The following is a 41,748-nucleotide window of genomic DNA, read 5'->3' on the forward strand; positions in this document are numbered from 1 at the left end:
GCTGGCCGGGGTCGATAACCCGGCGGCGCGCGGTATGGCCCTGGGGCTGGCGGCACATGCGGTAGGAACATCCGTGGCATTGCAGGAAAGTGAAGAAGCAGGGGCTTTTGCTGCGTTGGCAATGAGTTTGATGGGCGTTGCAACGGCACTGTTCCTGCCGCTGGCAATGTCGCTGGCTATTTAAGGGGGAAGGGTTTTCATGACATTGCCACTATTTCCGCTGAACGCCGTGTTGTTTCCGGGGTGCATTCTTGATCTGCAGCTGTTTGAAGCGCGCTATCTGGACATGATCGGCCGCTGCATGAAGCAGGGCGAAGGGTTCGGGGTGGTGTGCATCACCGAGGGCAGCGAGACCGGCCCGGTGCCGGGCGGTTATTCGCGGATCGGCTGCGAAGCGCTGGTTCAGGATTTTCAGCAGCAGGACAACGGCCTGCTGGGCATCCGCGTGGTCGGCGGGCGTCGTTTCCGCGTGGTGGCGGCCGAGGTGCAGCGTGATCAGTTGCTGGTGGCCGAGGTGGAATGGCTGGAAGAGCCCGAGGAGCGCCCGTTACAGGAAGAAGACGCCGATCTGGTTGCGCTGCTTGAAGCGTTGGCAGAACACCCGATGGTCGCGTCGTTGAACATGGGCGTCTCTGCCGAGGGCCAGTATTCATTGTCCAATCAGCTCGCCTACCTGCTGCCGTTCACCGAGCAGGACAAAGTCGAGCTGTTGGAAATCGACGATCCCGAAGAACGCCTCGACGCGATTCAGGAACTGCTCGATGAAATGCAGGGCGATATGCAGGCTTGAGCTTTGGAAAGTCATTTCGCTCAGCACTGATATCAAGGGCTTCTGCCCGGAGGGCGTAGGAGAGGACCGGGCGACGCTTCGCTTGTCCGCGATGGGCTGCGAAGCGGACCTAAAACAGGTGATCCAGGTTGTGTCTGATGTACCGTATGCACCGGTTTTGCTGCCGGTTCCCGGCAGTTCGCGGACAAGCGAAGCGTCGCTCGGTCCCTCCTACAGAAACCGGTATATCGTGGACAAGCGAAGCGTCGCCCGGTCCGCTCCCTCATTCAGGCTGAATCAACGTGGCGGGTAGTGTTCCAGAATCTTTGCGACGGTGGCGCGGATGGCCTGGTCGCGTTCGGTCGGGTTGCCGGCGTTGTCGTTGAGGATGCGCTCGGTGCTGCCGCGCCAGACCAGTTTGCCGTCCTTGCCGTCGAACAGGTCGACCTGCAACGTGCTGACTTTGTAGTCCACGCTGCGCGTTTCGGTGTTCATCGGGCCGTTCCAGTAGCCATAACCGCCCCAAGGGTTCCAGCCGCCACCGTAGTTGCTGCTCACCGTTTGTTGACGGTTTTCAACGATCAGCCAGGCCTGCACTTTCACATCCGCACGCGCCCCTGAGGCGGTCATGCGCAAGCCGCGCTGGTCCAGTTGGTCGCTGATGGACTGGCGGATGCGCTGTTCGGTCAGGTCGCTCTTGAGCCGCGGGTCGTTATCCGGCTGATACTGAACGGCGGGCTCTTTCCAGCTCCAGCTGCGATAGCCGACAAAATCCCGCTGGGCATCGAAATCGCGGTTGATCGAGTTGCTCTGGCAGGCGGCCAGCAGCAGAGCGCAGGACAGCAGGGCAATACGGCGGAACATGGCAATTCTCCGAAACGATTACGAAGGCGGATAGGCCGTCAGCGCCTGTTGCACGGCCTGACGTAAAGCTTTGCTGCGGTCTGCCAGATTGTTGCTGCTGCGCGCATCGGCGCTGGCGCTCCAGACCGGCTGGCCGGTGCGGGCGTCGAACAGGTTGATCTGCACTACCATGACTTTTTCCTGATACGTGCGCACCACCGGCACGCTGGCATAGCCGCCATAACCGGGCCGATACCCGCTGTAAGGGCCATAACCCGCACCGCCACCGTAATACGGATCGACATCCTCGCGCACCTGCCGCAGCCGGACTTCCTGACGCGTCGTCGTGCTGACATACAGGTCCGCAGGCTGATTGTTGCGCGCTGGGCGCAAGCCGCGCTGGTCAAGACCGTTGCTCAAGGCCTCGACCACCTGTGCCGAATCGACCCATGCGGTACCGGGCGGCAACTGGCCGTTGAGCCAGCCCCAGGTCCGATAGCGCCCGTAGTCGCGCGGCGGCGCGGGGTAAGCGCTCAGGTCCAGGGTGTTTTTCGCTTGCGGCGGCGCAGGCGGCATCGGCAGCGAACTGGCTACGTACGGGTTGTCGCTCTGGCAGGCGCTGATCCCGAAAAACAAAGCCAGCAAGGCAAGACGGTGTTTCATGATGGTCTCCGCAGTGGTATCAGACCGGACGGCACATCCAGTGCAGGTAGCGCCCCAGGCCTGCAAACGCCGGATGGCGCCGATGCGCCAGCTCCATTTCCAGCAAATCCGTCAGGTCGGCCCGCGCCTGGAATTCAACCGGCATGTAATCGTGAAACACCCGCACGCCGCTACGGGTTTGGACTTGCCACAGGCCCTCAAGTTGCGTCTCCAGTTCACGAGGGTCGAGAGGTTGCTGGGGCGTCAGGCTCTGTTTTTCCCCGGCCATGTCGTTCTTGCGCATCTTGCGAAAATGGCCTTTCAACAGGTTGCGGTAAATCAGCGCGTCGCGGTTATAAAACGCCAGCGACAGCCAGCCATCGGCTTCGGTGAGCTGGCGCAGGACGGGCAGAATCGTGTGCGGCTCGGCCAACCATTCCAGGACGGCGTGGCACAGCACCAGATCATAAGTGTCGCTTAGTAACTCGGGCAGCGCTTGCCAGGGTGCCTGAATAAACGTTGCCGTCTGTCCAGCATCGGTGAAACGCTGGCGGGCGCCCTCAAGCATCGGCTCGGCGGGTTCGGCCAATGTGACCTCGTGTCCTTGCTCGGCCAGCCACAGCGCCATGTGACCCAAGCCCGCGCCGATATCCAGTACGCGCAGTGGTCGCTTGGGCAACGTTTCGGTCAGGTCGGCCTGCAACACGGCAAGGCGGATGGCCCCTTTGGCGCCGCCATAGATCTTTTCCGCGAACCGGGTCGCCAACTGGTCGAAATGGCGATCACTCACGAGCAAATCTCCGCTCGCTGTCCGCCAGCTTGTTGCGCACCACGGTTTCCATGTCCAGCCCCAGTTCGCTGCACAACAGCAACAGGTACAGAACAATGTCGCCCACTTCCTGGCCTGCATGTTCCAGTTGATCGGCAGGCAGCTCGCGGGACTGGTCCTCGCGCAGCCACTGGAATATCTCCACCAGTTCGGCCATCTCAACGCTGGCGGCCATGGCCAGGTTCTTGGGGCTGTGAAAGGGCTTCCAGTCATTCTGGTCGCGAATACGGTGCAGGCGTTGGGTCAACTCGTCGAGGTTCATCATGCTCTCCTGAAGACGCATAGCTTCAGGCGGAACGACTCGCCAGGCAAGGGGGCGTTGCGCTTTGTTCAGCAGACGCTCAGCCGTGCCCCAAGCCCTTACCCAGCCTTTACAAAGGAGCGAGGCTCCCGGATCAGGAAAAACCTACTGGGTGACCGGCTGCCAGCCGCCGGTCATGTGCAGCAGCTTGTCATCGTCGTCGATCTGGAACTGGCCGTGCGACCCCGCGGCGGTGGCCGACAGCATCACATCCGCCGGCAGGCGCACGGGCTTGTGGAACTGCACGCTGATCTCGACGTTTGAGGCAGGCAGATGCTCGTCCAGCGCGGCCAGCGCACGTGCCTTCAACCACATGCCGTGCGCGATGGCGCGCGGGAAGCCGAACATCTTGGCACTCGGTGCGCTCAGGTGAATCGGGTTGTAGTCGCCGGACACCTTGGCGTAATCGCGGCCAATCTGTGGCGGGGCTCGCCAGGTTTCCACTTGCAGCAGTGGCAGCGATACGGGCTCTTCCTGCTCGGCAGACGAGCTGTCCGGCTGCGCGGCGGTGCAAAGCATGGTGCTTTCTTCCTCCCAGAGCAGACCCAGCCCGTCTTCGGCCTGCGTCACCAGGGTGAACATCGCGCCTTTGCGGTGCGGACGCAGGTTGGTGGCCTGCACGCTGATGTACAGCTGGCTCACGCCACCCAGCGGGCGATGGATGCGGATGCAGTTGTCGACATGAATCAGCCCCAGCAACGGGAACGGAAACTCCGGCGAGGTCATCAACTGCATCTGTAACTGAAACGCCATGACGTGCGGATAGGTCGGCGGCAGCAGGCTGCTGTCTTCGAACCCGCAGACCTTGCGGTAAGCCTCAAGTTTTTCGCTGTCCACTGCGATCCAGCTGCGCAGGCCGAGATCCGGCAACTGCGAGCCCGTCACCTTGCGGCGGCGCAGTGCCGCCTGAAGGAACAGGTTGGAGAGGGGTTGCAGGGAGTCCAGGTAGCGCCAGTGAGCCGTCATTATCCATCTCCTTGAATTCAGTACAGGGCCTCAGGCCCCGATTACACTTTGACCACATACGCGCAATACCTGACCGCTCACCGCGCCGCTGCCGGGCTGGCTGAACCACGCCACCGCTTCGGCCACATCCTGAGGTGAACCGCCCTGACCCAGCGTGCTCATGCGTCGACCCGCTTCGCGCAGGGTGAACGGCATCTTCGCGGTCATCTTCGTTTCAATAAAACCGGGCGCGACGGCGTTGATGCTGATCCCGCGTGCCTTGAGCGCCGGGGCCATGGCGCGGGCGAACCCGATCAGCCCGGCCTTGCTGGTGGTGTAGTTGGTCTGCCCGCGATTACCGGCGATGCCGCTGATCGACGCCATCAGCACGATTCGCGCGTTGTCATTCAGCGCGCCGCCGTCGAGCAGGGCCTGGGTCAGTACTTGCGGGGCATTGAGGTTGACGGCCAGCACCGAGTCCCAGAAGTCTTCCGGCATGTTGGCCAGGGTCTTGTCGCGGGTGATGCCTGCGTTATGGACCAGAATGTCGACGCCGCCTGGCAACTGTTCAAGCAACTGCGCGGGGGCATCTTCGGCGCAGATATCCAGCGCCAGGGCCTGCCCGCCGAGCCGCGAGGCCAGCGCTTCCAGCTCGTTTCGGCTCTGTGGCACATCCAGCAGAATGACGTGTGCGCCATCGCGGGTCAGGGTTTCGGCAATCGACGCGCCAATGCCCCGCGCTGCGCCAGTGACCACAGCCTTGCGCCCGGCCAGCGGGCGAGTCCAGTCCTGAACCTGGCTCGGGCAAGCGCTCAAGTGCACGAGCTGACCGGTGATGAACGCGGCCTTGGGCGTCAGGAAAAAGCGCAGCGCGCCTTCCAGCTGGTCCTGCGCGTCTTCATCCACTTGCAATAGCTTGACCGTCGCGCCGTTGCGCATCTCTTTGGCCAGCGAGCGGCTGAAGCCTTCGATGGCTTGCTGAGTGCTGGCTGCCAGCGGGTCTTCCACGGTCGCGGGCGCTCTGGCCAGAATCACCACATGCGCGCAGTGGTCGAGGTTGCGCAGCAAAGGCTGAAAGAAATCACGTAACTGTTTGAGTTGTTCCGTGCGCAAAATCTGGCTGGCGTCGAAGACCACCGCTTTCAGCCGGGGCCCCTGATTGGCGACCCAGGTGCTTGCGCCGGGCATGTCGCTGCCGAAGCTGTACAGCGAGTCGGTCAGGCGGCTGGCGAATTGCCGGACCCGGTCGCCCAATGGTCCGGCGCTGATCAGCAGCGTGCCTTCGACAGGGCGCAGACGCCCGGCCTGCCAGCGCTCCAGGTGGGCGGGGGCTGGCAGACCGGCGGCGTTCACCAGACGCCGACCCATGTCGGAATTGGCGAAATCGATATAGCGATCTGACGGCATGGAACACTCTCCTGAAGTCGGGGTTCAAAGGAATGGACCACGGTGGCACGACGTTCGTTCTTGCGATCGACAAGGCTCATTCATTCGTTTGAAGAAAGGGAGTTTTCCATGACGCATCCACGTCGAGTTGCCATCGTCGGCGGTAACCGCATTCCGTTCGCCCGCTCCAATGGCCCTTATGCCACGGCCAGCAATCAGGACATGCTCACGGCGGCCCTTGAAGGCCTGATCGAGCGTTTCAATCTGCACGGGTTGCGCATGGGCGAAGTGGCGGCGGGTGCGGTGCTCAAGCATTCCAGAGACTTCAACCTGACCCGCGAATGCGTCTTGGGCTCGCGGTTGTCTGCGCAAACCCCGGCCTACGATATTCAGCAGGCCTGCGGCACCGGGCTGGAGGCCGCGCTGCTGGTGGCCAACAAGATTGCGCTGGGGCAGATCGAGTGCGGCATTGCCGGAGGCGTCGACACCACGTCGGACGCGCCGATCGGTGTCAATGAAGGGCTGCGCAACATCCTGTTGCAGATCAATCGGGCCAAGACTCCGGGCGACAAGCTCAAGACGCTGCTGCAATTGCGTCCGCACCACCTCAAACCGGAACTGCCGCGCAATGGCGAGCCGCGCACGGGTTTGTCGATGGGGCAGCATTGCGAACTGATGGCGCAGACCTGGGGCATCGAGCGTTCGGCGCAGGATCAACTGGCGCTGGATAGCCACTTGAAAATGGCGTCCGCCTATGCCGAAGGCTGGCAGGATGATCTGATGACGCCGTACCTTGGGCTGATGCGCGACAACAACCTGCGCCCCGACCTGAGCCTGGAAAAACTGGCGAGCCTCAAGCCTGCGTTCGAGCGCAGCACCAAAGGCACGCTGTCGGCGGGCAACTCGACGCCGTTGACCGATGGCGCATCGGTGGTGCTGCTGGCCAGTGAAGACAGGGCCCGCGAGCGTGGCTTGCCGGTGCTGGCTTACTGGCGTGACGGCGAGGCGGCGGCGGTGGACTTCGTCAAGGGCGCAGAAGGGTTGCTGATGGCACCGGTCTACGCCGTCCCGCGTTTGCTGGCACGCAACGGCCTGACGCTGCAGGATTTTGATTACTACGAGATTCACGAAGCCTTTGCCGCCCAGGTGCTGTGCACCCTCAAGGCCTGGGAAGACGCCGATTACTGCAAAAAACGCCTGGGCCTCGACGCGCCGCTGGGGTCGATCGATCGCAGCAAGCTGAACGTCAAAGGCAGCTCACTGGCGGCGGGGCACCCGTTTGCGGCGACCGGAGGCCGGATTGTCGCCAACCTGGCCAAACTGCTCGACGCAGCAGGCAGCGGGCGTGGTCTGATCTCGATCTGCGCCGCAGGCGGGCAGGGCGTTACGGCGATTCTGGAGCGTTAGGCAAATGGCGGAGGGCATGGGCATAATCCGCTGCCGCATTGCGCTGCACAGTCAAGATCGGACGCGGAGCGTCCAGAACGGCATGCCGACGCAGAGCGTCGCACGATAGTCGAGATCATCGTTCCGCACGCTCCAGCGTGGAGATGCCTTTCGTGACGCTCCGCGTCACACCCTTGTGTGAGCTGATCAATCAGCATTATTGGCCGGTAACGTCGAGGTAAAACATGGGGCTCATCATTGGCATATCGGTACTGGTGATCCTGATAGGCACCGTGCTCTATCTGTTCGATAAAGGCTCGCGGACTCGCTGGTTGCGGCCCTACGTCGGCCTTGCGCTGATCGGTCTGCTGATCGGCGGGATGGGGCTGTTGGTGGGGCTGGTCTCCGATGACATCGAACGTTATTTTCTGCTGGCCGCCAAATGGGTGATCGCCGTGACCGGTATCATGTTCTGCCTGCGTCTGATCATGTTGATCGCCAAACGCTTCATCGTTAAAAATTGAGCGCGCAACCCGCCCATGCGTAACAGGACAACGTGGACAATCATTTCAAGTTTCTGACCTTGCCCAAGACCTCGGGTGAGGTCGCCAACGTCTTCATTCATGGCTATTCGTCCGGCCACGATCTGGATGACCGGCGCATGCTGGCCAACAGCATCTCCGGTGCCTTGCGCCACAGCGTGAACATTCTGGCTTTCTGGCCGTCGAGCCATTTCACGCAAATGGATAACCGCTCGCGGGGCCTGTTGATGGCCGCCGCCCGCGTGCATCCGCTGGCTGGTGCGGCGGCGCTGGCCGGCGACCGGGTGGTTCATTTCGCGCGTATCCGGAACCGGGCCCGCGACATGGGCAAAGTGTTGCTGGCGCAACTGGACCGCTACCTGTTCGAACATCATCCGCAGGTAAATCGCGTCAACCTGATCGGCCACTCACTGGGCGGGCGGCTGTTGGTCAGTGCGCTCAAACACTTCGAACATCCCCTCGAACACGGCCTGGTGATCGTCGATGTACTGCTGATGGCAGCTGCGGTGCGCATCGATGCTGCCGAGGCGCAGGTGCTCAAGCGCAGAATCAGTGGGCGGCTGATCAACGCGTATTCCACTGAAGACCATGTACTGTTGCTGAACCTGGGTGAAAAAAGCCTGGGACGCACACCGGTCGAGCATTTTGAAAACGTGCGCATGCCGGGCTATCGCCACCACCATTACTGGCGGCGCTTGCAGGAAGTGCTGATTGCGACCGGTTTCCATGGCTGCGAAGGGCTGGAAACCGGCGTAGCGGTGTTGCCGACCATAACCCGCGATCCGGTGTTGCAGGACACCTGGTTGCATGACGTTCTGGCGCGCTCGCCTGATTACGTGCTCGATGCGGCGATCAAACATTTACGCAGCAGCCGCTGGACGCGTCTCAAGGAAACCGAAGCGGACCTCACTTACGCATTCGTGCGCGAATTCCAGCTGGTCGCTGGGCACTTTCTGATCAACGCCGCGCGGCGGCGTGGCGTGCCCTACACGCGAGTGCTCGGGATGCTGGCTCGGCAATATGGTCTGGACGATGCGCTGCATCACTGCGCGACGGTAGTCGAGGTCGAGGAATTGCTGCTCAAGACCTTCTTCCGTCAAGCGTTCAATAGCGCGCATCCGCTGGTGCAGATGCCACGCGCCAGTGTCCGGGCGTTGAGCTGGGAGGTGTACGCCGCGCATGTGGATGCGCTGGCCGAGCGCCTGACCGTGACGGCGTTCTTCAAGCCCGCGCAGGCTGATCAGCCCGCGCAACTCGCCAAAGCTCCCGGCTCGATCAAAGGTTTGCTGGGTGCCATTCGCCAAGCCCCGGTGCAGCGCCTGCTGACGCATTTTGGCACTGCGCTGCGGCCGGGTTATTCGGCGCTGATCCCGACAGTGGCGATCATTTTCTACGCACGGGTGACGCTGAATGATGACGCGCTGATGTAGCGTCCGTCAGGCGGCGCGCGCTTCTTCCAGCGCAGCCTGCGAAAGCTGTTGGCGATGGCGACTGGCGTAGCTTTCGGCAATCACCGAGCAAACGATCAACTGCATCGGGTGATAGATCATGATCGGCAGCAGAATCAGCCCCAGCCCCGGATTGTTGCCGAAGATCAACGCCGCAATGGGCGCACCGGCTGCCAGCGACTTCTTGGTGGCGCAAAACACCGCTGCGACCTTGTCGGCATGGTCGAACTCGAGCGCCCGCGCCGTGCGAGTGGTCAGCAGCAGGATCACTGCCAGCAGCAATGCGGTGCCGACGAACGCGGTCAGGATCACGCTGTTGCCCTGGCTTTGCCACATGCCGGAGATCATCGAATTGCAGAACGCCGCATAGACCAGCAGCAGGATCACCATCTTGTCGATCAGGTTGGTGACTTTCTTGTGCCGCGCGAAGAACTTGCCTAGCAGCGGTCGCAGCAACTGCCCCAGAACCAGCGGCAGCAGGAGCAGGGCGCAGAGGCTCAACAACGTTTCGCCCAGATCGATGCCGCCCGCGCCAGTGCCGACCACCAGGCTCACCAGCCAGGGCGTGATGAAAATCCCGATGACGCTGGACATGCTGGCATTGAGAATCGCCGCCGGAACGTTACCGCCCGCGCTGCCGGTCAGTGCCACCGAAGACGAAATGGTCGAGGGCAGGGCGCACAGGTAGAAGAAGCCCAGCATCAGCAGCGCGGGCACATGCGAGCCCAGCAGTTGGTCGCAGGCCAGCCAGATCAGCGGGAACACCACAAAGGTGAACGTCTGAATCATCACGTGTAGCCGCCAGTTGCTCAAACCTCGTTTGATCTGCTCGCTGGACAGGTTCACGCCGTGCAGAAAGAACACCACGAACACGCCGGTATTGATGACGTATTCGGCGTGCATGGTGCCGCCGGTGGCCCCGAAGCGCGGGAAGAAATAGGCGAGCACTGTCGCCAGAACCATGCCCCACAGGAACCAGTCGGTAGCGACGCGCTTGAAGTGTTTGAGTGATTGCATGGCGGACCCGGACAACGTTCTTAATCAGGATGATTGCAGGCTGTGACCCTGCGTAACGGTGGATTTCATGTTCTGCACTGGAACAGGGCGTCAGTGTAACCAATACCGCGCGGGTCTGGGGTTGCCGGGTTCGAAGACGTGGCCGGTCATTGGCCAGCAATTCGTGCACGTCGTGGTGCCGGTTGCGCAAGCACCAAGGAGGCATCGGTGGCGGTCTTTTCCTGCATCCGTACATTTTGTCCCGGAATATCTTTCACCCCTCGTGCGGCACGAAAGGTGCTTGAACCGGGGCGTTGCGCGGTTTTTCATGAAAAAACCCTTCAATCCGAAAGGCCCTACCCCTACTCGCTAGCGGAAGATTGCCGTATAACGGCAACAATCGCGTATCTGGCAACAAAGGACCCACAATAAAAGCTGATGAAAACTCCTAAACGCATTGAACCCCTGATCGAAGACGGTCTGGTCGACGAGGTGCTGCGCCCGCTCATGAGTGGTAAAGAGGCAGCTGTTTATGTGGTGCGCTGTGGCAATGAGCTGCGGTGCGCCAAGGTTTACAAGGAGGCCAACAAACGCAGTTTCCGGCAGGCGGCCGAGTATCAGGAAGGTCGCAAGGTACGCAACAGCCGACAAGCCCGGGCCATGGCCAAGGGGTCCAAGTTCGGCCGCAAGGAAACCGAAGACGCCTGGCAGAATGCCGAGGTGGCTGCACTGTTTCGTCTGGCCAGCGCCGGGGTACGCGTGCCCAAGCCGTATGACTTCCTGGAAGGCGTATTGCTGATGGAACTGGTCGCCGACGAGTACGGCGACGCCGCCCCGCGCCTGAACGACGTGGTGCTGGAGCCGGATCAGGCGCGCGAGTATCACGCGTTCCTGATCGAGCAAATCGTGCTGATGTTGTGTGCCGGCCTGGTGCACGGTGACCTTTCCGAGTTCAACGTGCTGCTGGCGCCGTCCGGCCCGGTGATCATCGATCTGCCGCAAGCGGTCGATGCGGCGGGCAACAACCACGCGTTCAGCATGCTGGAGCGCGACGTCGGCAACATGGCGCTGTACTTCGGCCGCTTTGCGCCGGAGCTTCGGAGCATCAAGTACGCCAAGGAGATGTGGTCGTACTACGAGGCTGGCACGCTGTCGCCAAGCACGGTGTTGACCGGTGAATTCGACGAGCCGGAGGACGAAGCCGATGTAGGCGGTGTACTGCGCGAAATCGAAGCCGCCCGCCTCGACGAAGCCCGCCGCCAGGCCGCCCGCGCCGCGGACGACGAGCCACCGAGCAAGTCCGCCGAAGAGCCACCGCCGCCTTGGATGCAGTAGGGCCTGACGCAAGGCAGCCCCACTGGAGCGTGCGAGAATCTCAACTATCGTGCGACGCTCCGCGTCGCTATACACGAGTCCGCTTTTGATTCTGGCCGAAGGCCGTGGGAGCGGACCGGGCGACGCTTCGCTTGTCCGCGATATACCAGCTTCTGTAGGAGCGGACTTGTCCGCGAACTGCCGGGAACCGGCAGTAAAACCGGCCGCCTCGGTTCACCAGACACAACCGAGGTCACCAGTTTCAGGTCTGCTTCGCAGCCCATCGCAGCCGTCGTAACCTCCTGAAGCTCCCACGCCCTCCGGGCAGGAGCCCAATCTACGGGCATTTCGGAACTTATGTATAACGCTGAGCGTTGGAGCGTAAGGAACGATAATCTCAACTATCGTGCGACGCTCTGCGTCGTCATGCTGTTCCGGACGCTCCGCGTCCTCGTGCGTACTCGTGCGTCGCCGCGCTAGCGGCACACCGATGAACAACACCCACCCGACGCCAAGTCCTTGAGGATCGGGCAGTCGGGGCGGTCGTTGCCCTGGCAGTGGTCGACCAGCTCCTGAAGTGTGTCGCGCAGGCTGGCCAATTCTTCGATTTTGCGGTTCAGGTCGCTGATGTGCTGACGAGCCAGCGCCTTGACGTCGGCGCTGGCGCGTTGTCGGTCTTGCCAGAGGGTCAGCAGTTTGCCGACTTCTTCCAGTGAAAACCCCAGGTCCCGCGAACGCTTGATGAAGGCCAGCGTGTGCAGGTCTTCCGCGCTGTACTGGCGATAGCCGCTGTCGCTGCGATGTGCGGCTTTGAGCAGGCCGATGGATTCGTAGTAGCGAATCATTTTCGCGCTCAAGCCACTGCTCTTCGCTGCCTGACCGATGTTCATGGCCTGTCCTCCAGATCATGGGGTTTCCAGGTTTTCAGCAGCAAAGCGTTACCCACCACGCTGACGCTGGACAGCGCCATGGCCGCGCCAGCCAAGACCGGGTTGAGATAACCGAAGGCGGCAAGCGGAATACCGATCAGGTTGTAAACAAAAGCCCAGAACAGATTCTGGCGGATCTTGGCATAGGTCCGACGGCTGATGTCCAGTGCGGCCGGTACCAGTCGCGGATCGCCGCGCATCAGCGTGATGCTCGCCGCCTGCATCGCCACATCAGTCCCGCCGCCCATCGCGATGCCGACGTCAGCCGCCGCCAGCGCCGGTGCATCGTTGATGCCGTCGCCGACCATCGCCACCACATGGCGGTTTTTCAACTGATTGACCGTGGCCGCCTTGTCGGCAGGCAGCACCTCGGCGTGCACATCGTGTATCCCCAGCGCTTTGGCGACCACTTGCGCGCTGCCGCGGTTATCGCCGGTCAGCAGATGACTAGTGATGCCGCGCGCGTTCAGCTCCCTGATCGCCTGATCCGTTCCGGGTTTCAGCGTGTCACCAAAGGCGAACATGCCGATGACTTTTGGCTCCGGAGCCTGCTCGATCAGCCAGGACAGCGTCCGCCCGTCGGCTTCCCAGATGCGTGCCGACTCGGCCAGCTCACCCATCGGCAAACCGCTTTCGTCCAGCAGACGCCGATTGCCCAGCGCCAGTTCGCGACCTTGCACCGTTCCGGCTATCCCCCGGCCGCTCAGGGCGTGGCTGTTGTCGACCGGATCGAGTCTGAGCTGCCATTCGTGACAGACATCCAGTACGGCCTTGGCCAACGGATGCTCGCTGCCGCGCTGCAACGCGCCTGCCAGTTGCAACAGGTGCTCTTCATTGCCCAGCACCGCGCTCATGTTGGTGATGCGCGGCGTGCCGGAGGTCAGCGTGCCAGTCTTGTCGAACACCACCGCATCGACGTCATGGGCACGCTCCAGTGCCTCGGCGTCCTTGATCAGAATGCCGTAGCGCGCCGCCACGCCGGTCCCGGCCATGATCGCCGTCGGCGTCGCCAGGCCCAGCGAGCAGGGGCAGGCGATCACCAGCACGGCGACGGCATTGATCAGCGCCACTTCCAGTGATGCACCGACCAGCAGCCAGCCTGCCAGGGTCAGGAAGGCGATCACCAGCACGGTCGGCACGAACACCTGGCTGACTTTATCCACCAGCCTTTGAATTGGCGCTTTGCCTGCCTGTGCGTCTTCGACCAGACGAATGATGCGCGCCAGCACCGTTTCGGCACCCAGCGCGGCAGTACGAATCAGCAAGCGACCTTCGCCATTGATGGCACCACCGGTGACCCGGTCGCCCGGCTGCTTGGCCACCGGCAGGCTTTCACCGGTGATCAATGCTTCATCTGCATGGCTACGGCCCTCGAGCACTTCGCCGTCCACCGGGAAGCGTTCGCCGGGCTTGACCAACACTGCGTCGCCAAGGCGCAGTTGGCTGATCGCAACGTCTTGCTCGACGCCATCAATCACCCGTAAAGCGCGGTCCGGGCGCAAGGCTTCGAGTGCGCGAATGGCACTGGCGGTCTGGCGCTTGGCGCGGCTTTCCAGGTATTTGCCCAGCAACACCAGCGCGATGACCACCGCCGAAGCTTCGAAGTACAGATGCGGCGTTGTGCCAGGCTCGGCGCTCAGCCATTGGTAGACGCTCAGGCCGTAACCGGCGCTGGTGCCGATGGCCACCAGCAGGTCCATGTTGCCCGCGCCTGCTCGTACGGCCTTCCAGGCAGCCACATAAAAGCGCGCGCCCAGCAGGAATTGCACCGGCGTCGCCAGCGCGAACTGCACCCAGGCGGGCAACATCCAGTGCACGCCCAGTGGCGTCAGCAGCATCGGCATGATCAACGGCAGCGCCAGTGCGATGGCCAGCAGCAAGGCCCAGCGTTCACGGTGCAGACGGCGAAGCTTTTTATCGGCTTCAGCGTGACGGTCCTGAACCAGTGTCGCGCCATAGCCTGCACGGCTGACGGCGTCGACCAGGGCCTGCGGGTCGGTGTGTGGCGCGGTCGTCACATGGGCGTGCTCGTTGGCCAGATTGACCGTCACGCTGTTGACCCCCTGCACTTTCGCCAGGGCACGCTCGACCCGACCGGCGCAACTGGCGCAGGTCATGCCGCTGATCGGCAGGTCGAAGGCGGTGGTGTCTTGCATGTCTGTCACTCCCTGAGGCTGATACCTGCAAGGATCAACCTTGCCACACGGGCAAGGTCAAGCGCGATTCAATAATTGAGGTCGGCTTTCTTGAGGTACAGCCCGTTCAGGTCGGTGGCGATGCGGTATTTGAGGATGTCCCCGGCGTGCAGCTGGATTTTGGTGCTGCGCTGCGCTTCCATGCCGCCCTCACAGCCTCCGACGTTGCCGCGCAGGGTGGTCAGGCGCACAGACACTTCGCCGGGCGGCAGGTTGAATGACACCGAATCTTCCTGAAAAAGTCTTCCGGCCAGACGGTTCTGAACGTAGATGCCGATCTCGCACGAGGTCGCCACTTCCAGACGCTCTCGGGAGATGACCAGGATGCCGTAATCCTGAGCCGCCTGCGTGGCGGGGGCGATAGCCAAGAAACCGAGAATGCTGAAGAGGCTTACTGCTGACCAGCGCATCGCTGATACTCCTGAGATAAACGTCGATGACGATAGAGCGTGGGATCAGCTTGGCCTACGATGACCCCGAATACCAGCCCGGCAGGAACAGCAGAAACTTGACCTTGCCACGATGACAAGGTTGAAGATGCATTCATCCATCATCAAGGGAGAGACCCCATGCAGTTATTCAATGTGCAAGGCATGACCTGCGGGCACTGTGTTCGCGTCGTGACCGAGGCGATCAAGCATGCAGATGCGGACGCCGAGGTGCAGGTCGAACTGGCCAGCAAGCAGGTGAAGGTGCAAAGCAGCCTGGCGCCGGAACAGATTATCGGGCTTATCAGCGAAGAGGGTTATCAGGCGCGATTGGCGTGATTTGAAAAGGGGAGATCAGTCGATCTCTCCGTCTTTGTATCAATCATCATGCTGAAAAATTTTGAATTAATTCTCCCTTTCGTCGTTCTCTGCAAGGTAAGCCGTTAAACTACCCCGTTGATCTGCACCCGGTAATGGACACCCGATGAATCTACGAACCATCCTTATCCTTGGCTCATTGAGCGCCTTCGGCCCTCTGGCCATCGACTTCTATCTTCCTGGCTTTCCGGCCATGGCCTCGTACTTCGGGACCGATGAAAAACATATTCAGCTGACCCTGGCGGCTTATTTTCTGGGGCTTTCCCTGGGGCAACTGGCCTACGGTCCGGTGGCTGACCGGTTCGGTCGGCGCATGCCGATGCTGGTCGGCGTCACGCTGTTCATGCTGGCGTCGGTGGCCTGCGCGTTTGCGCCGAGTCTCGAATGGCTGATCGCTGCGCGCTTCGTTCAGGCGCTGGGAGGCTGCGCCGGAATGGTGCTGTCGCGGGCGATTGTCAGCGACAAATGCAACGCGGTCGAGTCGGCCAAGGTCTTTTCGCAACTGATGCTGGTCATGGGCCTGGCGCCGATTCTAGCCCCCATGCTGGGCGGTGTGCTGGTCAGCACCTTCGGCTGGCAATCGATCTTCGCCAGCCTCGCCGTGTTCAGCGGGGCCTGCCTGACGGCGGTCGCATTGGGTCTGCCGGAAAGCATGCCTGCCAGCACGCCGCGTCAACCGTTGAGCGGCGCGTTTCGGCAGTACGCCAACCTGTTCAAGGATGGCGTGTTCATTGGTCACGCGCTGACAGGCGGCATTGCCATGGCCGGGATGTTCGCTTATGTCGCCGGGTCGCCGTTTGTCTTCATCAAACTGTACGGCGTGCCGGCCGAGCATTACGGCTGGCTGTTCGGGATGAATGCGGCGGGCTTCATTCTGGTTGCGCAGATCAACGCGCGGATTCTGCGCAAGACCGGTCCGGCGTTTCTGCTGTCGCGCACGGTCTGGATCTACCTGACGGCGGCGCTGGTTTTGCTGGCCGTCACGTTCCTGCGCACCGAAGCGCTCTGGCCGTTACTGGTGCCGCTGTTCATCTGCGTGGCGAGCCTGGGTTGCATCATTCCCAATGCGTCAGCCTGTGCCATGAACGGCCAGTGGGCGCGGGCGGGCAGTGCGTCGGCGTTGCTGGGTTGCCTGCAATTCAGCGTTGCCGCCGTTGCTGCGAGTCTGGTGGGCGTGCTGCATGACGGCACTGCCACCCCGATGGCGCTGGTCATCAGCCTGTGCGGCGTGCTGACAGTGGGTATTTCGGTACTGACACGCCGTGCGCAAGGCCAGCGGGATGGTCAGGCCCAGACTGCCTGATCAACTGCGCAGGTTGTGTCGGTGAGTGATGCACCGACACAACCGTAGCGCATCAGAAGCCTTCAAGCACAACCTTGCCTTTGGCCTTGCCGCTTTCCAGCAACGCATGAGCGCGACGCAGGTTCTCGGCGTTGATGCGACCGAAGTGTTCACCGAACGTGGTTTTCAGCGTGCCGGCATCGATCAGTTCGGCCACTCGATTGAGCAGGTTGTGCTGTTCGATCATGTCTTCGGTGTCGAACATCGACCGGGTGTACATGAACTCCCAGTGCAGCGAGAGGCTTTTGCGCTTGAGCTTCGACACATCCAGCGCTTTGGGGTCATCGATCAGCCCCAGCTTGCCTTGCGGTTTGAGCGCCTCGACCAGTTGATCCAGATGCTGTTCGGTCTGCGTCAGGCTGGCCACATGGGTCACCTGATGCAGGCCAACGCGCTTCAACTCTTCACTTAACGGTTTGCTGTGGTCCAGCACTTCGTGTGCGCCCAACTCGCGAACCCAGCGTTCTGTTTCCGGGCGAGAAGCAGTGCCGATGACTTTCAATGAAGTCAGCTGCCGCGCCAATTGGGTCAGGATCGAACCGACGCCACCCGCCGCGCCCACGATCAACAGGCTTTGCGAGCCTTCGCCCTTCTGCTGAGCCACTTCCAGACGCTCGAACAGCAACTCCCAGGCCGTGATTGCCGTCAACGGCAATGCTGCCGCGTGAGCGAAGCTCAGGGTTTTGGGCATGTGACCGACGATGCGCTCATCGACCACGTGCAGTTCGCTGTTGGCGCCCGGCCGAGTCAGTGAGCCGGCGTAAAAGACCTGGTCGCCCGGCTTGAACAGCGTGACCTGGCTGCCGACGGCCTTAACCACACCGGCCACATCCCAGCCCAGTACCTTGGCCGCGCCGTCTTCGGGCTGGACGTTCTGACGAATCTTGGTATCCACCGGGTTGACCGAGATGGCTTTCACCTCGACCAGCAGGTCGCGCGCGCCGGCGACCGGTTCTGGCAGCTCGATGTCTTGCAATGATTGAGCGTTGCTGATCGGCAGGGACTGATAGTACGCAATGGCTTTCATGACAGGGGCCTCCATAGAGAAAGTGATGAAGGGATCATTGGCTATTTCCAGTAAAGATAAAACCCGTTAAAACGGCAGTCTCTTTCAATTTTATTTTGATAATCCGAGGGTTTGATGCTGCGTTTTGATGATTTGCAATTGTTCGTGCGCGCTGCCGATCTGGGCAGTCTGTCTGCCGCCGCGCGGGTCATGGACCTGTCGGCAGCAGTCGCCAGCGCGGCACTCAAGCGCATCGAGCAGCAATTGGGCGCGCGCTTGCTGGCCCGTTCGACCCGCAGCCTGCGTCTGACCGCCGAAGGGGAAGGCTTCCTGGAATACGCGCGCGCCGCGCTTGGCAGCCTGGAAGAAGGACGACGTTTGCTCGCCAGCAGTCAGGATCGCTGCGAAGGCGTGCTGCAACTCTCGGCGCCTTCGGAAATGGGGCGCAACCTGCTGTTGCCGTGGCTGGACGCGTTTCAGGAACAACACCCGCACCTGACCGTGCGGCTGTTGCTGGGCGACCGTATCGCGGACCTGTTTCGCCAGCCGGTGGATGTCGCGCTGCGCTACGGCGAGCCCGACGATTCCAGCCTGGTCGCGTTGCCGGTGCTGCCCGACAACCGGCGCGTGTTGTGCGCAGCGCCGAGTTACTTGCAACGGCACGGTGAACCGCAGCAGGTGGAGCAACTGGCGCAGCATAATTGTCTGTTGTTCATGCTCGGCGATCGGGTGCACGACCGTTGGACATTTCATGACGGCAAGCGCGAGATCAGTCTGACCGTCAGCGGCAACCGTTTCAGTGATGACGCCGACGTCGTGCGTCGCTGGGCGGTGGCAGGTGAGGGCGTGGCCTACAAGTCATGGCTGGATGTCGCGGCTGATGTGCGGGCCGGGCGCCTCAAGGTGTTGATGGCGGATTTGCAGGGCGAGCGCGCACCGCTGAACGTGTTGTGCGCGCATCGTGCGCAACTCAGCAAGCCGGTCAATCTGTTACTGGATATGCTCAGGTCGCGCTGTAAGCAACATGCTGTAGGGCAGTCGCCTGTTGGTTTGTTTTAGTCGGTACGCCTCAGAGAGAAACAGCCTACGGAAACTTCGGAAAATAGAGTATTTAAATGCATTTCAAAAGTGCAAGTTTCTTGTGGCGGAACGAAGTGGGCACTGACTGTTGTTGAGCGCTTTTGGCATTTTTGTCATAGGTGTTGTACTTGTCTTTTCCAACGAAGCTTTGGGGCATGACCAAAAGGCCTTTAATAGAGCTGTTCCGTCATCAAATACCAGGCTTTTCAACTGCGCGGGGCATGAAAACCTTCAACTGTTTTGCACCGGCTTGCGCGACAACAGTGGGTACGAATAGTGTTTTACCCGATTTGGCCGAAGGGCAGAGAGTTTATACTTGTCATTTCAGGTTGAAGCCGCGTTCAACTTTATCTCGGCGTCATTGCTGTCATTAAGTCGTCGCGGCGGATGAATGTTTCAACAGGGAGTGGACACATGGAATATGCACCTTGCATCAGCCAGATTGCGGCATTGCTGGCCGATCCCAAGCGTAGCTCAATGATATGGGCCTTGATGGACGGCACCGCTCGCTCTGCCGATGAACTGGCCATTCTGGCAGGGCTCTCTACCTCCTCGGCAGGCGCCCATCTTGCGCGTCTGACCAGTGGCGGTCTGTTGAAGCAGGAAGTACGCGGGCGTAAGCGTTTTTTCCGCCTGGCTGCGCCGGAAGTGGGCGCTGCCATCGAAGCGTTGGCCAGTGCGTCGATAGCCAGTGCGGATCAGATCAGCCGCCGTGTCGCCCAGTCCATCCCGCCATTGCCGTTGCGTCGTGCAAGGGTCTGTTCCGATCATCTGGGTGGCGAAATGGCCGCCGAACTCTACCAACGCCTGTTGGGGGCGGGCTGGATCGAGCAGCAAGAGCAACGAATCGAGGTGACCAGCAAGGGCGTGGCCCGATTTGCCGAACGGGGCATTTACATACCGGCGCTGGCCCAGCGCAAACGTGAAACGGTCTGCGCCTGCCCGAAATGGAGCGAATTCAGCCCGCACCTGGGCGGCGCACTGGGCGCAGGACTGTTGCAGTTGTTCATCCAGATGGGCTGGCTGCGCGCTACCGAAGAGTCCTGCACCTTGCAGGTCTCATCGAACGGGCAGCGGGAAATCAGCAAGATAGCAGCGGCGGCGTGAATGGAGCCTGTGGGACAAGGCTGAAGCGTCTTCTGACATCGGGCCGATGCTCTGCGTCGGCATGCCGTTCTGGACGCTCAGCGTCCTGTCTTGAAGACGCTGCACATGCCTGCGACGCAGAGCGTCGCGAACTGTATTCCCACGCTGGAGGAACGATAATCCCGGCTCCAGCGCGGTCGCCTCAGGGCTTGATCAGTCGTGCGTCCAGACTATTTTGCGCCAGGCGGGCGGCCTGGTCCTGGGTCATGCCCAAGTGCGTATACAGCGCATGGAAGTTCTCGGTCACGTAGCCGCCGAAGTAGGCCGGGTCGTCCGAGTTCACGGTGACTTTCACGCCACGTTCGAGCATGTCGAGGATGTTGTGCCGGGCCATGTCGTCGAACACGCACAGCTTAGTGTTGGACAACGGGCAGACGGTCAGCGGGATCTGTTCGTCGATGATGCGCTGCATCAGCCGCTCGTCTTCGATGGCGCGCACGCCATGGTCGATACGCTGGATCTTCAGCAGGTCCAGTGCTTCCCAGATGTATTCCGGCGGGCCCTCTTCGCCAGCATGCGCCACGGTCAGGAAACCTTCGTTGCGCGCCCGGTCGAACACACGCTGAAACTTGCTCGGCGGGTGGCCCATTTCGGAACTGTCGAGGCCGACGGCGACGAACGCATCGCGAAACGGCAGCGCCTGGTCGAGGGTCTTTTCGGCTTCTTCCTGGGACAAGTGGCGCAGGAAACTCAGGATCAGACCGCTGTCGACGCCCAGCTTCGATTTGCCTTCTTTCAGCGCGCCGGTAATCCCCGCCAGCACCACTTCAAACGCAATGCCACGGTCAGTGTGGGTTTGCGGATCGAAGAACGGTTCGGTGTGGATAACGTTCTGTTCCTTGCAGCGCAGCAAGTACGCCCAAGTTAGGTCGTAGAAGTCCTGCTCGGTGCGTAACACGTCTGCGCCGCGGTAATACAGGTCGAGGAACTCCTGCAAATTGTTGAAGGCGTAAGCCTTGCGCAGCGCGTCGACGTCATTCCACGGCAAGGCAATTTTATTGCGTTCGGCCAGGGCGAACAGCAGCTCCGGTTCCAGCGAGCCTTCGAGGTGCAAGTGCAGTTCTGCCTTGGGCAGGGCGTTCAACCAGTCGTACATATTTTTTTCTCATCAGGTGCAGATCGCGTGCATTCTACAGATGCACGTCACTGCGCAGGGTAAAACCTGACCGAGCGTTCAACTTGCCTCCTGTTCACGACGGTACGCGTAGGTGTCGGCGAAGCGTGACAGCAGAAACTCGGCGCAGGTCGTGACAGGATAGCGGGCCGGATGAGTTTCGCTCTGGCAGCCGGGCAGGCACTCGATGCGCGTGTCGGGATGCGGCTCGGCGAAGAACGGCATCGAATAGCGATCGACGCCCAGCGGGCTGATGACCCGGTGCGGCTTGGACAGGTAACGGTCATTGCTCCAGCGCGCCATCATGTCGCCGAGGTTGACCACGAAGGTGCCGTCGATGGGCGGCGCGTCGATCCACTCGCCGCGCACGTCGCGAACCTGCAGCCCGCAGGCTGTGTCCTGATACAACAACGTGATGCAGCCATAATCGGTGTGCGCGCCTGCGCCCTGTTGCTCGCTTGAAGTCGCCGTGTGGCGCGGCGGGTAGTGAATCATGCGCAGCACGCTGACCGGGTCCTTGAAGCGCTGATCGAAAAAGTCGCGCTCGATGCCCAATGCCAGGGTCATGGCGCGCAGCAGGGTTTGCGCCAGTGCCTGCATGTCCAGGTAATGCTGCTCCATCAGGTCCTCCCAGCCAGGAATATCCGGGTGCCGATTGGGGCCGCGTAACGGTTTGCCGGCCAGCACGTCGGGATGACCGGCATCCAGATGCAGGCCCATGTCGAAGGTTTCTTTCAGGTCGCTCGGCAGGCTGGGGTCCAGTTGCTCGGTGGCGATGGCGCCATAGCCGCGATGGTGCGTGCTTTGCGTGATGTCGATGCGCAGCTTTTCGGCGGCATCGCGGGCGAAGAAGTCCTTGGCGGCGGCTTGCACCTGCTCGATGCGTTCGGCAGTGATCGGGTGGCCTTTGATGTAAAAAAAGCCCCATTCCCGGCAGGCACTGTCGATCTGCGTGGCGACCGCCTGCCAGGCCTGAGTGTCTGTGCCGTAAAGCGGGCTGATGTCGATGATGGGAAGCTGGTCCATTAACGGTCCTGAAAAGCAGGTGATGTTCGGTCGCATTGATCGTGCCCGCCTGAGCGGGCACAAAACGCCAAGCGCTTATTTAGGCAGCTCGGCCTTGATGCCTTCGACGTAGTAGTTCATCGACGCCAGCTCGGCGTTGGTCGCGACCACGCCGTCAGCAATCTTGACTGTGCCGTTCTGGTCCTTGATCGGGCCGGTGAACGGGTGGAATTCTCCGCTTTCGATGCTGGCGATGATTTTCTGCGCTTCGGCTTTCACGTCGGCAGGTACTACATCGCTGATCGGCAATTCGACTGTGCCTTCTTTCAGCCCACCCCAGTAATCCTGAGGCTTCCAGGTGCCTGCGATGGCGCCCTCGGCGGCCTGAATGTAATGCGGGCCCCAGTTGTTGACGATCGAAGCCAGCACCGCTTTCGGACCAAAGTGCGCCATGTCTGAAGCATAGCCCACGGCATACACGCCACGACGCTCGGCGGTCTGGATCGGCGCCGGGCTGTCGGTGTGCTGGAAGACCACGTCGACGCCCTGATCGATCAGCGCGTTGGCGGCGTCGGCTTCCTTGCCCGGATCGAACCATGAGTTGACCCACACCACTTTGATCTCGGTGCCCGGGTTGTATTTGTTCAGTGCCAGCTGGATGGCGTCGATATCGCGCAGTACTTCCGGGATCGGGAACGAAGCGACGTAACCGATCTTCTTGGTTTTGGTCATCTTCGCCGCGATGTAACCGCTGACGTAGCGGCCTTCGTAGGTGCGGGCCAGGTAAGTGCCCATGTTCTTGTCCTGCTTGTAGCCGGTCGCGTGCTCGAACTTCACTTTCGGAAATTGCCTGGCCACTTTCAGGGTCGGGTTCATGTAGCCGAAGGAGGTGCTGAAGATCAGGTCATAGCCGCCTTTGGCCATGTTGCGGATCACCCGTTCGGCGTCCGCGCCCTCCGGCACGTTTTCCACGTAGCTGCTGATGACCTTGTCACCCAGCGCCTTGACCATCGCCTGGCGACCCTGCTCATGCTGATAGGTCCAGCCGTGGTCGCCGATAGGGCCGATGTAGACGAAGCCGACCTTCAGCGGATCGGCTGCCGAGGCGAGCAGGCTGGAGCCGATGCCAACGACAGCGGCCATGGCACACAGCAGTTTTTTCAGGGGACGACGTGGGTTGGTCAGGTGCATCGGGGTCTAGCTCCTTGCGGTCTTGTTGGAGGGCATACTCCAGCAATGCAAATAACTGACCAACAGGACAACTATCCCGCCATCGCGTTTTTGATTCTGCGCAAAAGGCGTGGGAGCGGACTTGTCCGCAAAAAAGGCGACATATTTCCCGAAAATGAATCGTCTGAACTATGGTCTTCGCGGACAAGTCCGCTCCTACACAGTGCTGCTCTTGATTCTGGCCGGAGGCCGTAGGAGCGAACTTGTTCGCGAAGACTTTGGTTCAGACAATGTATTTTCGGAGGATATGCCAGCCTTTTCGCGAACAATGCGGATCGCCGCCCCGGTCGGTCCCACGGCCTTCGGCCAGAATCAAGAGCAGCGCTGTGTATAACGCGAAGTGCAGCGCAACGGTGCAGGTGCGGGCGGCAGCGCCGCTAACTGGTGCAGCGGGTGCTGCGTTCGACGATGCACATCGGCGTGCCGGCCACGGGTTCGCGCATGATCTGCACTTGCACATCGAAGACCTGGCAGACCAGCTCGGCGGTCAACACGTCGCCCGGTGCGCCGCAGGTCACCAGATGTCCGCCCTGCATCACCGCCAGATGGTCGGCATAGCGGCAGGCCTGATTGATATCGTGCAGCACGGTAATCACCGTTTTGCCTTCGGCGCTAAGCTCACGCATCAGGTCCAGCAGCTCGACCTGATGGCTGATGTCCAGGTAGGTGGTCGGTTCATCGAGCAAAACAATAGCCGCGTCCTGGGCGAGGATCATCGCCAGCCATGCGCGCTGGCGCTGCCCGCCGGACAGGTCGGACAGCGGACGTTCGGCCAGCGTGTCCAGCTCCATGCGCTGCATGGCCTGATCGACACTGCGCTGATCGGCCCCGCTCAAATGCCCCCACAAACTGTTGTGCGGGCTGCGGCCGTAAGCGACCAGTTGGCGCACGCTGACGCCTTCGGGTATCGGCAGCACTTGCGGCAGAAACGCCACCTTGCAGGCCAGTTCCCGGGCAGACAACTGACTGTAGGCTTTGCCATCCAGGCTCAGGCTGCCCGATTGCGGGGTGAGGATGCGCGCAAAGGCTTTGAGCAGCGTGGACTTGCCGCAGCCGTTGGGGCCGATCAGCGCCGTGACCTGTCCTGCTGGCGGGCTGAACGACAGGTCCTGCACGATGCGGGTTGCGCCGTAGCCGATGTCGAGGTGCTGCGCCTTCAGAATGCTCATGGGATCAACCTTTGAATCGGGCCAGCAGCCAGAGAAAATAAGGAGCGCCGATCACCGCGGTGAGAATCCCGGCCGGAATTTCGCTGGGGGCGATCAGCGTGCGGCCCAGGGTATCGGCCAGCACCAGCAGCAAGGCGCCCAGCACCATCGACGCGGGCAACAGGTATTGATGATGACCGCCCACCAGCCGACGAGCCATGTGTGGCGCGACCAGACCGACAAAACTCACCGGTCCGATGATACCGACGCCAAGACTGGTCAGCAGCACGGCGCTGCCCATCGCCAGCCAGCGAGTACGTTTCAGGCCGGTGCCCAGGCTCTGCGCGGCCTCATCGCCAAGGCCGATCAGGTTCAGTGGCTTGGCCAGCAGCAGGCTGAGCGGGATCAACAGCAGAAGCGGCGTGGCCAGCAACACGTGGTGCCAGTTGCGGCTCCACAAACTGCCGGTCAGCGCCAGCAGGGCGGTGTTGATGTCCAGCGGATTGGCCAGGATCAGGAATTCAGTGATGCTCGAGAGCGTGACCGCAATCGCCACCCCGGACAGCGCGAAGCGGACCCCGGAAAACTGCACGCCGGTGTTGTACAGCGCCAGCAGCAGTGCGCCCGCCGCGCCGCCCAGGCAGGCCACGAACGGCAGCGCTGCCACCGGCAAGTGCGGCAGGCCGATGATGGCGATGGTCAGCGCCAGCCCTGCGCCCTGGGTCACGCCCAGAATTTCCGGCGAGGCCAGCGGGTTGCGAATCACACCTTGCACGATGGCGCCCGCCAGACCAAGCGCGCAGCCGGTCATGATCGCGATCAGCCCGCGTGGCAGGCGATGATTCCACACTTCGAAGTCCTTGCTGTCGTGGGCAATCAGGTGATCGAGCACCGCGCCGGGCGTCAGCCAGACCGTACCGGCGCTGAGGCTCAGCAGCAGGGCCAGCGCGAGCAGCATGATCAGCAAGGACAGGCGTGCGCGGGGCTGGTTCATAGCGCGCGCCTCGCCAGAATCAGGAAGAACGGCGCGCCGATCAAGGCGGTCACTACCCCGGCCGGCGTTTCGACCGGAAACGCCACGGCGCGGCTGATCAGGTCAGAAGCCAGCACGATGGCAGCGCCCAGCCCGGCACTGATCGGGATCAGCCAGCGGTAGTCGTTGCCCAGCCATTGGCGGGCGATGTTCGGTGCGATCAGGCCGACAAAGCCAATCTGCCCGACCGCACACACGCTGGCCCCGACCAGCAGCAGGCTGACCACGAACACCAGCAGCCGCAGCGCGCCGATGCGCACGCCCAGCGAGCGAGCTGCATCTTCACCGAGGTTGATCAGGTTCAGGCGCGGCGCGTAGGCAATCGCCAGCACCAGACCGATCAGCGTACAAGGCCAGAGCAGTTGCAATTGTTCGGCACCGACATTGGCCAGTGAACCGGCCAGCCAGTTGAGGACGCTTTGCGCCTGGGCTTCGACGAGAATGACCGTGAGGCGGGTCAATGCCGCGCAAAGTGCCGCGACCGCAACGCCTGCCAGCACCAGACGCCCTTGCGCGGTGGCGGGCGACCATGCGCCGCCAAGGCTGAACACGGTAATCCACGCCAGCGCGCCGCCGAGGCAAGTCATCAGCAGCGCGCCACCGGGGAAGGGCAGGGCGATCAGACCGGTGGAAAACAGTGCCAGCCCCAACGCTGCTCCAGCAGTAACGCCGAACAGGGACGGAGAGGCCAGACGATTACGGGTGATGCCTTGCATCAACGCCCCGGCGACCCCGAGACACGCGCCGACCAGCGCGGCGCACAGGGCGCGCGGCACCCGCAGTTGCGCGACGATATAGGCAATGTTGCCGCCTTCGCGGCCTTGAGTGAACAGCCCGTTCCAGGCGTCGACCTGCCGAATACTGAACGACGACAGGGCGAACAGCGACACCCAGAACAATCCCAGGCAGGTCACGGTGATCACGCCTGCCATCAGCCAGCGGCGCATTTACGGGTTCAGCACGGCCTTGCCGCCCTTGAGCACGGCAAGCGCATCGTCGGCAATCTGCTCGGACGCCATGATCCCGCGATTGCGTGCCCAGCTGTCGCCATCGACTTCAGCCACCTGTTTATTGCGCACGGCGCCGAGCACCTGCCACAGCGGCTGCTTGCTCCAGCTGTCTACAATGCTCGGACGACGATAATGACCGACCAGCAGCCAGGCGGGGTCCAGCGCCAGCAGTTGCTCCAGGCTGACAAACTCGGTGGGTGCCGCTTCTTTACGCACTTCCGGCACCTGCAAGCCAATCGCTTGCAACACGCTGACTGCATAAGAGTGCGGACCATGCACCGAGAAGCTGTCTTCGCGGGCCACACCGAACAGCACCCTGGTGTTGGCCGGAATCTGCGCGGCGACGGTTTTCAGGTGCTGTCTGTTTTCTGCGATACGGGCCTGCATTTGCGGCCCCTTGCCCAGCGCCACGCCGATCAGCTCGGCGGATTTCAGGCTGCCTTCATAGTCTTCGCCACGCGAGGGCAGCATCAGGGTCGGCGCGAGGCTGGCCAGATCGTTGTACAGCGCCAGATGACGACCGAGGTCGGCGATGATCAGGTCCGGCTTGAGTCGCGCGATCACTTCGATACTGGGTTGCGAGCGCAGCCCGACCGACTGCCATTCGCCTACCGCCTTGCGCACTTTTGGCAGCACGCGATTGGCATCGCCATCGTCTGCGGCACCGACCGGCGTCACGCCGACCGAAGCCAGCCCGTCGAGAAACGAAAACTCCAGTACCACCACGCGCTTGGGGGTGTCTGGCAGATGGACCTTGTGCTGGCCGTCATCAAGATCGATGGGTGCCGCCTGGGCAGTGCTTGCCAGCAGGCTCAGCAGGCCGCAAGCCACCAGATGCGGAAGTCGAGAAGCACGCATGGCAAATGTCCTTTCTAACAGAAGCAGAATCGTGAAAAACAGACGCGCCATCAAGGCCACGACGAAAACGGCGGGCACTATTTCACATCGTGGCGACGGGATCAAAAGTCATTTACGTGTGGGTGCAATTCTCATTCGGGTTATTTTATGAAACCTTTTGACACACACGCTACTCTGAGACGCTTCACTGTTGGCCACCTTCATGTACATCCGCGGCGATGTCGCAAGGTTTGGGGAATAAAAAATGGGCGCATTGCTCAAGCAAGAAAAGTTTCTGCTGCTGGCGATCATCGCCATGTTCGTCGCCTATCCACTGGAGCACGTGCTGCTGGGCAATGGCCAGGTCGTTGCGTTGGTGTCCGGGCTCGCGCTGGTCGGCTTCATCGTCTGCGCGTCGATGCGCGTTGCCCATCACGCCGAGATGCTCGCGGAAAAAGTTGGTGACCCCTACGGCACCATGATCCTCACGCTGTCAGCGGTGCTGGTCGAGGTGGTGATTCTGGCGATCATGATGAGCAACGAGCCATCGCCGACATTGGTGCGCGATACGATTTACTCGGCGGTGATGCTCGACATCAACGGCATTCTGGGGCTGGCCGCGTTGATGGGCGGGATCAAGCACGGCGAGCAGTCGTATAACGACGATTCGGCGCGCACCTACAGCGTGATGATTCTCACCGCAATGGGCGTTTCCATGGTCGTGCCCGAGTTCATTCCCGAGGGCGACTGGAAGATCTATTCGGCGTTTACCATTGGCGCGATGGTGCTGCTTTACACGTTGTTCCTGCGCATGCAGGTCGGCCCGCACAGTTACTTTTTCAGCTACAGCTACCCGGAAAAGAAGAAGCGCCAGGGCCAGGCCGAAGAGCATGAACCGGTCAATCTGACTCGCTCCATCGCGACATTGGTGACAGGCGTTGTGGTCATCGGTGCACTGGCTGAAGTGATGTCCAAAACCGTCGACCTCGGCCTGGAAGGCACAGGCGCGCCGCCGGTCATGACGGCCATTCTGGTTGCCGCCATTTCCGCCGCGCCGGAGATCCTCACCGCCTTGCGCGCAGCACTTGCCAACCGCATGCAGTCGGTGGTCAACATCGCGCTGGGGGCCTCGCTGTCCACCGTGATTCTCACCGTTCCGGTCATGGAAGCGATGGCGCTTTACAGCGGACAGCCGTTCCAGATGGCCATGACCCCGGTACAGACCGTGATGATCTTCATCACCCTGCTGGTGTCTGCCATCAACCTCAACGACGGCGAAACCAACGCCATCGAGGGCATGACCCACTTTGTGCTGTTCGCGACGTTCATCATGCTGTCGTGTCTGGGGCTTTAGGGCTTCAGGTGAAGTTCTGGAAGCTCATCGTTATATACACATCTCGTGGGAGCGAGCCGGGCGACGCTTCGCTTGCTCGCGAAGAGGCCAGTGCAGTCCCCGGAAATGGAGTGTTTGAACCACCGCCTTCGTGAGCAAGCTCACTCCCACAAAGGTCTATGTCTAGCCTTCTAATGCGGTTCTTTAACCCCGTTTTTTCGGACTAGTCAGGACTTGTGTATAACAATGAGCGCGGTGCATGGGCACGACAGTGAGATTATCGCTCCGCACGCTCAACCCTGAATCAACTCCCGCGCTGCCTGCCGGTGATCGGCGATCAGTTGCCTGATATCCAGCCCTTCGACCTGCCCGTCGATCACTCGCCACTGCCCGGCAATCATCACCCGGTCCGCGCGGTCCGCGCCGCACAGCAACAGTGCCGACAACGGATCGTGGCTGCCGGAAAAACGCAGTTCGTCCAGCTTGAACAATGCCAGATCTGCCTGTTTGCCGACCGCCAGTTCTCCGATATCCGTCCGGCCCAATAGCTGTGCCGAACCCTTGGTCGCCCAGCCGAGCACGCGTTCCGGGGTGATCTTCTCGGCCCCGTAACGCAAGCGTTGCAGGTACAGCGCCTGGCGGGCTTCGAGGATCATGTTCGATGCATCGTTAGACGCCGAGCCGTCGACCCCAAGCCCCAGCGGCGCGCCCGCAGCGATCAGGTCCAGCGTCGGGCAAATGCCGGACGCCAGGCGCATGTTCGAGCTAGGGCAGTGGCAGACGCCGGTGCCCGCTGCGCCAAGGCGAGCGATTTCATCGGGGTTGAAATGGATGCCGTGGGCCAGCCAGGTGCGCGGCCCGAGCCAGCCGACGCTGTCCAGATAATCCACGGTGCGCAGGCCGAAGCGTTGCAGGCAAAAGTCCTCTTCATCGAGGGTTTCGGCCAAGTGCGTGTGCAGGCGTACATCCAGCTTTTCCGCCATCGCGGCGCTCTCGGCCATGATCTGTGGTGTTACCGAAAACGGCGAGCAGGGTGCCAGAGCGATCTGGATCTGCGCGCCGTCGCCGCGTTCATGGTAAGTCTCGATCAGGCGCTGACTGTCGGCCAGAATCACCTCGCCCTGTTGCACGGTCTGTTGCGGCGGCAAGCCACCGTCTGCTTCGCCCAGGCTCATGGAACCGCGTGTCAGCATCGTGCGCATGCCGAGTTCGCGCACACTCTGCACCTGCACATCAATAGCGTGTTCCAGCCCGTCCGGAAACAGATAGTGATGGTCGGCAGCCGTCGTGCAGCCCGACAGCAGCAGTTCCGCCAGCGCCACTTTGCTGGCGACGGCGAGCTTTTCCGGCGTGAGACGCGCCCACACCTGGTACAGCGTCTTGAGCCACGGGAACAGCGGCTGGTTGACCACCGGTGCCCAGGCGCGTGTCAGGGTTTGATAGAAGTGGTGATGGGTGTTGATCAACCCCGGCAACAGCACATGCTCGTAAGCATCGAACGTCTGGGCGCAGGGCGCTGACGGTTGTTGCCCTGCGGCCAGCACTTCAGTGATGACGCCACCTTCGATCACCAGACCGCCGCGGGCGTCCAGGTCATTGGCGGTGAATACAGCAAGAGGGTTTTTCAACCAGATACGGATCGCAGGCATGGGCCGGCTCCTCTGAAAGGGTTCAGGGTTAGCCAGCTCAGTGATGCCCTGTCTGCTGATCCAGGGTTGCCGGGGTTTTGTGCGCCCCGGCGAAGGACGACGATTTTAGTTGAGCCGCCTGTTACCAGGCAATCGTCTTGCCCTGATAGTCGATGAAGTGATGCCCGCCTTTGCCAGCATAGGCATTGAGTTGTTCTACAAGCCCGGTGGTGCTGGTCAATACGTCGATGGCTGCATTTTCACCGCCCATGTCGGTCTTGACCCAGCCCGGATGCATCGACAGCACGGTCGGACGGTTTTCACCCAGTTCGGTGACGAAGGTGTTGGTCATCGAATTGAGTGCAGCCTTGCTGGCCTTGTACAGCGCCAGATTCGCGCCATCCGGGCAGGTGACGCTGCCCAGCCACGAACTCATGAACGCGATGACACCGGTTTGTGGACGGACCTGCGCGACAAAGCGCTCGGCCAGCCGGATCGGCGCGACCGCGTTGGTCAGGAACAATTGGCCCAGTTCGGCCGCTGTCGACTTCGCGGCGCTTTGATGCTCTGCACCCGAGATCCCGGCATTGACGAACAGCACATCGAACACTTCGCCGCGCAGCTTCTGGACCAGCACTTCCAGCGAAGCGGTTTCGTCGAGGTCGACGGCTTCGATGCGTACGTCTTTAACCTTTCTCAGGTTTTCGGCGTTTTGCGGATCACGCACAGTCGCGGTGACTTTCCAGCCTTGCTCAGTCAAGCGCTGAACCAGCCCGAGCCCCAAGCCACGCGAGGCACCGATAATGAGGGCGGTTTTCTGGGTAGTGGTCATGAATGATTCCTTGGCAGATTGAGAGACAGATTCCATGGCAGCGCCAGCAAGATCTCTCGAACGTTTCGACCTTGCAGCGTACTCCTGCCTATGCAGTGTTGGAATCTCTATCAGCCAGAAACGTTCAAGGCAGATGCCTGATGCCGAGCATTGGCACGCTCGTCACCTTCCAGACCCGCCCCTCAATGCCCCGCCCGCCACGGCTGCCCCAGTGAAACCGGCGCATACAGCCGGGTGCGCAGGGCGTCGCGGGAGAGCAGGACGAGGACGATGATGGTGGCCACATAAGGCAGCATCGCCAGCAGGTTGGACGGGATCGCCAGGCCGATGCCCTGCGCGACCAGATGCAGGATGCTGGCGAGGCCGAACAGGTAGGCGCCGAGCAGCAGGCGCCAGACACGCCAGCTGGCAAACACCACCAGTGCCATGGCAATCCAGCCGCGTCCGGCGCTCATGTTTTCGGCCCACATCGGCGTGTAGGCCAGCGACAGGTAAGCACCGGCCAGACCGGCCATCGCGCCGCCGAACAGCACCGCCAGCGTCCGCACCCGCAACACCGGCAAGCCCATGGCGCTGGCGGCGTCGGGGTTTTCGCCGACGGCCTGGATAATCAGCCCGACGCGGCTTTTCAGCAGCGCCCAGGCCACCAGCGCGAACAGCGCAAACGACAGGTAGACCAGCAAATCCTGAGCAAACAGCATGCGACCGATCAGCGGGATATCGCTGAGAAACGGAATCGCCACCGGCTCGAAACCGCTGAGCGGCTTGCCGACCCAGGCCGCGCCGACAAAGCTGGACAGGCCGACACCGAAAATAGTCAATGCCAGGCCGGTCGCCACCTGATTGGCATTGAACACCAGTGCCACCACGGCAAATAGCGCCGACAGCAGCATGCCCGCCAACATGGCCAGCAACACGCCCAGCCAGAGGTTGCCGGTGCTCAGCGCGATGATGAAACCGATCACCGCACCAAATAGCATCATGCCTTCCTGACCCAGGTTGATGACGCCGCTCTTCTCGCAGATCAGTTCGCCCAGCGCGACCAGCAGCAACGGCGTGCCGCAACGCACCATGGCGTAGAAAATTTTGCTCAGCAGGTCGATGTCCATCATGCGGCTCCTGTGACGGGTGTCATCTGGCGCTTGGCCCAGCGTTGTTTCAAGCTTGGGCGGTAGAGAATCAGCACGTCACAGGCGAGCAGGAAAAACAGCATCATGCCCTGAAACAACTGAGTGATTGCGAGGGGCAGGTTCAAGGTCATTTGCGCGCTTTCTCCGCCCAGATAAAGCAGGGCGATCAACAGGCTGGAGAACAGAATGCCGATCGGATTCAGGCGGCCAAGAAAAGCCACGGTAATCGCCGCATAGCCATACCCCGGCGAAACCTGCGGTACCAACTGACCAATGGGTCCGGTGACTTCCGAGACGCCTGCCAGCCCGGCCAGCCCGCCGCTGATCAGCAGCGCCAGCCACACCAGTTGTTTTTCACGAAAGCCGACGAACCCGGCTGCACGCTTGTCCAGCCCCAGCACTTTGATCTGGAAGCCGATGAAGCTGCGTTGCAGCAACACCCAGACCGCGACCAGCGCGAATAGGGCGAAATACACCCCGATGTGCGCGCGGCCATCTTCCATCAACAGCGGCAGACGGCTGGCGTCGCCGAAGGTCGCGGATTCCGGGAAGTTCATGCCTGCCGGGTCCTTGAGCGGGCCATGCACGAAGTACAGCAGCAGGTTCAGCGCGATGTAGTTGAGCATGATGCTGGTGAGGATTTCGTTGGCGTTGAAGTGAGTGCGCAGCCATGCCGTCACGCCCGCCCACGCCGCGCCCGCCAGGGTTCCGGCCAGCAGCACCATGACCAGCGCCCAGCGACTTTCCATCTCGATGATGTTCACCGCCACGGCACTGCCCGCCAGCGCGCCGAGCAGCAACTGGCCCTCAGCGCCGATGTTCCAGATGCGCGCCTGATACGCAACCGCCAACCCCAGTGCGCAGAGCAGGATCGGCAAGGTTTTGACCATCAGTTCCGAAAGGCCTTACAGGTCGCTGACCGGTGCGATCAACAGCGTGTGCAACGTCACCCATGGGTCAAGGCCCAGGCCGATGAACAGCAGCGAGCCGCAGACCAGTGTCAGCACGGCGGCCAGTAACGGGGAGCACCACAACATGGCGCGCGATTGCTGGCCGCGCGGTTCCAGAGAAAGCAGCATGTTTTGCTCCGTTAACCAGGCGTGTGTGCCTGGGTTTGAGAATGATCGAACTGGCCCGCCATCCAGCCGCCGATCTGCACGGTGCTGGTTTGTTCGGTGGGGATTAGCTCGGAAAGCTGGCCGCCGCTGAGGGCAGCAAGTCGGTCGCTGATCTGGAACAATTCGTCCAGATCTTCGGAAATCACCAGAATCGCTGCGCCCGCATCACGCAAAGTGATCAGCGCGCGGTGAATCGCTGCGGCGGCACCGACATCCACGCCCCAGGTCGGGTGCGCGGCGATCAGCAGTTTCGGCTTTTGCAGGATTTCCCGACCCAGAATGAATTTCTGCAGGTTGCCGCCCGACAGGCTGCGCGCCGGGGCCTGCGCATCGGGCGTCTTGACCGCAAAGCGGCGAATGATTTCGTCGGCCAGCGCGCGCACCTTGCCACGCTGAATCAGGCCGTTGCTCACCAGCCCTTGCTGGAAGGCGGTGAGCAAGGCGTTGTCGGCCAGGCTCAATTCCGGTACGGCGCCGTGCCCGAGGCGCTCGGCCGGGACAAACGCCAGGCCGCGTTTGCGCCGGGCATCAGGCCGCAAATGGCCGACCGGCGTGTCTGCGAAACGCAGGGTTGCCGCCTGCGCGTGCGTCAGCGTTTGTTCACCGCTCAGCAGCGCAAGCAATTCATCCTGGCCGTTGCCCGCCACGCCTGCGATACCGACGATTTCGCCGCTGCGTACGTCCAGGCTCAGATTTTTCAGCGAGCAACCGAACGGATCGGGGTTGTGCCAAGACAGCCGGTCAACGCGCAGAAACGCATCGTTGCCGCTGGCTTTCGCATAGTGTGCGGTCAGGCCCTCGGCATCGCCGACCATCATCCGCGCCAATGCCAGGTCGGAGCACTCGGCCGGAATGCAGTGCCCGGAGACTTTGCCGTTGCGCAGCACGGTCGCGCTGTGACACAAAGCCCGCACTTCGCCCAGCTTGTGGCTGATGAACAGGATGCTGCAGCCTTCTTCGGCCAGGTGCCGGAGGGTGACGAACAGCTCTTCGGCCTCTTGGGGCGTGAGTACCGAGGTGGGTTCATCGAGGATCAGCAGGCGAATGTCTTGCATCAGGCAGCGGATGATTTCGACTTTCTGCCGCTCGCCAATCGACAGGCTGTGGACCAGACGCTGAGGCTCCACAGCCATGCCATAGCGCTGCGATACTTCACGAATGCGCGGTTCGAGTTGTTTCGGTGTGCCCGCCGCCGCGCCCATCGCCAAGGCGATGTTCTGCGCGACACTCAAGGTTTCGAACAGGGAAAAATGCTGGAATACCATGCCGATGCCCAGGCTGCGTGCCTGGGCCGGGTTGCGCATGACCTGCGCCTGGCCCTGCCAGATGATCGACCCGGCATCCGGCTGGGTAACGCCGTAGATGATTTTCATCAGCGTACTTTTGCCCGCGCCGTTCTCGCCCAGCAAGGCGTGAATCTCGCCGGGCTGGATCGTCAGGTCGACCGCATCGTTGGCCAGGCAGCCAGGATACTGCTTGGTGATATGGCGCAACTGGAGGCGCGCAGGTATCGCGTGGTTTGGCATGAAAGGCTCTGAGACAGAAGTGGTTCTGCCTGTGCAAAAAGCAAAATCCTGACCAAGGAGTCAGGATTCACGCGGGCTGCACTGAATCAGGCGCTGATCAGGATTTTTTGCGAATCTCGGCCTCCAAATGTAGCCGGTTCAGCACCAGTTCGGGGCAGACAGGCCGATCAGTGCGCCGATTATGGCTCATTGTTCTGAGCAAAAAACGTACAGCAGCCGTCGACAGCGGTATATCCAGCGGATACGCGAGCCTTGCACCTGTTATCCACAGGTTCTTCCACCGTTAATGTGCGCAAGCCGGTGCGTTGAGAATAATGCCGGGCCGGCTAGCTTCCATTGCTGCTAAAGCGCCCTAACAGACTGTTTTTACGCCGTTTTCGAGGTTTCCACTGCCGATTGTACAAAAAATGATCATTCGCCGGAAAAGCCCGTACGGTAAGGCGTGCAGTGGAGTGTGCTCAGCTTATCCACAACCGGATGCACAGTAGATGTGGGCAATTGTGGAAGGGGCTTTTCAGGCGTCTGTCACGCCCTGCAAGAGGATCCGTCCACGACTCAGGCCGGCTAACTGGCGTTGTAGTGCGTCCAGATGCTCGGGGCCGATGGCAATCCTCATCTGTACGCCATTGGCGGTGAACGCCTCGCTTTGCAGCACGCCGTTCAGCTCGGCCAGACGCACTTTGACCAGCGCCAGCTCACTGAAGCTGCATGCCAGATCGAACGATGACCGTTGAATCAACGGCAAGCGTTCAGCCTGCTGCAAACACTTGTTGGCACCACCGCCATACGCCCGCGCCAGGCCGCCCGTGCCCAGTTGAATGCCGCCATATCAGCGAATCACCAACACCACGACCTGATCGAATTCCTGCGCTTCGATGGCTGCCAGAATCGGTCTGCCTGCGGTGCCGCCCGGTTCGCCGTCGTCATTACTGCGGTATTGGTCGCCCAGTTTCCAGGCCCAGCAATTATGGGTCGCGTTCAGGTCGCTGCGCTGCTCGATGAACGCCTGTGCGTCAGCCGGGCTGGCGATGGTGGCAGCGAGGGTGATGAAGCGGCTCTTGCGAATTTCTTCACGAAACTCGCAAGGGCCGACGAGTGTAAAAGGCATTCAGGTGTCCTTGCTGGCGGCAAGGCACCCATTCTACAAGGCTGGCGGCGTCAGCCCACAACCTTTGAGGATGATCCGTATCAGATTGTCGCTGGCCTGATCCATATCTTGCCGGGTCAGACGACTGCGTCCGGTCACGCGGCAGATCTGGGTCGCGAAGTCGGCGTAATGCTGGGTGCTGCCCCATAACAGGAAGATCAAGTGAACCGGGTCGACCGGGTCCATTTTGCCTGCATCGATCCACGCTTGAAAAACCGCTGCTCGCCCCTGAAACCACAGGCGGTAATCCTGACTGAAATATTCGCTCATGCATTCGCCGCCGCTGATGATCTCCATGGCGAATATCCGCGAAGCCTGTGGCTGACGCCGCGAGAACTCCATCTTGGCGCGAATGTAGCGCGCCAGCGCCTCGGCCGGATCGTCGTCGACGCTGAGGTGATTGAAGGTGCTGTCCCACAGATCGATGATGTTGCTCAGCACAGCGACATACAGGCCAAGCTTGTTGGTGAAGTAGTAATGCAGATTGGCTTTTGGCAGTCCGGCTTTCAGGGCGATGGTGTTCATGCTGGTGCCCTTGAAACCGTGGCGGGCGAATTCATCTTCGGCTGCCTGGATAATCGCTTCCTCGTTTTTCTGACGAATACGGCTTGCGGGCTTGGGAACGTGAGCGCCGTGCGCTGGGACTTCAAGGGTCATGGGCAATTCCGGGCAGGTCGTGGGGGCACAACAAGTGAACAGATAACGCACCAGCGGCGATCCGGCAAGCGCTGGTGTGACTGTCGACAGTTATCGTGGTTGCTCAAGGGGATCGGGTTCCATAACGGGCTCGGTCTGGGTGACGGCGACAGTGTTTTCCGGGATCAACAGGCACAGGACGATGGCCGTGAGGCCGCCGCTGGTAATGGCCGAGTCGAACAGGTTCTGTACCAGTTTGGGCATGAGATGCAGCAGTGCAGGCTGCGCCGCGATACCCAGACCAACGCCGAACGAGGTGGCGATAATCAGCATGCTGCGTCGGTCCAGTGGCGACTGCGCCAGAATCCGCACGCCTGCCGCCGCGACGCTGCCGAACATCACCAGCGTTGCGCCGCCCAATACCGGTTTGGGGATCTGCTGGACGATGGCACCGATATGCGGGAACAGGCCGAGGATGAACAGCACCGCGCCGATGTACAGACCGACATAGCGGCTGGCGACACCGGTCAGCTGAATCACGCCATTGTTCTGTGCAAACGTGGTATTGGGAAATGCACTGAACGTGGCGGCAATCATGCAGCTCACGCCATCGCCCAGCACGCCGCCCTTGAGGCGTGCCACATAGCTCGGGCCGCTGATGGGCTGACGCGCTAGCATGCAATTGGCGGTGAGGTCGCCGACAGTTTCGATACTGCTGATCAGGTAAATCAGCGCGACCGGCAGGAAGGCGGTCCAGTCAAAACTGAAACCGAACCTGAACGGCACCGGCACGCTGATCCATGGCAGATCGTGAATGGGCTGTGGCACCAGTTTGCCGCTGAACCACGCGGCCAGACTGCCGACGGCCAGGCCGATGATGATTGCCGACAAACGCACCCAGGGCGTGTTGGAGCGGTTGAGCACAATGATCACCACCAGTACGAACACGCCCAACGCAAGATTCAACGGCGCGCCGAAATCAGGGGCGTTGAAGCCGCCACCCAGATCGGTCACGCCGACCTTGATCAGGCTCACACCGATCAGCGTGATCACGATGCCGGTCACCAGCGGCGTGATGACACGCCGCAACTGGCTGATGCAGCGACTCAGAACGATCTGCACCAGCGCACCGAAAAAACACACGCCGAAGATCATCGCCATGATGTCTTCCGGGCTGCCGCCACGCTGTTTGACCAGAAACCCCGCGGACAGCACCGCGCCGAGGAATGCAAAGCTGGTGCCTTGCAGGCAGATCATACCGGCGCCGATACCGAACGGCCGGCGTGCCTGAATGAAGGTGCCGGTACCCGACACCATCAGGGCCATGCTGATCAGGTACGGCAAGTATTCGGTCAGGCCGAGCGTCGAGCCGATAATCAGGGGCGGGGTGATGATGCCGACGAAACTGGCGAGAACGTGTTGCAGCGCTGCCAGTGTGGCCGTCAATGGTTTCGGTCGGTCGTCGAGGCCGTAGATCAGGTCGCTATTCTCGGCGTTTTTAAAGCTTTCAGCGTTTTCAGGCTGCATGGCGAAGTCTCGAAATGGGCAGTGCCATGTGCTGGCGTGTCGTTATCAGGAACGCCTGCAAAAAACTGTCCACCTGCTCAGGTTATGTCGCCGTAAGCTTATTTATTGCCAGATATATCAGCCGGATAGCATCTTTGGGCCCCACCATGAATCGAGCCAATGGAGCATTCGCCGCGCAGCCGTGTGTCAGCGGGTAGCAGCGAGTGCTTCCAGAAAGCTTTCCAGCACCAAATGAGGGCGTCGACCTTTGCGTGTGACGGAGACCAGATTGAGGTCATAGAATTTCGATTCAGGTTTCAGCGCGCGCAATCGGCCTTCCTGTACCCAGGCGTTTGCGTAATGGTCCGGCAGGTAACCAATGTAGCGCCCGGTCAGAATCAGAAACGCAATACCTTCCCGGTCGGATGCGCTGGCGGTACAGGTGAGCACCTGATAGAGCTCCTGAATATCGTGGGGCAGGCGAAACGTCGGGGCAATGGCGTCCTGTTGCGCCAGACGCTTGTCGTCCAGCGCGGCGTTTTCTGCATAAAACAGCGGGTGACCGACAGCGCAGTAAAGCAGCGAGCGCTCGCTGTACAGCGCGTGATATTCCAGCCCCGGCAAGGCGCTCGCCTGCGGTACGACGCCGACATGCAGCCCGCCATCCAGCACGCCCTGCTCGACTTCGGCGGGCGCGCTCATGCGGATATTGATGTGTATGCCGGGGCCGCGCTCCTTCAGGCGCGACAGCGCATGGGTGATGCGCATGTGGGGGAGGGTGACGAGGTTGTCGGTCAGGCCGATGTTCAACTCGCCACGCAGGTTCTGGTACAGGCCGTTGACCTCGGTTCTGAAGCTTTCCAGGGCGCTGAGCAACTGCAGCGACGACTGATAAACCTCGCGCCCTTCGTCGGTCAGCGAGAATCCGGCCCTGCCGCGCTGACAAAGGCGCAAGCCAAGGCGCTGTTCCAGGTCGCTCATCTGCTGACTGATGGCGGACCGGCCGATGCCCAGCACGCTTTCCGCCGCCGAGAAACCGCCAACCTCGACGACGCTTTTGAAGATGCGCAGCAAGCGAATATCAAAGTCGCTGACCTGCGCCAAGGGATCGGGACGGCGGATGCTCATTGTTTAGTCATTGCCTAACTAAAGATCAGGAAAATCAGGTTTTATGAACTTTAGTCGCGTGGCACCTTGGCTGCAATCCCTGATCGTTCAAGCGCCTGCGAGGCCTGTCCCATGAATATTTTCGAAGCGACCAACGTGCCTGTCACCCGCCAACTGAAACTCGATGCGCACTGGATGCCCTACACGGCAAACCGCAATTTCCAGCGTGACCCGCGCATGATCGTCGCGGCCAGCGGCTGCTACCTGACAGACAACAAGGGGCGCAAGATTTACGATGGGCTTTCCGGTCTGTGGACGTGTGGAGCAGGGCATACGCGCACGGAGATCCAAGAGGCTGTTGCGCGGCAGTTAGGCGTGCTGGATTACTCACCGGGCTTTCAGTTCGGCCATCCAGCGTCCTTTCAACTGGCGGAGAAAATCACTGACCTGACACCGGGCAACCTCAATCACGTCTTTTATACCAACTCCGGCTCCGAGTGCGCGGACACGGCAGTGAAGATGGTGCGCGCCTACTGGCGGCTGAAGGGGCAGGCGACCAAAACCAAGATGATCGGTCGTGCGCGTGGTTATCACGGCGTTAACGTGGCCGGCACCAGCCTGGGCGGAGTGAATGGCAATCGCAAGATGTTCGGCCAGTTGATGGATGTCGATCATCTGCCGCACACCCTGCTGGCCAGCAATGCATTCTCCAAAGGCATGCCCGAGGCCGGTGGTATCGCGCTGGCTGATGAAATGCTCAAGCTGATCGAGCTGCATGATGCGTCGAATATCGCGGCAGTCATCGTTGAGCCGATGGCGGGCTCGGCTGGTGTGATCGTTCCGCCACAGGGCTACCTCAAGCGTCTGCGCGAAATCTGTGACCAGCACAACATCCTGCTGATCTTCGACGAGGTGATTACCGGGTTTGGCCGAACAGGCTCGATGTTCGGCGCCGACAGCTTTGGCGTGACGCCGGACCTGATGTGCACCGCCAAGCAGATCACCAATGGTGCGATCCCCATGGGCGCGGTGATTGCCAGCAGCGAGATCTATCAGACATTCATGAATCAACCGACGCCGGAATACGCCGTCGAATTTCCACACGGCTACACCTACTCGGCGCACCCGGTCGCCTGCGCAGCGGGGCTGGCAGCGCTGGAGTTGTTACAGCGTGAGAATCTGGTGCAGCAAGCGGCGGAAATCGCCCCGCATTTCGAAAGCGTGCTGCACGGTATCAAGGGGGCGAAGAACGTCGTCGATATCCGCAATTACGGGTTGGCCGGTGCCATCCAGCTCGCTCCGCGTGATGGCGATGCCATCGTGCGTCCGTTCGAAGCCGGCATGAAACTGTGGAAGGCTGGTTTCTATGTGCGCTTCGGCGGCGATACTTTGCAGTTTGGCCCGATGTTCAACAGCCAGGCGCAGGATCTGGATCGCATGTTCGATGCGGTTGGCGAGACGCTGAATCTGATCGACTGATCGTGCGCGCAGGTCTTCTTCTTTCTTATATAGGTAACTTTTCAGCCTCGGGCGCAGCGTCATTCGCGCCCGATGCCGTCTTTTGGAGCTTTTTTCATGAGCAGCATTCAGCACCTGATCCATGGCGAATTTGTGTCCGGTGATGGTCGCACAGCCGATGTGTTCAACCCTTCGACCGGGGAGGTCATTCATCAGGTAGCACTTGCCAGCCGCGAAACCGTTCAGCAGGCCATCGATTCCGCCAGGTCTGCCTTCCCGGCCTGGCGCAACACACCTCCCGCCAAGCGCGCCCAGGTGATGTTTCGTTCAAGCAGTTGCTGGAGCAAAACGAGGCGCGTATCGCTCGACTGATCAGTGAAGAGCACGGCAAGACGCTCGAAGATGCGGCGGGTGAGCTGAAGCGTGGTATCGAAAACGTGGAGTACGCCTGCGCTGCGCCGGAAGTGCTCAAAGGTGAATACAGCCGTAACGTAGGGCCGAACATCGATGCGTGGTCTGACTTCCAGCCGTTGGGCATTGTTGCCGGTATCACGCCGTTCAACTTCCCGGCCATGGTGCCGTTGTGGATGTACCCGCTGGCCATTGCGTGCGGCAACTGCTTCATCCTCAAGCCATCAGAGCGTGACACGAGCTCAACCCTGTTGATTGCCGAGTTGCTGCACGAAGCCGGATTGCCGAAGGGTGTCCTCAACGTGGTGCATGGCGACAAGGTGGCGGTTGATGCGCTGATCGAAGCGCCGGAGGTGAAAGCGCTGAGTTTCGTGGGCTCGACACCGATTGCCGAGTACATCTATAAAGAAGGCGCGGCGCGAGGCAAGCGGGTCCAGGCGCTCGGTGGTGCCAAGAACCATGCGGTGCTGATGCCGGACGCGGATCTGGATAACGCGGTCAGTGCGTTGATGGGTGCCGCCTATGGTTCGTGCGGTGAGCGCTGCATGGCGATTTCGGTTGCCGTCTGCGTGGGTGATCAGATTGCCGATGCGCTGGTAGCCAAACTGGTTCCGCAAATCCAGAGCCTGAAGAT

37 protein-coding genes and 3 pseudogenes (2 of these 40 running past the window's edge) are annotated in these 41,748 nt (G+C 61.2%); 13 read left to right on the forward strand and 27 right to left on the reverse strand.

All coding sequences use genetic code 11. The annotated features are described in order from the left end of the window. A protein-coding gene (locus BLT55_RS25415) for an LrgB family protein (protein WP_007250834.1) crosses the window boundary here: on the forward strand, positions 1-184 show its 3' portion. It extends 533 nt beyond the left edge of the window; only the last 184 of its 717 coding nucleotides appear in the window; its start codon lies off the left edge, out of view; it ends in the stop codon at positions 182-184. Between the two features lie 15 nt (positions 185-199). Continuing rightward, positions 200-790 carry an LON peptidase substrate-binding domain-containing protein gene (locus BLT55_RS25420; RefSeq protein WP_054999720.1) on the forward strand — a complete coding sequence of 197 codons (591 nt, stop codon included), beginning with the start codon at positions 200-202 and terminating at the stop codon, positions 788-790. Positions 791-1,066: 276 nt separating this feature from the next. Here BLT55_RS25420 and BLT55_RS25430 read toward each other — a convergent pair whose 3' ends face one another. From BLT55_RS25430 to BLT55_RS25455, 6 genes are all read right to left on the reverse strand, one after another. Beyond that, positions 1,067-1,633 (reverse strand): DUF4136 domain-containing protein, encoded by a 567-nt coding sequence (locus BLT55_RS25430; RefSeq protein ID WP_054999722.1) that lies wholly within the window; start codon positions 1,631-1,633, stop codon positions 1,067-1,069. A gap of 18 nt (positions 1,634-1,651) precedes the next feature. Then, positions 1,652-2,275 (reverse strand): DUF4136 domain-containing protein, encoded by a 624-nt coding sequence (locus tag BLT55_RS25435; protein WP_007250831.1) that lies wholly within the window; start codon positions 2,273-2,275, stop codon positions 1,652-1,654. A gap of 19 nt (positions 2,276-2,294) precedes the next feature. Next, positions 2,295-3,044, reverse strand: coding sequence for a methyltransferase domain-containing protein (locus BLT55_RS25440; protein ID WP_054999723.1), 750 nt, complete (start codon positions 3,042-3,044; stop codon positions 2,295-2,297). Continuing rightward, the gene (locus tag BLT55_RS25445) at positions 3,037-3,345 is read right to left on the reverse strand and encodes a MazG-like family protein (protein WP_054999724.1); all 309 of its coding nucleotides are present in this window, start codon (positions 3,343-3,345) and stop codon (positions 3,037-3,039) included. Before BLT55_RS25445 ends, BLT55_RS25440 begins: the two co-directional genes overlap by 8 nt. A gap of 144 nt (positions 3,346-3,489) precedes the next feature. Further along, a complete protein-coding gene (locus BLT55_RS25450) occupies positions 3,490-4,350 on the reverse strand; it encodes a MaoC/PaaZ C-terminal domain-containing protein (RefSeq protein ID WP_007250828.1) in 861 nt (286 codons plus the stop codon). Between the two features lie 30 nt (positions 4,351-4,380). Further along, a complete protein-coding gene (locus BLT55_RS25455; protein ID WP_054999725.1) occupies positions 4,381-5,736 on the reverse strand; it encodes a 3-oxoacyl-ACP reductase in 1,356 nt (451 codons plus the stop codon). A gap of 108 nt (positions 5,737-5,844) precedes the next feature. Between BLT55_RS25455 and BLT55_RS25460 the strand changes: the two genes are divergently transcribed. The 3 genes from BLT55_RS25460 to BLT55_RS25475 all read left to right on the forward strand — a co-directional run bounded on the left by BLT55_RS25460 (position 5,845) and on the right by BLT55_RS25475 (position 9,073). After that, positions 5,845-7,122 (forward strand): acetyl-CoA C-acetyltransferase, encoded by a 1,278-nt coding sequence (locus tag BLT55_RS25460; protein ID WP_054999726.1) that lies wholly within the window; start codon positions 5,845-5,847, stop codon positions 7,120-7,122. Between the two features lie 224 nt (positions 7,123-7,346). Next, complete coding sequence (locus BLT55_RS25470) at positions 7,347-7,625, forward strand: hypothetical protein (RefSeq protein WP_054999727.1); 279 nt, start codon at positions 7,347-7,349, stop codon at positions 7,623-7,625. A gap of 32 nt (positions 7,626-7,657) precedes the next feature. Beyond that, positions 7,658-9,073 (forward strand): DUF726 domain-containing protein, encoded by a 1,416-nt coding sequence (locus BLT55_RS25475; protein ID WP_054999728.1) that lies wholly within the window; start codon positions 7,658-7,660, stop codon positions 9,071-9,073. 6 nt (positions 9,074-9,079) lie between these two features. Here the strand turns inward: BLT55_RS25475 and BLT55_RS25480 are convergent, their stop codons facing one another. Continuing rightward, complete coding sequence (locus tag BLT55_RS25480; RefSeq protein WP_054999729.1) at positions 9,080-10,108, reverse strand: bile acid:sodium symporter family protein; 1,029 nt, start codon at positions 10,106-10,108, stop codon at positions 9,080-9,082. Between the two features lie 417 nt (positions 10,109-10,525). Here BLT55_RS25480 and BLT55_RS25485 point away from each other — a divergent pair, with 417 nt between their 5' ends. After that, positions 10,526-11,422, forward strand: a complete 897-nt coding sequence (locus tag BLT55_RS25485) for a PA4780 family RIO1-like protein kinase (RefSeq protein WP_054999730.1) — start codon at positions 10,526-10,528, stop codon at positions 11,420-11,422. 455 nt (positions 11,423-11,877) lie between these two features. Here the strand turns inward: BLT55_RS25485 and cueR are convergent, their stop codons facing one another. From cueR to BLT55_RS25505, 3 genes are all read right to left on the reverse strand, one after another. Next, positions 11,878-12,291 (reverse strand): Cu(I)-responsive transcriptional regulator, encoded by a 414-nt coding sequence (gene cueR, locus BLT55_RS25495; protein ID WP_054999892.1) that lies wholly within the window; start codon positions 12,289-12,291, stop codon positions 11,878-11,880. Further along, on the reverse strand, positions 12,288-14,486 hold the full coding sequence (locus BLT55_RS25500) for a heavy metal translocating P-type ATPase (protein ID WP_054999893.1): 2,199 nt from the start codon (positions 14,484-14,486) through the stop codon (positions 12,288-12,290). Before BLT55_RS25500 ends, cueR begins: the two co-directional genes overlap by 4 nt. 68 nt (positions 14,487-14,554) lie before the next feature. Beyond that, positions 14,555-14,935, reverse strand: a complete 381-nt coding sequence (locus BLT55_RS25505; RefSeq protein ID WP_054999894.1) for a hypothetical protein — start codon at positions 14,933-14,935, stop codon at positions 14,555-14,557. A gap of 159 nt (positions 14,936-15,094) precedes the next feature. Here BLT55_RS25505 and BLT55_RS25510 point away from each other — a divergent pair, with 159 nt between their 5' ends. Further along, positions 15,095-15,292, forward strand: a complete 198-nt coding sequence (locus tag BLT55_RS25510; RefSeq protein WP_054999895.1) for a heavy-metal-associated domain-containing protein — start codon at positions 15,095-15,097, stop codon at positions 15,290-15,292. A gap of 145 nt (positions 15,293-15,437) precedes the next feature. Next, the gene (locus tag BLT55_RS25515; protein WP_054999896.1) at positions 15,438-16,634 is read left to right on the forward strand and encodes a multidrug effflux MFS transporter; all 1,197 of its coding nucleotides are present in this window, start codon (positions 15,438-15,440) and stop codon (positions 16,632-16,634) included. A 52-nt stretch (positions 16,635-16,686) separates the two neighbouring features. Here BLT55_RS25515 and BLT55_RS25520 read toward each other — a convergent pair whose 3' ends face one another. Further along, the gene (locus BLT55_RS25520) at positions 16,687-17,700 is read right to left on the reverse strand and encodes a zinc-binding alcohol dehydrogenase family protein (RefSeq protein ID WP_054999897.1); all 1,014 of its coding nucleotides are present in this window, start codon (positions 17,698-17,700) and stop codon (positions 16,687-16,689) included. A 114-nt stretch (positions 17,701-17,814) separates the two neighbouring features. On the opposite strand from BLT55_RS25520, the gene BLT55_RS25525 reads away from it, so the two are divergent. Together BLT55_RS25525 and BLT55_RS25530 are read left to right on the forward strand one after the other, a co-directional pair. Then, positions 17,815-18,738, forward strand: coding sequence for a LysR family transcriptional regulator (locus tag BLT55_RS25525; RefSeq protein WP_054999898.1), 924 nt, complete (start codon positions 17,815-17,817; stop codon positions 18,736-18,738). A gap of 435 nt (positions 18,739-19,173) precedes the next feature. Continuing rightward, the gene (locus BLT55_RS25530) at positions 19,174-19,866 is read left to right on the forward strand and encodes an ArsR/SmtB family transcription factor (protein WP_007250814.1); all 693 of its coding nucleotides are present in this window, start codon (positions 19,174-19,176) and stop codon (positions 19,864-19,866) included. 181 nt (positions 19,867-20,047) lie between these two features. On the opposite strand, the gene BLT55_RS25535 is transcribed toward BLT55_RS25530, so the two are convergent. From BLT55_RS25535 to BLT55_RS25565, 7 genes are all read right to left on the reverse strand, one after another. Continuing rightward, positions 20,048-21,001: an adenosine deaminase gene (locus tag BLT55_RS25535; RefSeq protein WP_054999899.1), complete on the reverse strand. Its 954-nt coding sequence runs from the start codon at positions 20,999-21,001 to the stop codon at positions 20,048-20,050. Positions 21,002-21,079: 78 nt separating this feature from the next. Next, positions 21,080-22,045 (reverse strand): 2-oxoglutarate and iron-dependent oxygenase domain-containing protein, encoded by a 966-nt coding sequence (locus BLT55_RS25540; RefSeq protein WP_054999900.1) that lies wholly within the window; start codon positions 22,043-22,045, stop codon positions 21,080-21,082. A gap of 75 nt (positions 22,046-22,120) precedes the next feature. Further along, positions 22,121-23,215: a BMP family ABC transporter substrate-binding protein gene (locus tag BLT55_RS25545; protein WP_054999901.1), complete on the reverse strand. Its 1,095-nt coding sequence runs from the start codon at positions 23,213-23,215 to the stop codon at positions 22,121-22,123. Between the two features lie 416 nt (positions 23,216-23,631). After that, the gene (fecE, locus tag BLT55_RS25550; protein ID WP_054999902.1) at positions 23,632-24,423 is read right to left on the reverse strand and encodes a Fe(3+) dicitrate ABC transporter ATP-binding protein FecE; all 792 of its coding nucleotides are present in this window, start codon (positions 24,421-24,423) and stop codon (positions 23,632-23,634) included. 4 nt (positions 24,424-24,427) lie between these two features. Beyond that, complete coding sequence (locus BLT55_RS25555) at positions 24,428-25,396, reverse strand: FecCD family ABC transporter permease (RefSeq protein WP_054999903.1); 969 nt, start codon at positions 25,394-25,396, stop codon at positions 24,428-24,430. Continuing rightward, positions 25,393-26,382, reverse strand: a complete 990-nt coding sequence (fecC, locus tag BLT55_RS25560; protein ID WP_054999904.1) for an iron-dicitrate ABC transporter permease FecC — start codon at positions 26,380-26,382, stop codon at positions 25,393-25,395. The genes BLT55_RS25555 and fecC overlap by 4 nt, the downstream gene beginning before the upstream one ends. Beyond that, positions 26,383-27,303 carry a Fe(3+) dicitrate ABC transporter substrate-binding protein FecB gene (locus BLT55_RS25565; protein ID WP_054999912.1) on the reverse strand — a complete coding sequence of 307 codons (921 nt, stop codon included), beginning with the start codon at positions 27,301-27,303 and terminating at the stop codon, positions 26,383-26,385. Between the two features lie 244 nt (positions 27,304-27,547). On the opposite strand from BLT55_RS25565, the gene BLT55_RS25570 reads away from it, so the two are divergent. Further along, positions 27,548-28,636, forward strand: a complete 1,089-nt coding sequence (locus BLT55_RS25570) for a calcium:cation antiporter (RefSeq protein ID WP_007250806.1) — start codon at positions 27,548-27,550, stop codon at positions 28,634-28,636. 272 nt (positions 28,637-28,908) lie between these two features. Here BLT55_RS25570 and BLT55_RS25575 read toward each other — a convergent pair whose 3' ends face one another. The 9 genes and pseudogenes from BLT55_RS25575 to BLT55_RS25615 all read right to left on the reverse strand — a co-directional run bounded on the left by BLT55_RS25575 (position 28,909) and on the right by BLT55_RS25615 (position 39,266). Then, entirely contained in the window at positions 28,909-30,264 is a 1,356-nt protein-coding gene (locus tag BLT55_RS25575; RefSeq protein ID WP_054999905.1) for an 8-oxoguanine deaminase, read from the reverse strand. A gap of 121 nt (positions 30,265-30,385) precedes the next feature. After that, positions 30,386-31,075 (reverse strand): SDR family oxidoreductase, encoded by a 690-nt coding sequence (locus BLT55_RS25580; RefSeq protein ID WP_054084303.1) that lies wholly within the window; start codon positions 31,073-31,075, stop codon positions 30,386-30,388. A gap of 182 nt (positions 31,076-31,257) precedes the next feature. Continuing rightward, positions 31,258-32,184, reverse strand: coding sequence for an ABC transporter permease (locus BLT55_RS25585; protein WP_054999906.1), 927 nt, complete (start codon positions 32,182-32,184; stop codon positions 31,258-31,260). After that, positions 32,184-33,284, reverse strand: a pseudogene (locus tag BLT55_RS25590) (ABC transporter permease). The gene BLT55_RS25585 and the pseudogene BLT55_RS25590 overlap by 1 nt, the downstream one beginning before the upstream one ends. Positions 33,285-33,295: 11 nt before the next feature. Beyond that, positions 33,296-34,849 carry an ABC transporter ATP-binding protein gene (locus tag BLT55_RS25595; protein WP_054999907.1) on the reverse strand — a complete coding sequence of 518 codons (1,554 nt, stop codon included), beginning with the start codon at positions 34,847-34,849 and terminating at the stop codon, positions 33,296-33,298. A 514-nt stretch (positions 34,850-35,363) separates the two neighbouring features. Beyond that, a pseudogene (locus tag BLT55_RS25600) lies at positions 35,364-35,957 on the reverse strand (IMPACT family protein). Between the two features lie 33 nt (positions 35,958-35,990). Then, entirely contained in the window at positions 35,991-36,653 is a 663-nt protein-coding gene (locus tag BLT55_RS25605; protein ID WP_054999908.1) for a TetR/AcrR family transcriptional regulator, read from the reverse strand. Between the two features lie 90 nt (positions 36,654-36,743). After that, on the reverse strand, positions 36,744-38,159 hold the full coding sequence (locus BLT55_RS25610; protein ID WP_054999909.1) for a uracil-xanthine permease family protein: 1,416 nt from the start codon (positions 38,157-38,159) through the stop codon (positions 36,744-36,746). 186 nt (positions 38,160-38,345) lie between these two features. Then, positions 38,346-39,266, reverse strand: coding sequence for a LysR family transcriptional regulator (locus tag BLT55_RS25615; RefSeq protein WP_054999910.1), 921 nt, complete (start codon positions 39,264-39,266; stop codon positions 38,346-38,348). Positions 39,267-39,377: 111 nt separating this feature from the next. Here BLT55_RS25615 and aptA point away from each other — a divergent pair, with 111 nt between their 5' ends. Together aptA and BLT55_RS25625 are read left to right on the forward strand one after the other, a co-directional pair. Further along, on the forward strand, positions 39,378-40,724 hold the full coding sequence (aptA, locus tag BLT55_RS25620; protein ID WP_054999911.1) for an omega-aminotransferase AptA: 1,347 nt from the start codon (positions 39,378-39,380) through the stop codon (positions 40,722-40,724). Between the two features lie 96 nt (positions 40,725-40,820). Beyond that, a pseudogene (locus BLT55_RS25625) lies at positions 40,821-41,748 on the forward strand (CoA-acylating methylmalonate-semialdehyde dehydrogenase) (it continues 565 nt past the right edge of the window).

The sequence above is a fragment of the Pseudomonas cannabina genome, assembly GCF_900100365.1.
In the GTDB taxonomy this organism is placed as follows: Bacteria; Pseudomonadota; Gammaproteobacteria; order Pseudomonadales; family Pseudomonadaceae; genus Aquipseudomonas; species Aquipseudomonas cannabina.

Bases quoted from the DNA above. Each gene is read 5' to 3' on its own strand.
- cueR (WP_054999892.1), bottom strand. From the start codon at position 12,291: ATGAACATCGGTCAGGCAGCGAAGAGCAGTGGCTTGAGCGCGAAAATG.
- BLT55_RS25420 (WP_054999720.1), top strand. From the start codon at position 200: ATGACATTGCCACTATTTCCGCTGAACGCCGTGTTGTTTCCGGGGTGC.
- BLT55_RS25510 (WP_054999895.1), top strand. From the start codon at position 15,095: ATGCAGTTATTCAATGTGCAAGGCATGACCTGCGGGCACTGTGTTCGC.
- BLT55_RS25565 (WP_054999912.1), bottom strand. From the start codon at position 27,303: ATGCGTGCTTCTCGACTTCCGCATCTGGTGGCTTGCGGCCTGCTGAGC.
- BLT55_RS25585 (WP_054999906.1), bottom strand. From the start codon at position 32,184: ATGGACATCGACCTGCTGAGCAAAATTTTCTACGCCATGGTGCGTTGC.
- BLT55_RS25595 (WP_054999907.1), bottom strand. From the start codon at position 34,849: ATGCCAAACCACGCGATACCTGCGCGCCTCCAGTTGCGCCATATCACC.
- fecC (WP_054999904.1), bottom strand. From the start codon at position 26,382: ATGCGCCGCTGGCTGATGGCAGGCGTGATCACCGTGACCTGCCTGGGA.
- BLT55_RS25500 (WP_054999893.1), bottom strand. From the start codon at position 14,486: ATGCAAGACACCACCGCCTTCGACCTGCCGATCAGCGGCATGACCTGC.
- BLT55_RS25450 (WP_007250828.1), bottom strand. From the start codon at position 4,350: ATGACGGCTCACTGGCGCTACCTGGACTCCCTGCAACCCCTCTCCAAC.
- BLT55_RS25520 (WP_054999897.1), bottom strand. From the start codon at position 17,700: ATGAAAGCCATTGCGTACTATCAGTCCCTGCCGATCAGCAACGCTCAA.
- BLT55_RS25525 (WP_054999898.1), top strand. From the start codon at position 17,815: ATGCTGCGTTTTGATGATTTGCAATTGTTCGTGCGCGCTGCCGATCTG.
- BLT55_RS25430 (WP_054999722.1), bottom strand. From the start codon at position 1,633: ATGTTCCGCCGTATTGCCCTGCTGTCCTGCGCTCTGCTGCTGGCCGCC.
- BLT55_RS25545 (WP_054999901.1), bottom strand. From the start codon at position 23,215: ATGCACCTGACCAACCCACGTCGTCCCCTGAAAAAACTGCTGTGTGCC.
- BLT55_RS25455 (WP_054999725.1), bottom strand. From the start codon at position 5,736: ATGCCGTCAGATCGCTATATCGATTTCGCCAATTCCGACATGGGTCGG.
- BLT55_RS25570 (WP_007250806.1), top strand. From the start codon at position 27,548: ATGGGCGCATTGCTCAAGCAAGAAAAGTTTCTGCTGCTGGCGATCATC.
- BLT55_RS25470 (WP_054999727.1), top strand. From the start codon at position 7,347: ATGGGGCTCATCATTGGCATATCGGTACTGGTGATCCTGATAGGCACC.
- BLT55_RS25535 (WP_054999899.1), bottom strand. From the start codon at position 21,001: ATGTACGACTGGTTGAACGCCCTGCCCAAGGCAGAACTGCACTTGCAC.
- BLT55_RS25555 (WP_054999903.1), bottom strand. From the start codon at position 25,396: ATGAACCAGCCCCGCGCACGCCTGTCCTTGCTGATCATGCTGCTCGCG.
- BLT55_RS25515 (WP_054999896.1), top strand. From the start codon at position 15,438: ATGAATCTACGAACCATCCTTATCCTTGGCTCATTGAGCGCCTTCGGC.
- BLT55_RS25575 (WP_054999905.1), bottom strand. From the start codon at position 30,264: ATGCCTGCGATCCGTATCTGGTTGAAAAACCCTCTTGCTGTATTCACC.
- BLT55_RS25445 (WP_054999724.1), bottom strand. From the start codon at position 3,345: ATGAACCTCGACGAGTTGACCCAACGCCTGCACCGTATTCGCGACCAG.
- BLT55_RS25605 (WP_054999908.1), bottom strand. From the start codon at position 36,653: ATGACCCTTGAAGTCCCAGCGCACGGCGCTCACGTTCCCAAGCCCGCA.
- BLT55_RS25615 (WP_054999910.1), bottom strand. From the start codon at position 39,266: ATGAGCATCCGCCGTCCCGATCCCTTGGCGCAGGTCAGCGACTTTGAT.
- BLT55_RS25485 (WP_054999730.1), top strand. From the start codon at position 10,526: ATGAAAACTCCTAAACGCATTGAACCCCTGATCGAAGACGGTCTGGTC.
- BLT55_RS25580 (WP_054084303.1), bottom strand. From the start codon at position 31,075: ATGACCACTACCCAGAAAACCGCCCTCATTATCGGTGCCTCGCGTGGC.
- BLT55_RS25460 (WP_054999726.1), top strand. From the start codon at position 5,845: ATGACGCATCCACGTCGAGTTGCCATCGTCGGCGGTAACCGCATTCCG.
- BLT55_RS25610 (WP_054999909.1), bottom strand. From the start codon at position 38,159: ATGCAGCCTGAAAACGCTGAAAGCTTTAAAAACGCCGAGAATAGCGAC.
- BLT55_RS25540 (WP_054999900.1), bottom strand. From the start codon at position 22,045: ATGGACCAGCTTCCCATCATCGACATCAGCCCGCTTTACGGCACAGAC.
- BLT55_RS25505 (WP_054999894.1), bottom strand. From the start codon at position 14,935: ATGCGCTGGTCAGCAGTAAGCCTCTTCAGCATTCTCGGTTTCTTGGCT.
- fecE (WP_054999902.1), bottom strand. From the start codon at position 24,423: ATGAGCATTCTGAAGGCGCAGCACCTCGACATCGGCTACGGCGCAACC.
- BLT55_RS25530 (WP_007250814.1), top strand. From the start codon at position 19,174: ATGGAATATGCACCTTGCATCAGCCAGATTGCGGCATTGCTGGCCGAT.
- aptA (WP_054999911.1), top strand. From the start codon at position 39,378: ATGAATATTTTCGAAGCGACCAACGTGCCTGTCACCCGCCAACTGAAA.
- BLT55_RS25480 (WP_054999729.1), bottom strand. From the start codon at position 10,108: ATGCAATCACTCAAACACTTCAAGCGCGTCGCTACCGACTGGTTCCTG.
- BLT55_RS25435 (WP_007250831.1), bottom strand. From the start codon at position 2,275: ATGAAACACCGTCTTGCCTTGCTGGCTTTGTTTTTCGGGATCAGCGCC.